Origin of the sequence: Streptomyces sp. NPDC006739 (assembly GCF_042869815.1) — a bacterium.
Taxonomy (GTDB): domain Bacteria; phylum Actinomycetota; class Actinomycetes; order Streptomycetales; family Streptomycetaceae; genus Streptomyces.
The window spans coordinates 1-57,264 of sequence record NZ_JBIAGM010000012.1; the positions used below are offsets into that span (position 1 = coordinate 1).

At 71.9% G+C, this 57,264-nt stretch carries 53 protein-coding genes (1 of these 53 only partly in view); 42 read left to right on the forward strand and 11 right to left on the reverse strand.

The genetic code is table 11. The features are described 5' to 3' along the window. The 3 genes from ACFYMM_RS23355 to ACFYMM_RS23365 all read left to right on the forward strand — a co-directional run. The coding region (locus tag ACFYMM_RS23355) for a vitamin B12 dependent-methionine synthase activation domain-containing protein (protein WP_388389573.1) at positions 1–963 on the forward strand (963 nt) is incomplete at its 5' end. 129 nt (positions 964–1,092) lie between these two features. Beyond that, positions 1,093–1,794: an HAD family hydrolase gene (locus ACFYMM_RS23360; protein ID WP_388389575.1), complete on the forward strand. Its 702-nt coding sequence runs from the start codon at positions 1,093–1,095 to the stop codon at positions 1,792–1,794. A gap of 430 nt (positions 1,795–2,224) precedes the next feature. Beyond that, positions 2,225–3,829: an ABC transporter substrate-binding protein gene (locus tag ACFYMM_RS23365; protein ID WP_388389577.1), complete on the forward strand. Its 1,605-nt coding sequence runs from the start codon at positions 2,225–2,227 to the stop codon at positions 3,827–3,829. Positions 3,830–3,908: 79 nt separating this feature from the next. Here the strand turns inward: ACFYMM_RS23365 and ACFYMM_RS23370 are convergent, their stop codons facing one another. Both ACFYMM_RS23370 and ACFYMM_RS23375 read right to left on the reverse strand, forming a co-directional pair. Then, positions 3,909–4,580: a response regulator gene (locus ACFYMM_RS23370; protein ID WP_388389579.1), complete on the reverse strand. Its 672-nt coding sequence runs from the start codon at positions 4,578–4,580 to the stop codon at positions 3,909–3,911. 14 nt (positions 4,581–4,594) lie between these two features. After that, complete coding sequence (locus ACFYMM_RS23375) at positions 4,595–5,683, reverse strand: RecB family exonuclease (protein WP_388389581.1); 1,089 nt, start codon at positions 5,681–5,683, stop codon at positions 4,595–4,597. 175 nt (positions 5,684–5,858) lie between these two features. Between ACFYMM_RS23375 and ACFYMM_RS23380 the strand changes: the two genes are divergently transcribed. The 3 genes from ACFYMM_RS23380 (at position 5,859) to ACFYMM_RS23390 (ending at position 9,115) form a co-directional block, all read left to right on the forward strand. Beyond that, positions 5,859–7,346, forward strand: a complete 1,488-nt coding sequence (locus ACFYMM_RS23380; RefSeq protein WP_388389583.1) for a site-2 protease family protein — start codon at positions 5,859–5,861, stop codon at positions 7,344–7,346. Positions 7,347–7,387: 41 nt separating this feature from the next. Beyond that, a complete protein-coding gene (locus tag ACFYMM_RS23385; protein ID WP_388389585.1) occupies positions 7,388–8,290 on the forward strand; it encodes a tRNA (adenine-N1)-methyltransferase in 903 nt (300 codons plus the stop codon). A gap of 249 nt (positions 8,291–8,539) precedes the next feature. After that, entirely contained in the window at positions 8,540–9,115 is a 576-nt protein-coding gene (locus ACFYMM_RS23390) for a hypothetical protein (protein WP_388389587.1), read from the forward strand. Between the two features lie 39 nt (positions 9,116–9,154). On the opposite strand, the gene ACFYMM_RS23395 is transcribed toward ACFYMM_RS23390, so the two are convergent. Then, the gene (locus ACFYMM_RS23395) at positions 9,155–9,460 is read right to left on the reverse strand and encodes a ferredoxin (protein ID WP_388389590.1); all 306 of its coding nucleotides are present in this window, start codon (positions 9,458–9,460) and stop codon (positions 9,155–9,157) included. A gap of 437 nt (positions 9,461–9,897) precedes the next feature. On the opposite strand from ACFYMM_RS23395, the gene arc reads away from it, so the two are divergent. The 6 genes from arc (at position 9,898) to prcA (ending at position 16,023) form a co-directional block, all read left to right on the forward strand. After that, positions 9,898–11,664, forward strand: coding sequence for a proteasome ATPase (gene arc / locus ACFYMM_RS23400; protein WP_388389592.1), 1,767 nt, complete (start codon positions 9,898–9,900; stop codon positions 11,662–11,664). 232 nt (positions 11,665–11,896) lie between these two features. Continuing rightward, positions 11,897–13,408, forward strand: coding sequence for a depupylase/deamidase Dop (gene dop / locus ACFYMM_RS23405; RefSeq protein ID WP_388389594.1), 1,512 nt, complete (start codon positions 11,897–11,899; stop codon positions 13,406–13,408). Between the two features lie 156 nt (positions 13,409–13,564). Continuing rightward, positions 13,565–13,783: a ubiquitin-like protein Pup gene (locus ACFYMM_RS23410; protein ID WP_388389596.1), complete on the forward strand. Its 219-nt coding sequence runs from the start codon at positions 13,565–13,567 to the stop codon at positions 13,781–13,783. A gap of 48 nt (positions 13,784–13,831) precedes the next feature. After that, positions 13,832–14,425, forward strand: a complete 594-nt coding sequence (locus ACFYMM_RS23415; protein ID WP_388389599.1) for an endonuclease VII domain-containing protein — start codon at positions 13,832–13,834, stop codon at positions 14,423–14,425. Further along, complete coding sequence (gene prcB / locus ACFYMM_RS23420; protein ID WP_388389602.1) at positions 14,377–15,222, forward strand: proteasome subunit beta; 846 nt, start codon at positions 14,377–14,379, stop codon at positions 15,220–15,222. The genes ACFYMM_RS23415 and prcB overlap by 49 nt, the downstream gene beginning before the upstream one ends. Before the next feature lie 63 nt (positions 15,223–15,285). Beyond that, a complete protein-coding gene (gene prcA, locus ACFYMM_RS23425; RefSeq protein ID WP_388389604.1) occupies positions 15,286–16,023 on the forward strand; it encodes a proteasome subunit alpha in 738 nt (245 codons plus the stop codon). Positions 16,024–16,086: 63 nt separating this feature from the next. Here prcA and ACFYMM_RS23430 read toward each other — a convergent pair whose 3' ends face one another. Further along, positions 16,087–17,103, reverse strand: a complete 1,017-nt coding sequence (locus ACFYMM_RS23430) for a LacI family DNA-binding transcriptional regulator (protein ID WP_388389606.1) — start codon at positions 17,101–17,103, stop codon at positions 16,087–16,089. A 100-nt stretch (positions 17,104–17,203) separates the two neighbouring features. Between ACFYMM_RS23430 and ACFYMM_RS23435 the strand changes: the two genes are divergently transcribed. From ACFYMM_RS23435 to ACFYMM_RS23510, 16 genes are all read left to right on the forward strand, one after another. Further along, positions 17,204–18,463, forward strand: coding sequence for an MFS transporter (locus ACFYMM_RS23435; RefSeq protein WP_388389608.1), 1,260 nt, complete (start codon positions 17,204–17,206; stop codon positions 18,461–18,463). Between the two features lie 9 nt (positions 18,464–18,472). After that, positions 18,473–19,834 (forward strand): Pup--protein ligase, encoded by a 1,362-nt coding sequence (pafA, locus tag ACFYMM_RS23440; RefSeq protein WP_388389610.1) that lies wholly within the window; start codon positions 18,473–18,475, stop codon positions 19,832–19,834. 128 nt (positions 19,835–19,962) lie between these two features. Continuing rightward, positions 19,963–20,967, forward strand: coding sequence for an FKBP-type peptidyl-prolyl cis-trans isomerase (locus ACFYMM_RS23445; RefSeq protein WP_388389612.1), 1,005 nt, complete (start codon positions 19,963–19,965; stop codon positions 20,965–20,967). Positions 20,968–21,072: 105 nt separating this feature from the next. Beyond that, positions 21,073–21,456, forward strand: a complete 384-nt coding sequence (locus ACFYMM_RS23450; protein ID WP_388389614.1) for an FKBP-type peptidyl-prolyl cis-trans isomerase — start codon at positions 21,073–21,075, stop codon at positions 21,454–21,456. A 129-nt stretch (positions 21,457–21,585) separates the two neighbouring features. Next, a complete protein-coding gene (locus ACFYMM_RS23455) occupies positions 21,586–22,563 on the forward strand; it encodes a helix-turn-helix transcriptional regulator (RefSeq protein ID WP_388389616.1) in 978 nt (325 codons plus the stop codon). A gap of 19 nt (positions 22,564–22,582) precedes the next feature. Beyond that, positions 22,583–23,626 (forward strand): helix-turn-helix transcriptional regulator, encoded by a 1,044-nt coding sequence (locus tag ACFYMM_RS23460; RefSeq protein ID WP_388389617.1) that lies wholly within the window; start codon positions 22,583–22,585, stop codon positions 23,624–23,626. Between the two features lie 119 nt (positions 23,627–23,745). Beyond that, the gene (locus tag ACFYMM_RS23465) at positions 23,746–24,006 is read left to right on the forward strand and encodes a hypothetical protein (RefSeq protein WP_388390068.1); all 261 of its coding nucleotides are present in this window, start codon (positions 23,746–23,748) and stop codon (positions 24,004–24,006) included. Between the two features lie 10 nt (positions 24,007–24,016). Continuing rightward, the gene (locus ACFYMM_RS23470; RefSeq protein ID WP_388389619.1) at positions 24,017–24,211 is read left to right on the forward strand and encodes a hypothetical protein; all 195 of its coding nucleotides are present in this window, start codon (positions 24,017–24,019) and stop codon (positions 24,209–24,211) included. A gap of 261 nt (positions 24,212–24,472) precedes the next feature. Next, complete coding sequence (gene tatA, locus ACFYMM_RS23475) at positions 24,473–24,757, forward strand: Sec-independent protein translocase subunit TatA (RefSeq protein ID WP_388389621.1); 285 nt, start codon at positions 24,473–24,475, stop codon at positions 24,755–24,757. Positions 24,758–24,847: 90 nt separating this feature from the next. Beyond that, entirely contained in the window at positions 24,848–25,750 is a 903-nt protein-coding gene (gene tatC / locus ACFYMM_RS23480) for a twin-arginine translocase subunit TatC (protein ID WP_388390070.1), read from the forward strand. Positions 25,751–25,841: 91 nt separating this feature from the next. Beyond that, positions 25,842–28,697, forward strand: a complete 2,856-nt coding sequence (locus tag ACFYMM_RS23485) for a DEAD/DEAH box helicase (RefSeq protein WP_388389624.1) — start codon at positions 25,842–25,844, stop codon at positions 28,695–28,697. Between the two features lie 358 nt (positions 28,698–29,055). Next, complete coding sequence (locus ACFYMM_RS23490; protein ID WP_388389626.1) at positions 29,056–30,699, forward strand: sensor histidine kinase; 1,644 nt, start codon at positions 29,056–29,058, stop codon at positions 30,697–30,699. Beyond that, a complete protein-coding gene (locus ACFYMM_RS23495; RefSeq protein WP_388389628.1) occupies positions 30,696–31,103 on the forward strand; it encodes a roadblock/LC7 domain-containing protein in 408 nt (135 codons plus the stop codon). Before ACFYMM_RS23490 ends, ACFYMM_RS23495 begins: the two co-directional genes overlap by 4 nt. Continuing rightward, entirely contained in the window at positions 31,100–31,519 is a 420-nt protein-coding gene (locus tag ACFYMM_RS23500; RefSeq protein ID WP_388389630.1) for a DUF742 domain-containing protein, read from the forward strand. The genes ACFYMM_RS23495 and ACFYMM_RS23500 overlap by 4 nt, the downstream gene beginning before the upstream one ends. Beyond that, entirely contained in the window at positions 31,500–32,120 is a 621-nt protein-coding gene (locus ACFYMM_RS23505; protein ID WP_388389632.1) for an ATP/GTP-binding protein, read from the forward strand. The genes ACFYMM_RS23500 and ACFYMM_RS23505 overlap by 20 nt, the downstream gene beginning before the upstream one ends. A 57-nt stretch (positions 32,121–32,177) precedes the next feature. After that, complete coding sequence (locus tag ACFYMM_RS23510; protein ID WP_388389634.1) at positions 32,178–33,689, forward strand: cytochrome P450; 1,512 nt, start codon at positions 32,178–32,180, stop codon at positions 33,687–33,689. On the opposite strand, the gene ACFYMM_RS23515 is transcribed toward ACFYMM_RS23510, so the two are convergent. Genes ACFYMM_RS23515 through ACFYMM_RS23525 form a run of 3 tightly spaced genes read right to left on the reverse strand, consistent with a single transcriptional unit; the run spans position 33,664 to position 36,515 of the window. After that, positions 33,664–34,659, reverse strand: coding sequence for a pseudouridine synthase (locus ACFYMM_RS23515; protein WP_388389636.1), 996 nt, complete (start codon positions 34,657–34,659; stop codon positions 33,664–33,666). The genes ACFYMM_RS23510 and ACFYMM_RS23515 overlap by 26 nt on opposite strands. Before the next feature lie 33 nt (positions 34,660–34,692). Continuing rightward, entirely contained in the window at positions 34,693–35,541 is an 849-nt protein-coding gene (locus ACFYMM_RS23520; RefSeq protein WP_388389638.1) for a siderophore-interacting protein, read from the reverse strand. A 32-nt stretch (positions 35,542–35,573) separates the two neighbouring features. Further along, positions 35,574–36,515: a 5'-3' exonuclease H3TH domain-containing protein gene (locus ACFYMM_RS23525; protein ID WP_388390072.1), complete on the reverse strand. Its 942-nt coding sequence runs from the start codon at positions 36,513–36,515 to the stop codon at positions 35,574–35,576. A 323-nt stretch (positions 36,516–36,838) separates the two neighbouring features. Here ACFYMM_RS23525 and ACFYMM_RS23530 point away from each other — a divergent pair, with 323 nt between their 5' ends. After that, positions 36,839–37,408 carry a helix-turn-helix domain-containing protein gene (locus ACFYMM_RS23530; protein ID WP_388389640.1) on the forward strand — a complete coding sequence of 190 codons (570 nt, stop codon included), beginning with the start codon at positions 36,839–36,841 and terminating at the stop codon, positions 37,406–37,408. A gap of 96 nt (positions 37,409–37,504) precedes the next feature. Further along, the gene (locus ACFYMM_RS23535; protein ID WP_388389643.1) at positions 37,505–38,452 is read left to right on the forward strand and encodes a LysR family transcriptional regulator; all 948 of its coding nucleotides are present in this window, start codon (positions 37,505–37,507) and stop codon (positions 38,450–38,452) included. A gap of 112 nt (positions 38,453–38,564) precedes the next feature. Here ACFYMM_RS23535 and ACFYMM_RS23540 read toward each other — a convergent pair whose 3' ends face one another. Then, positions 38,565–39,248, reverse strand: a complete 684-nt coding sequence (locus ACFYMM_RS23540) for a gamma-glutamyl-gamma-aminobutyrate hydrolase family protein (protein ID WP_388389645.1) — start codon at positions 39,246–39,248, stop codon at positions 38,565–38,567. 103 nt (positions 39,249–39,351) lie between these two features. Continuing rightward, positions 39,352–40,086 (reverse strand): FadR/GntR family transcriptional regulator, encoded by a 735-nt coding sequence (locus ACFYMM_RS23545; protein ID WP_388389647.1) that lies wholly within the window; start codon positions 40,084–40,086, stop codon positions 39,352–39,354. A 105-nt stretch (positions 40,087–40,191) separates the two neighbouring features. On the opposite strand from ACFYMM_RS23545, the gene ACFYMM_RS23550 reads away from it, so the two are divergent. From ACFYMM_RS23550 to ACFYMM_RS23565, 4 genes are read left to right on the forward strand one after another with little or no spacing between them, the layout of a single operon-like run. Continuing rightward, positions 40,192–41,556, forward strand: a complete 1,365-nt coding sequence (locus ACFYMM_RS23550; RefSeq protein ID WP_388389649.1) for a glutamine synthetase family protein — start codon at positions 40,192–40,194, stop codon at positions 41,554–41,556. A gap of 11 nt (positions 41,557–41,567) precedes the next feature. Beyond that, positions 41,568–42,932, forward strand: coding sequence for an aldehyde dehydrogenase family protein (locus ACFYMM_RS23555; RefSeq protein WP_388389651.1), 1,365 nt, complete (start codon positions 41,568–41,570; stop codon positions 42,930–42,932). 7 nt (positions 42,933–42,939) lie between these two features. Then, positions 42,940–43,731 (forward strand): 3-oxoacyl-ACP reductase, encoded by a 792-nt coding sequence (locus tag ACFYMM_RS23560; protein WP_388389653.1) that lies wholly within the window; start codon positions 42,940–42,942, stop codon positions 43,729–43,731. A 27-nt stretch (positions 43,732–43,758) separates the two neighbouring features. Then, positions 43,759–44,991 carry a haloacid dehalogenase-like hydrolase gene (locus tag ACFYMM_RS23565; protein ID WP_388389655.1) on the forward strand — a complete coding sequence of 411 codons (1,233 nt, stop codon included), beginning with the start codon at positions 43,759–43,761 and terminating at the stop codon, positions 44,989–44,991. A gap of 25 nt (positions 44,992–45,016) precedes the next feature. On the opposite strand, the gene ACFYMM_RS23570 is transcribed toward ACFYMM_RS23565, so the two are convergent. Beyond that, positions 45,017–46,219, reverse strand: coding sequence for an amino acid deaminase/aldolase (locus ACFYMM_RS23570; protein WP_388389657.1), 1,203 nt, complete (start codon positions 46,217–46,219; stop codon positions 45,017–45,019). A gap of 210 nt (positions 46,220–46,429) precedes the next feature. Here ACFYMM_RS23570 and ACFYMM_RS23575 point away from each other — a divergent pair, with 210 nt between their 5' ends. Both ACFYMM_RS23575 and mycP read left to right on the forward strand, forming a co-directional pair. Further along, positions 46,430–48,292, forward strand: a complete 1,863-nt coding sequence (locus tag ACFYMM_RS23575; RefSeq protein WP_388389659.1) for a hypothetical protein — start codon at positions 46,430–46,432, stop codon at positions 48,290–48,292. After that, positions 48,289–49,470, forward strand: coding sequence for a type VII secretion-associated serine protease mycosin (gene mycP / locus ACFYMM_RS23580; protein ID WP_388389661.1), 1,182 nt, complete (start codon positions 48,289–48,291; stop codon positions 49,468–49,470). Before ACFYMM_RS23575 ends, mycP begins: the two co-directional genes overlap by 4 nt. 81 nt (positions 49,471–49,551) lie before the next feature. Here mycP and ACFYMM_RS23585 read toward each other — a convergent pair whose 3' ends face one another. Beyond that, positions 49,552–50,460 (reverse strand): NAD(P)H-binding protein, encoded by a 909-nt coding sequence (locus ACFYMM_RS23585; RefSeq protein ID WP_388389663.1) that lies wholly within the window; start codon positions 50,458–50,460, stop codon positions 49,552–49,554. 462 nt (positions 50,461–50,922) lie between these two features. On the opposite strand from ACFYMM_RS23585, the gene ACFYMM_RS23590 reads away from it, so the two are divergent. The 6 genes in view from ACFYMM_RS23590 to ACFYMM_RS23615 are tightly spaced (at most 3 nt apart) and all read left to right on the forward strand, a layout consistent with a single transcriptional unit that may run on beyond the window. Further along, entirely contained in the window at positions 50,923–51,876 is a 954-nt protein-coding gene (locus ACFYMM_RS23590) for an AfsA-related hotdog domain-containing protein (protein WP_388389665.1), read from the forward strand. Next, the gene (locus tag ACFYMM_RS23595; protein WP_388389667.1) at positions 51,873–52,514 is read left to right on the forward strand and encodes a methyltransferase family protein; all 642 of its coding nucleotides are present in this window, start codon (positions 51,873–51,875) and stop codon (positions 52,512–52,514) included. The genes ACFYMM_RS23590 and ACFYMM_RS23595 overlap by 4 nt, the downstream gene beginning before the upstream one ends. A gap of 3 nt (positions 52,515–52,517) precedes the next feature. Next, on the forward strand, positions 52,518–55,259 hold the full coding sequence (locus ACFYMM_RS23600) for a PEP/pyruvate-binding domain-containing protein (RefSeq protein ID WP_388389669.1): 2,742 nt from the start codon (positions 52,518–52,520) through the stop codon (positions 55,257–55,259). Between the two features lie 2 nt (positions 55,260–55,261). Continuing rightward, complete coding sequence (locus ACFYMM_RS23605) at positions 55,262–56,347, forward strand: ketoacyl-ACP synthase III family protein (protein ID WP_388389671.1); 1,086 nt, start codon at positions 55,262–55,264, stop codon at positions 56,345–56,347. After that, positions 56,344–56,763: a nuclear transport factor 2 family protein gene (locus ACFYMM_RS23610; protein WP_388389673.1), complete on the forward strand. Its 420-nt coding sequence runs from the start codon at positions 56,344–56,346 to the stop codon at positions 56,761–56,763. The genes ACFYMM_RS23605 and ACFYMM_RS23610 overlap by 4 nt, the downstream gene beginning before the upstream one ends. Further along, positions 56,760–57,264: the start of a cytochrome P450 gene (locus ACFYMM_RS23615; protein ID WP_388389675.1), read on the forward strand. Its footprint extends 827 nt past the window's final position; only the first 505 of its 1,332 coding nucleotides appear in the window; the start codon lies at positions 56,760–56,762; the stop codon falls past the right edge of the window. Before ACFYMM_RS23610 ends, ACFYMM_RS23615 begins: the two co-directional genes overlap by 4 nt.

Consider the following 57,264-nt stretch of genomic DNA (forward strand, 5'->3'; position numbering starts at 1 on the left):
TTCGAGGGCCTGCGTCTGATGGACGCCCTGATCGGCGTCAAACGCGGTGTCCCCGGCGCCAAGCTCCCCGAACTCAAACAACGACGGGTACGCGCGACCGCGACCGTGGACACCGAGGAGATCCCGCAGGAGGGCAACGTCCGGTCCGACGTCGCCACCGACAACCCGGTGCCGGCCCCGCCGTTCTGGGACACCCGGATCGTCAAGGGCATCCAGCTCAAGGAGTACGCCAGCTGGCTGGACGAGGGCGCGCTGTTCAAGGGCCAGTGGGGGCTGAAGCAGGCCCGCACCGGGGACGGGCCGACGTACGAGGAACTGGTCGAGACCGAGGGCCGGCCGCGTCTGCGCGGTCTCCTCGACCGGCTGCAGACCGAGAACCTCCTCGAAGCCGCCGTCGTCTACGGCTACTTCCCCTGCGTCTCCAAGGACGACGACCTGATCATCCTGGACGAGCGCGGCAACGAGCGCACCCGGTTCACCTTCCCGCGCCAGCGCCGCGGCCGCCGGCTGTGCCTGGCCGACTTCTTCCGCCCGGAGGAGTCCGGGGAGACCGACGTCGTCGGCCTCCAGGTCGTCACCGTCGGCTCCCGCATCGGCGAGGAGACCGCCAGGCTCTTCGAGTCCAACTCCTACCGTGACTACCTCGAACTGCACGGCCTGTCCGTGCAGCTGGCCGAGGCCCTCGCCGAGTACTGGCACGCCCGCGTCCGCGCCGAGCTGGGCTACGCCGGCGAGGACCCGGCCGACATGGAGGACATGTTCGCCCTGAAGTACCGGGGCGCCCGTTTCTCCCTGGGCTACGGCGCCTGCCCCGACCTGGAGGACCGCGCCAAGATCGCGGAACTTCTCCAGCCGGAACGGATCGGCGTCCACCTGTCCGAGGAGTTCCAGCTGCACCCCGAGCAGTCCACGGACGCCATCGTGATCCACCACCCGGAGGCGAAGTACTTCAACGCCCGCTGAACCCACGACGAGCCGCCGCGAGTGGCGGACGAGGCGTTTTTGTCGCCGGAGTCGTACACTGGTCGATCCACCGCAGGCCGGTTCCCGCTCGGGAACCGGCCTGATCGTCCCTCAAGGAGGTGCGCCAGGATGACCAGCACGGTCCCCGCGCTCGGAACCCGTACGGCCGAGGGCTCCGCCCTGCAGGCGGTGCTCCTCGACATGGACGGCACCCTGGTGGACACCGAGGGCTTCTGGTGGGAGGTCGAGGCCGAGGTCTTCGCCGGCCTCGGGCACCGCCTGGACGAGTCGTGGCGGCACGTGGTCGTCGGCGGCCCCATGACCCGCAGCGCCGGCTTCCTGATCGAGGCCACCGGCGCCGACATCACCCTCGCCGAGCTGACGGTCCTGCTCAACGACGGTTTCGAGGACCGCATCGGGCGCACGCTGCCGCTGATGCCGGGCGCCGCCCGCCTGCTGGCCGAGCTGTACGAGCAGAGCGTCCCCACCGCCCTGGTCTCCGCCTCGCACCGGCGCATCATCGACCGGGTGATGGCCTCCCTGGGCCCCGAGCACTTCAGCCTCTCCATCGCCGGGGACGAGGTCTCGCGCACCAAGCCCTACCCGGACCCGTATCTGCTCGCCGCCGCCGGACTCGGCGCCGACCCCACCAGATGCGCCGTCGTCGAGGACACCGCCACCGGCGTCGCCGCCGCCGAGGCGGCGGGCTGTCACGTGGTCGCCGTACCGTCCGTGGCACCCATCGCCCCCGGCGAACGCCGCACCGTCGTGACCTCCCTGGAAGAGGTCGACCTCGCATTTCTGCGCGGTCTGATGACCCAGCCGCGCTGATCGTTCACCCAGCGTGCAAAGCCCGTGGGATCTTGGACAAAAATTCGTGGCAGTACACCCAGGCGAATAAAAAGCGGACCGCGTGCCCGAATTCCGGTAACGTTCAACGCAGTTGGAAGTGTGACGTTTCCCACTTCGCGATGGGTCGACATCGTTGCGCAACGTGTGCAGGTCACCCCCGTTCAGGGGGGTCCGGCGGGACCTTGTGTCCCGATTCATGGAACGCTGCACTAATCCTGCCGCTGTCGGGTTTTCGGTGCGTCCACACCCGGTTTCACTCCGTGATGGCTGCCCGACTCACGCAACCGTGAACCCCGGTCCGGGTGCGGACTAATCTCGTCGCGAGAACATCGCCGTAACCCCCGTAGTCCGCCGCACCACCCATGCATGGCGGATACACGGAATCGAACAGCTCTGGAGAAACTCCCGCATGAACCGCAAGACTTTGGTGCTGCCGGCAGTGGCCGGCCTGCTCACGCCGGTTCTCGCCGCCTGTGGCGGATCCGGCAGCGGGAGCAAGAGCGGCGGCGCCATCGTCGTCGGCACCACGGACCGGTTCACGGCCACCAGCGACGCCCCCGCGCCGCTCGACCCGGCCTACGCCTATGACGTCGGCACCTGGAACATCCTGCGCCAGAGCGTGCAGACCCTGATGACCCAGCCCAAGGGCGAGGGCAACCCCGTGCCCGAGGCCGCCGAGAGCTGCGCCTTCACCGACAGCGGCAACGAGCGCTACGCCTGCAAGCTGCGCGACGGCCTCAAGTTCGCCAACGGTGACCCCGTCACCGCCCAGGACGTCAAGTACTCCATCGAGCGAGCCCTGCGGATCAAGGCCGACAGCGGTGTGTTCGCCCTGCTGTCCACCATCGACACCGTCGAGACCCAGGGGGACCGCGAGGTCATCTTCCACCTCAACGCGGCCGACGCCACCTTCCCGTACAAGCTGTCCACGCCGGTGGCGGGCATCATCAACCCCAAGGACTACCCGAAGGACAAGCTGCGCGACGGCTTCTCCATGGACGGCTCCGGCCCCTACACCTTCCAGGCCGACGTCAAGAACAACGCCATCGTCCAGGCCACCTTCACCAAGAACCCCAACTACAAGGGCAGTGTGCAGGTCGCCAACGACAAGGTCGTGATGCGCTCCTACGACGACGCGGCCGCCATGGGCACCGCCATCGACAAGGGCGACATCGACGTCATGACCCGCACGATGACGCCCTCGCAGATCCAGAAGCTCGACGCCGGCTCCGACAGCAAGGTCGACCTGGTCGAGATGCCCGGCCTGGAGATCCGCTACCTGGCCTTCAACACCAACGCCCCCACGGTGAAGAACAAGGCCGTGCGCCAGGCGATGGCCCAGATCATCAACCGCGGCGAACTCGTCTCCAAGGTCTACGGCTCCCAGGCCGAAGCGCTGTACTCGCTGGTCCCGGCCACCGTCACCGGCCACTCCAACTCGTTCTTCAACAAGTACGGCGAGCCCAGCGCCACCAAGGCCAAGGCCCTGCTCGCCGCGGCCAACATCACCACCCCGGTGAAGGTGACCCTGCACTACACCACCGACCACTACGGCGCCGCCACCAAGCAGGAGTTCGAGGTCCTGCAGAAGCAGCTGAACGACAGCGGCCTGTTCGACGTCACCATCCAGGGCTCGCCCTGGGAGACCTTCCGGCCCGCCGAGAAGAAGGGCAAGTACGACGTCTACGGCATGGGCTGGTTCCCCGACTTCCCGGACGCCGACAACTTCCTGGCGCCCTTCCTCGACAAGGACAACTTCCTCGGCTCGCCGTACAACAACCCGCTCATCCAGCACACGCTGATCCCGAATTCCCGCCGCCAGGCCGACCGCCTCACCGCCTCCAGCAGCCTCACGGAGATCCAGGACAAGGTCGCCGACGACGTCCCCGTGCTGCCCCTGTGGCAGGGCAAGCAGTACGTCGCCGCACGTGACAACATCACGGGCGTCTCCTACGCGCTCAACTCGTCCTCCACCCTCCAGCTGTGGGAGCTGAGCCGTGGCGTGAGCGGCTGATCCGGAGCACCGGCCGAGCCGAAGGGCGCCCACTCCAGGGGAGAGGGCGCCCTTCGCGCTCATGAGGTGTCCGCCGCCGCTACTGCGCGCCGGGACGCACCAGCCCGCTCTCGTACGCGTACACCGCCGCCTGCACCCGGTCGCGCAGTCCCAGCTTGGTCAGCACATGCCCGACATGCGTCTTCACGGTGGTCTCGCTGACGAACAGATCGGCGGCGATCTCCGCGTTCGACAGCCCCCGGGCCACCAGCTTCAGCACCTCGACCTCACGGTCGGTGAGCGTGTTCAGCGTGTCCGGCACCGGCTCCTCGCCGGACGGCAGATGGGTGGCGTACTTGTCCAGCAGCCGGCGGGTGATGCTGGGCGCGAGCATGGCCTCGCCCCCGGCCACCACCCGGATCGCCTGGACGAGTTCGTCGGCGGGCGCGTCCTTCAGCAGGAAGCCGCTCGCCCCGGCCCGCAGGGCCTCCACCACGTACTCGTCGAGGTCGAACGTGGTCAGCACGAGCACCTTCGCCGGGCCGTCACGGCCGGGGCCGGTGATCTGCCGGGTCGCCTCCACCCCGTCCATGCGCGGCATGCGGATGTCCATCAGCACCACATCGGGCTGCAGGACGCGCACCTGGTCGAGGGCCTGGAGGCCGTCCCCGGCCTCGCCCACGACCGCGATGTCCTGCTCGGCCTCCAGGATCATCCGGAAGCCGGTACGCAGCAGGGGCTGGTCGTCGACCAGTAGGACGCGGATGGCCACGTAAGTCTCCTTCGCTAGTCCGCGCCCATTCTGCCCTGCGGCACGGCACCGGACTCGGCCGCCCTCACCGGCAGGGGGTAGGGCGGGGGAGTGCCGCCGAACTCCGGGCAGTGCTCCTGGTGATCGCACCAGCCGCACAGCTTCGTCGGCCGCGGCCGCCACTCGCCCGTCTCGGTGGCCTCCCGGATGGCCTCCCACAGGGCGAGCAGCTTGCGCTCGACGCGCCGCAGGTCCGCCAGGTCGGGGTCGTAGGTGAGGACGTCACCGCTGCCGAGGTAGACGAGCTGCAGCCGGCGCGGGACGACGTTCTTCAGCCGCCACACCACCAGCGCATAGAATTTCATCTGGAACAGCGCGCCCTCCGCGTACTCCGGCCGGGGGGCCTTACCGGTCTTGTAGTCGACGATCCGCACCTCGCCGGTCGGGGCGACGTCGACCCGGTCGATGATCCCGCGCAGCCGCAGGCCCGAGTCCAGCTCGGCCTCCACGAACAGCTCCCGCTCGGCCGGCTCCAGCCGGGTCGGGTCCTCCAGGGTGAACCAGCGCTCGACCAGCCGCTCGGCCTCCTCCAGCCACCGGGCCAGCCGCTCGCCCCCGGGATCGTCCGCGAACAGCTCCACCACCTCGGGCTTCGTCTCCCGCAACCGGTCCCACTGCCCGGGGATCAGCGACTTGGCACGCGGCGCGGTCCGCTCCGCCGCGGGCGCGTCGAACAGCCGCTCGAGCACCGCGTGCACGAGGGTGCCCCGCGTCGCCGCCGCGCTCGGCTTCTCCGGCAGCCGGTCGATCACCCGGAACCGGTACAGCAACGGACACTGCATGAAGTCACCGGCGCGGGACGGCGACAACGAGGCGGGCGCGGCGGCCGGCCGGCCGGCCGGAACCCCCGTGCCCCCCGTGCCCGCACCGGTGCCCGCGGCCGGGTCGGTGTCCGTCGCCGCGCCGAGCGGCTCCGTCCGCGCCGGCTCGCCCGCCGCGGACACCGCGACGGCGGCCGCCGACCCGGGCGGACCCCCGCCCGTCGGATCCGCCGACCCCGCCGGAGCCGCCTCGGCGCCCTCGCCGTCCCGGGCGCCCGGCGCCCCCTCGATGCTGCTGTCCATGACCACAGACCATACGGGCCGCCACTGACAGTGACCCAGTCGCATGCCGCGTCCGCCGGGCGGGGCGGGCGGACTCAGGGGTGCCGGAGCGGAACGCCGTACGACGGACGCATACCATCGACCGCAGACCCCTCCGCCCGGCAGGCGCGGAGGACGCTTCGAACGAGGGGACACCGTGGACGTGAGCGGCGGGAGCGGGCAGCCGCGGTCCGGCAACGACGAGCCGGCCGAGCACCCCGCAGGTCCTACGGCCCCGGCCACCGAACACCCCGGGCCGCGGCCCGACGACGCCCCCACTCCCGAGAACCCCGACGCCACCGACCCCACCGACGCCCCCCATGGCACCGGCGACCCCGACGCCACCGACCCCACCGACGCCCCCCACGGCACCGGCGAGCCCGAAACCGCCGCCGACGACACCGCGGACACCACCCCCGCCGACGGCCCCGAACCCCGCTCCCACGCCGAATCCGGCATCGCCAAGGGCAAACCGCCCCAGCGCCCCAAGGAACCCGGCGGCGGACTGCTCATGGGCCGCCCCTTCGGCGTACCCGTCTACGTGGCGCCCAGCTGGTTCCTCGTCGCCGCGCTGATCACCTGGGTCTTCGGCGGCCAGCTCGACCGCGTCCTGCCCGACCTGGGCGCCGCCCGCTACCTGGTCTCCCTCTTCTTCGCCGTCGCCTTCTACGCCTCCGTCCTGGTCCACGAGCTGGCCCACACGGTCGCCGCCATCCGGTTCGAACTCCCGGTCCGCCGCATCCAGCTCCAGTTCTTCGGCGGCGTCTCCGAGATCGAGAAGGAGGCCGAGACCCCCGGCCGCGAATTCGTCCTCGCCTTCGTCGGCCCCCTGTTCTCCCTCATCCTGGCCGGTGTCTTCTACCTGGCCATGAAGCCCGTCCAGCCCGGCACCGTCCCCGGCGTCCTGCTGGCCGGCCTGATGATCTCCAACCTCATCGTGGCCGCCTTCAACCTCCTGCCCGGCCTCCCCCTCGACGGCGGCCGCATGCTCCGCGCCGTCGTCTGGAAGATCACCGGCAAACCCATGAGCGGCACCATCGCCGCCGCCTGGGTCGGCCGCGCCCTCGCACTGTCCGTCCTCGTCGGCCTCCCCGTGCTCAACCAGTCCGGCGCCCTCGGAAACAGCGGCCAGGACATCAGCGGCATGGACACCGTCACCGACGCGCTGCTCGCCGCCATCCTCGCCGCCATCATCTGGACCGGCGCCGGCAACAGCCTGCGCATGGCCCGCCTGCGCGAACACCTCCCCGAACTGCGCGCCCGCGCCCTCACCCGCCGCGCCGTCCCCGTCGAGAACGACACCCCCCTCTCCGAGGCCCTGCGCCGCGCCAACGCCGCCGGCGCCCGCGCCCTCGTCGTCGTCGACGCCGACGGCACCCCCCTCTCCCTCGTCCGCGAGGCCGCCATCGTCGGCGTACCCGAACACCGCCGCCCCTGGGTGGCCGTCAGCGGACTCGCCCAGGAACTCACCGACGGCATGCGCGTCTCCGCCGAACTGGCCGGAGAGGAACTCCTCGACGTCCTGCGCGCCACCCCCGCCACCGAGTACCTCGTGGTCGAGGAGACCGGCGAGATCTACGGCGTCCTGTCCGCCGCCGACGTCGAACGCGCCTTCGTGAAAGCCATGGCCCGCCCCACCCCCTGACCGTGGTCGGCGGCCCACGCAAACGCCGGTAGTCTGGTCACATGTCCGAACCGACCGGTGCCGCCCGCAGGCGCGGGCCCTTCAAGGTCGGGGACCAGGTTCAGCTGACCGACCCCAAGGGCCGCCACTACACGTTCACGCTCGAAGCCGGGAAGAACTTCCACACCCACAAGGGTTCCTTCCCGCACGACGAACTGATCGGCGCTCCCGAGGGCAGCGTTGTCCGCACCACCGGAAACGTCGCCTACCTCGCGCTGCGCCCCCTGCTCCCCGACTACGTCCTGTCCATGCCCCGCGGGGCAGCCGTCGTCTACCCCAAGGACGCGGGGCACATCCTCGCCTTCGCCGACATCTTCCCCGGCGCACGCGTCGTCGAGGCCGGCGTCGGCTCCGGCTCGCTCAGCAGCTTCCTGCTGCGCGCCATCGGCGACCAGGGCATGCTGCACTCCTACGAGCGCCGCGAGGACTTCGCCGAGATCGCCAAGCAGAACGTCGAGCGCTACTTCGGCGGCCCCCACCCCGCCTGGCAGCTCACCGTCGGCGACCTCCAGGACAACCTGTCCGACACCGACGTCGACCGCGTCATCCTCGACATGCTCGCCCCCTGGGAGTGCCTGGAGGCCGTCTCCAAGGCACTCGTCCCCGGCGGCATCGTGTGCTGCTACGTGGCCACCACCACGCAGCTCGCCCGGACCGTGGAGTCCATCCGCGAGATCGGCTGCTTCAACGAGCCGACCTCCTGGGAGACGATGATCCGCAACTGGCACATCGAGGGCCTGGCCGTCCGCCCCGACCACCGGATGATCGGCCACACCGGCTTCCTGCTCACCGCCCGCCGCCTCGCCGACGGCGTCGAGCCCCCCATGCGCCGCCGCCGCCCCGCCAAGGGCGCCTACGGCGAGGACTACGCCGGCCCCAACGCCGACGGCGGCGCCGGCCGCTGACCCGCCGCCCGCACACTCCAACGCACGAGCGCCGAGACACAGTTCCCACCACCCACCCGGAACTGAGCCCCGGCGCTCGCGCATTGACCGGGCGTCAAGCCACCGGAGCAGAAACCGCGTTCTGCCCCGATCCGGCCTCTCCGACCCATCCCACCTGCGGAATTCCGGACCCCGCCGTTCCCCCGCACTGTGACGTGTGGCACCATGCTGGCCACCCCACCGGCACAGCCCTCACAGGAGACACTCCTAGTGCAGCAATCCGCCGTTCCGGAGCTAGCCCACACCCACACCACGCCCCTCCACTGGGTCGCCACCGCCACGGCCGTCGCCGGTGTGGTCGCCCTCTCCTCCGTCCTGCAGCCCGGCTCGGCCAAGGCCGCCCAGCCCGGCGCCCCGGAAACAAAATCCGCACCCGCGGCCGCCGCCCCCGGCACCACCGGCGTCGACTTCCCCCTCAGCTGCGGAAACGCCAAGGCCCTGGTGGTCAAGAAAGCGTCCGGAGACCTCGACGGCGACGGCAGACCCGAGACGGTCGCCGTGGTGCACTGCGACACCGCGATGGGCACCCCACCGGACGGCGTCTACGTCCTCACCCGCGCCGCCGACGGCGGCGCACCCCGGGTCGTGGCCACCCTCGTCGCCCCCAAGGACCGGCTCACCGTCGCGGACTTCACCGTCCGCGCGGGAACCGTCCGCGCCACCCTGCTCGGCTACTCCTCGTCCGACGTACCCAATTGCTGCCCCGACCTGAAGACCGGCGCCAAGTGGCAGTGGAACGGCACCGCTTTCGTCCGCTCCACGCCGGCGGCGGCCCACAGCGTGTGAACGCCCCGAAGCGCCCCGGACTCGAGGACGATCAGAGAATCACTCGGCGTCCGGGCCGTACACCTCGACCTTGTCCGAAACCCGGCGCACATGGATGCACTCACCCGGGCACTCCTTCGCCGAGTCCACCACGTCCGTGAGCAGGGGCAGCGGCACGGGCGTTGTGGCCCCCTCGGCCTGCAGCAGCTCGTCGTCCGCGCCCTTCACATAGGCCAGCCCGTCGATGTCCAGCTCGAACACCTCAGGGGCGTACTGGGCGCAGATCCCGTCGCCCGTACACAGGTCCTGGTCGATCCAGACCTCCAGCGCCTCGCTGCCGCCCGGGGCCTCCTGCTGCACGGTCATCCCTCCTGCCGATCGGTGCGCCGAGCCGGACGGGAGGAATCCGGCCAGCTCCGACGGACGTTGAACCACTCGACCCTACCTCCGCCCGGCCACCACCCCCGGCCCCCCGAACACCGCCATACCGTGACACATCCCACCGACATCGTCGCTCTGTGTCATGATCGGAAAACGCCCGCGGGCCCCGCCCGCACCCGCCCGACCAGCCACAGCGGACCCCGGACCGGACAACTCCGCCCACCCGCGAAGGGTTTTGACCTCTCCAGGCGTGGAACAGGCGGCTTCCGAATCACGTTGAGTGGGTATCCCTCGGCGTGAGGGAGAGCGCACCGGGTGACCGACGACACACCTTGACAGTCTTTGTGATCTAGGGGTTTCAATCGACACCCACCCAGGTAGGGTCTGGAAGCGTCCAGCTCCCCTTGGAGGAGGTGAGGACCGTGGCAGCCCACGACGACGACATGAACCGCGGCATCCGCCCGGGACGAGGGTCCGACGACCCGGCCGGGCAGATTGCCTACCTTGAGCAGGAGATCGCCGTCCTGCGACGCAAGCTCGCCGACTCTCCGCGGCACACGAGGATTCTCGAAGAGCGGATCGTCGAGCTGCAGACCAACCTGGCCGGCGTGTCCGCCCAGAACGAGCGACTCGCCAACACACTCCGCGAGGCCCGCGACCAGATCGTGGCCCTCAAGGAGGAAGTCGACCGGCTCGCTCAGCCACCGGCCGGCTTCGGCGTCTTCCTGCAGGCCAACGAGGACGGCACCGCCGACATCTTCACCGGCGGCCGCAAACTGCGGGTGAACGTCAGCCCCAGCGTCGAGGTCGACGACCTCAGGCGCGGCCAGGAAGTCATGCTCAACGAAGCGCTCAACGTGGTCGAAGCCATGGAGTTCGAGCGCGTCGGGGACATCGTCACCCTCAAGGAGATCCTCGAGGACGGCGAGCGGGCCCTAGTGCTCGGGCACACCGACGAGGAACGGGTGGTACGGCTCGCCGAGCCGCTGCTGGACGTCACCATCCGCCCCGGCGACGCCCTGCTGCTCGAACCCCGCTCCGGCTACGTCTACGAGATCGTCCCCAAGAGCGAGGTCGAGGAACTCGTCCTCGAAGAGGTCCCCGACATCGGCTACGAGCAGATCGGCGGCCTCGGCGGCCAGATCGAGGCCATCCGCGACGCGGTCGAGCTGCCGTACCTCTACCCCGACCTCTTCAAGGAGCACGAGCTGCGCCCGCCGAAGGGAGTCCTCCTCTACGGACCTCCCGGATGCGGCAAGACGCTCATCGCCAAGGCCGTCGCCAACTCGCTCGCCAAGAAGGTCGCCGAGGTCACCGGCCAGGCCGCCGGCAAGAGCTTCTTCCTCAACATCAAGGGCCCCGAGCTGCTCAACAAGTACGTCGGCGAGACCGAGCGGCAGATCCGCCTCGTCTTCCAGCGTGCTCGCGAGAAGGCCAGCGAGGGCACCCCCGTGATCGTCTTCTTCGACGAGATGGAATCCCTCTTCCGCACCCGCGGCTCCGGTGTCAGCTCGGACGTGGAGAACACCATCGTCCCGCAGCTGCTCGCCGAGATCGACGGCGTGGAAGGCCTGCAGAACGTGGTCGTGATCGGCGCCTCCAACCGCGAGGACATGATCGACCCCGCCATCCTGCGCCCCGGCCGCCTCGACGTGAAGATCAAGATCGAGCGCCCCGACGCCGAAGCCGCCAAGGACATCTTCGGCAAGTACCTCACCGAGCGCCTCCCGCTGCACGGCGACGACCTCGGCGAGCACGGCGGCAGCAAGGCCACCACCGTCCAGAGCATGATCCAGACGGCAGTGGAACACATGTACGCAGAATCCGAGGAAAACCGCTTCCTGGAGGTCACCTACGCCAACGGCGACAAGGAAGTCCTCTACTTCAAGGACTTCAATTCCGGCGCCATGATCGAGAACATCGTGGGCCGCGCCAAGAAAATGGCGATCAAGGACTTCCTGGAGCACGACCAGAAGGGCCTCCGCGTCTCCCACCTGCTCCAGGCCTGCGTGGACGAGTTCAAGGAGAACGAGGACCTGCCCAACACCACCAACCCGGACGACTGGGCCCGCATCTCCGGAAAGAAGGGCGAGCGGATCGTCTACATCCGCACCCTCATCACCGGAAAGCAGGGCGCGGACACCGGGCGCTCCATCGACACGGTGGCGAACACCGGCCAGTACCTGTAAAAGCAGGGCGGCTGCGGGTGCCCTCACCGGGTACCCGCAGCCGACTGTTTTTCCGGCCACGGCTGGAGCAGGCAATGACGCAAATGATCTCCCCACCAGCGCAAAGGCGTTCTAGGCTCTTTCCTACCGCCGAGTCGCGCAGTGCGGGGACGGGCACCGCACACGCACCGGAGCGCCAGCGGTACTTGAGCGGCGTCCACGACCGAGGGTGCCGCCGGGCAAGGAGGGCCGCATGACCGTACGGCGAGTAATGGGCATCGAGACGGAGTACGGGATCTCCGTCCCCGGTCACCCCAACGCCAATGCCATGCTCACCTCGTCCCAGATCGTCAACGCCTACGCGGCGGCGATGCACCGGGCCCGACGGGCCCGCTGGGACTTCGAGGAGGAGAACCCGCTGCGGGACGCGCGAGGCTTCGACCTCGCCCGAGAGGCCGCCGACTCCAGCCAGCTCACCGACGAGGACATCGGCCTCGCCAACGTGATCCTCACCAACGGCGCCCGGCTCTACGTGGACCACGCACACCCCGAGTACAGCGCACCGGAGGTCACCAACCCCCGCGACGCCGTCCTCTGGGACAAGGCCGGCGAACGGATCATGGCCGAGGCCGCCGAGCGCGCCGCACAGCTCCCGGGCGCCCAGCCGATCCACCTCTACAAGAACAACACCGACAACAAGGGGGCCTCCTACGGCACCCACGAGAACTACCTGATGAAGCGGGAAACCGCCTTCTCGGACATCGTGCGCCACCTCACGCCGTTCTTCGTCTCCCGCCAGGTCGTCACCGGGGCGGGCCGCGTCGGCATCGGCCAGGACGGCCACGAGCACGGCTTCCAGCTCAGCCAGCGCGCGGACTACTTCGAGGTCGAGGTCGGCCTGGAGACCACCCTGAAGCGCCCGATCATCAACACCCGGGACGAACCCCACGCGGACGCGGAGAAATACCGCCGCCTCCACGTGATCATCGGCGACGCGAACCTGTCGGAGATCTCCACCTACCTGAAGCTCGGCACCACCGCACTGGTCCTGTCCATGATCGAGGACGGCTTCATCGCCGTCGACCTGGCCGTCGACCAGCCCGTACGCACCCTCCACCAGGTCTCCCACGACCCCACCCTCAAGCGCCTGGTCACCCTGCGCAGCGGTCGCACACTCACCGCGGTCCAGTTGCAGATGGAGTACTTCGAGCTGTCGCGCAAGTACGTCGAGGAGCGCTTCGGGGCGGACGCCGACGAACAGACCAAGGACGTCCTCTCCCGCTGGGAGGACACCCTCAACCGGCTGGAGAACGACCCGATGAGCCTCGCCGGCGAACTCGACTGGGTCGCCAAGCGGGAACTGATGGAGGGCTACCGCCGCCGCGACGGCCTCGACTGGGACGCGGCCAAGCTGCACCTCCTCGACCTCCAGTACGCCGACGTACGGGCCGAGAAGGGCCTGTACAACCGTCTGGCGGCCCGTGGACGCATGAAGCGGCTGCTGGACGAGGCGGAGGTCGAGCGGGCCCGTACGAAGCCACCTGAGGACACCCGCGCGTACTTCCGCGGACGCTGTCTGGAGCAGTACGCGGACGACGTCGCGGCGGCCTCCTGGGACTCGGTCATCTTCGACCTGCCGGGCCGGGACTCCCTCCAGCGGGTCCCAACCCTCGAACCACTACGCGGAACGCGAAATCACGTCAAGGAGCTGCTGGACCGCTGCCGTACGGCAGAAGACCTGGTCAGGGTGCTGTCAGGCGGCTGAGCGGGTACTCGGGACCGGCTCGGCCCAGCAGGGTGGAAAAGCCGGCGTCCGGGAATCATCGAGGTGGCCCCCGGACGTTGAGTCAACTGCGGGGCCGATGTCGGACCCTGCTTGTAGGGTCTGATCACGAACGTCGAACCGAGCGGGGTGAGGGTTATGGCGACCAAGGACACCGGCGGCGGCCAGCAGAAGGCGACGCGCTCCACGGAAGAGGTCGAGGAGCAGGCACAGGAGGCGCAGGGCTCCGAGGACCTCAAGGAGCGCCACGAGAAGCTGAGCGACGACGTGGACTCCGTCCTGGACGAAATCGATGATGTGCTCGAGGAGAACGCAGAGGATTTCGTTCGCTCCTTCGTGCAAAAAGGTGGCCAGTAGGCCTCTTTTTCCTTGGAATCGAAGGCTGGTGGCTAGCGGGGGATTCGAGTGCAAGGCGATCAGGATCTGAAGCGCTGCCCGCGGTGCAGGGAGGACAAGCCGCGGGCAGCCTTCGCAAGTAACAAGTCGATGCGTGATGGGCTGCAGGTCTATTGCCGGGGATGCGCATCCGCGTACCACCAGGCGAGGCAGGTGGCCAAGGGACGCAACGTGCGGCCACGGGTGGAAGCGCCTGCGGGGCATAAGTACTGCCGAACGTGCGGGGAGATCCAACCGCACAGTGAATGGACGCGTAATCGCAGCGCATCGGACGGTCTCGCGACGCTCTGCAAGTCATGCAAGGCCGTCAAGGGCCGCGCTGGACATCTGAAGCGCCAGTACGGCATCACCGAAGCCGAGCGTGACGAGCTGGTCGCCTCTCAAGGGGGCGTCTGCTGCATATGTTTGGCGGCTGTGCCCGAGCATGTGGATCACTGCCACAAGACGGGTAGGGTCCGAGGCGTACTGTGCTTCAGCTGCAATGCCGCACTGGGGCAGTTCAAGGATCGGCCCGACGTCATAAGGCGGGCTGCTGCTTACGTGGAAGGAATCGCGTGGAAGCCAACACTCGTAGCACCGGGCGTCTACCAGCTGCCTTCCTGACGCCTGGGTCCTCGTCCTTCATGGACTTCCTGTCGGAGCACCAGCCGGAGATGCTGCCGGGCAACCGGCAGTTGCCCCCGACGCAGGGTGTGGTCGAGGCGCCGCACGGGACGACCATCGTGGCCGTGACGTTCCCCGGTGGTGTCGTGCTGGCCGGTGACCGGCGCGCGACCATGGGCAACGTCATCGCCCAGCGGGACATCGAGAAGGTGTTCCCGGCGGACGAGTACTCGGCCGTCGGCATCGCCGGCACGGCGGGTCTCGCCGTGGAGATGGTCAAGCTCTTCCAGCTGGAGCTGGAGCACTTCGAGAAGGTCGAGGGCGCCCAGCTGTCGCTGGAGGGCAAGGCGAACCGCCTGTCGACGATGATCCGCTCGAATCTGGGCATGGCCATGCAGGGGCTGGCCGTGGTCCCGCTCTTCGCCGGCTACGACGTGGACCGGGGGAAGGGCCGCATCTTCTCCTACGACGTCACCGGCGGCCGTTCCGAGGAGCAGAACTACGCGTCGACGGGTTCCGGCTCGATCTTCGCGCGTGGTGCCATGAAGAAGCTGTTCCGTGAGGACCTGACCGAGGAGCAGGCCACGACCCTGGTGGTCCAGGCCCTGTACGACGCGGCCGACGACGACTCGGCGACCGGTGGTCCCGATGTCGCCCGCCGGATCTACCCGATCATCACGGTGATCACCGAGGACGGCTTCCGCCGGCTCACCGAGGACGAGGCGTCCGAGCTGTCCCGCGCGGTGCTCGAGCGCCGCTTGGAGCAGCCCGACGGCCCCAGGGCCGCCCTGCTCTGAGCGCGGGCCCCGGTTCTTTTTCAAGGTGATCCAGTGACCATGACAGAAAGGGACGGATAACCGGTGTCGACGCCGTTCTATGTCTCCCCCCAGCAGGCCATGGCCGACCGCGCGGAGTACGCCCGCAAGGGCATCGCGCGTGGCCGGAGCCTCGTGGTGCTCCAGTACGCCGACGGCATCGTGTTCGTCGGCGAGAACCCGTCCCGTGCGCTGCACAAGTTCAGCGAGATCTACGACCGGATCGGCTTCGCCGCCGCCGGCAAGTACAACGAGTACGAGAACCTGCGGATCGGTGGTGTGCGGTACGCGGATCTGCGGGGTTACACCTATGACCGGGACGATGTGACCGCGCGGGGTCTGGCCAACGTCTACGCCCAGACGCTGGGCACGATCTTCTCGTCCGCTGCGGAGAAGCCGTACGAGGTGGAGCTGGTGGTCGCCGAGGTCGGTGAGACCCCGGAGGGCGACCAGATCTACCGTCTGCCGCACGACGGGTCGATCGTGGACGAGCACGGTTCGGTCGCGGTCGGCGGCAACGCCGAGCAGATCAGCGGTTTCCTCGACCAGCGGCATCAGGACGGCATGTCGCTGGCGGAGGGTCTGAAGCTGGCCGTGCAGGCGCTTTCGCGGGACACCAACGGCACGGAGCGGGAGATCCCGGCCGAGCGCCTGGAGGTCGCCGTACTGGACCGTACGCGGCCGCAGAAGCGCAAGTTCAAGCGGATCGTGGGCCGTCAGCTGGCGCGTCTGCTGGAGGCGGACGGTGCGGCCACGGAGGCGGAGAGCTCGGAGGAGGAGTAGCCGCCCGCGCGTGTCGTGTCGTCCTGTGCCCCGGCCGGTCTCCCGGTCGGGGCACAGGACGTCTCAGGCGGTGCGTGGCGGTGCCGTGGAGCCCCGTACGACGAGTTCCACCGGGATGTCCCCGCTGTCGGGGGTGCGGCCTTCCAGGACGGCGAGGAGGGCGCGCATGCCGTGTTCGCCGAACAGTTCGGCGTTCAGGCGCACGGTCGTGAGCTCGGGGTCGATGGCGGTGGCGAGGGCGAGGTCGTCGAGCCCGGTCACGGAGAGGTCGTCGGGGACGCGCAGGCCGAGGCGGCGCAGTGCCTTGTAGGCGCCGGCGGCGAGTTTGTCGTCGTCGCAGACGAGGGCGGTGGGCCGGGGGCCGGGGGCGGCGAGGGCGGTCCGGGTGGCGGCGAGGGCGCCGTCGATGGAGATGGGGGCGTGGACGGTGCGGATGTCCGTGCCCGGGACGGCGCCGATCCGTGTCGCCAGTTCGTGTGCGCGGACCTCGAAGGTCCAGGAGGCGACGTCGGCCGCCAGGTGCAGGAAGCGTCGGTGGCCGAGGTGCAGCAGGTGCTCGGCGACCTGGCGGACCCCGTCGGCGATGTCGAGGTTGACGGTGGCGGCGCCCAGGCTGCCGGTGGGGTCGCTGTCGAGCATGACGAGGGGCAGCTGGTCGCCGCGGATGGCGGTGAGGGCGTCGGCGGCCATGGAGGAGGCGATGACGCCGTCGAGGGCGGCCTGGGCGGAGGCGAAGGGGTCGCGGGCGGGGCCGATGCCTTCGGGGGAGGGGTAGAGGACGACGCCGAAGCCGTGTTCGGCGGCCACGCGTGCGGCGCCGGTGTAGACGCCGCCGAAGAATTCGGTGGTCAGGGCGGGTACGACGAGCAGGACGGTGCGGGTGTGGCCGAGGCGTAGGTTGCGGGCGGCGAGGTTGGGGCGGTAGCCGAGGTCGCGGGCGGCTTCCCGTACGCGTTCGGCGGTGGTCTCGGAGACCCGGCCGCGCCATTTGTCGCCGAGTACGAGGGAGACGGCGGCCTGCGAGACTCCGGCGGCCTGGGCCACGTCACGGCTGGTGGGGCGCGGGCTGCTGGGTGCCACCGTGGGTGTGCTCCTTGGTCTGGCCGTCGTCTGGACTCGTGAACAGCGGACATGGTACGTATGAGCGAGGAAGTTATACGTAACACTCTTGGGGGCGGGCATGGCCGCGGGATACCTGGAGATCCTCAGGGCGAGGCACGCGGCCCGGCTGCTGGCGGGCACGCTGGTGGGCCGGCTGCCGAACGCCACCGCCGCGATCGCGCTGGTCCTGTTCGTGCGCGCGGAGGGCGGCGGCTACGGCCTCGCCGGCGCCCTGGCCGCCGTCTACGGCGTCGCCAACGCGATGGGCCAGCCGCTGCTGGGACGGCTGGTGGACCTGTACGGACAGCCGCGCGTCCAGTTGCCGGCCGCGGTGGCCTCGGCGCTGGCCATGACCGTGTTCGCTCTGTGCGGCACCGGCTCGCTGCCCCTCGCCTATGCCGCCGTCGGGGCCGCCGGGCTGCTCACCCCGCCGCTGGAGGGCGGGCTGCGCGCGCTGTGGCCCTCCGTGCTGCGGGGGGAGGAGCGGGTGCACACGGCGTACGCGATGGACGCGGTGGCCCAGGAGGTCATGTTCACCGTCGGGCCGCTGCTGGTGACCCTGTGCGTGTCGCTGTGGGACGAGCGGGCGGCGCTGCTGGTGCTGAACGCGGTCGGGGTGCTGGGGGCGCTCTCGGTGGTGCTCGCGCCGCCTTCGCGCGCGTGGCGCTCGGCCCCGCGTGAGGCGCACTGGCTGGGGGCGCTGCGCTCGCCGGGGCTGGTGGCGCTGCTGGGCGCGTTCCTGTTCGTCGGTATCGCGCTCGGCTCGATCACGGTGGCCTCGGTGGCGTACGCCGACGGGCACGGCGGTGCCGCGGTCTACGGGTGGCTGATGGCGGCCCTGGGGCTGGGCGCGCTGGTCGGGGGTGTCGGGTACGGGGCCCGGCGGTGGGGCGGGGTGCCGGAGCGGCGACTGCGGGCGCTGGTGGCGCTTCTGGCGGTGTGTTATGTGCCGTTGACGCTGATGCCGGGCGTGGTGGCCATGGTGGCGTTGACGGCGCTCGCCGGGGTGTTCCTGGCGCCGGCCATCGCCTGTGCCTTTGTCATCGTCGACCGGCACGCGCCGAGGGGTACGGTCACCGAGGCTTTCTCCTGGCTTGTGACGACGTTCACCGTGGGCGCGTCGGTCGGAACGGGCCTGGCGGGTCCGGTGGTCGAGGCGGGCGGGGCGGTGTGGGGTTTCGCGCTGCCGGGGGTGGCGGGGGCGGTCTCTTTGCTGGTGTTGACGGCCACCGGGCGGGTCCTCGCAGCTCCCGCCGGGAGTGCGGTGGTTGCGGCTTCATCGGAAAATGATCCAGATCGTGCTGTCGAACCCCGTTTCAGCTCAGGGGATCGGGCGTAATGTTCACTCATGGACCGCCGCATTTTCGGGCTGGAGAACGAGTACGGCGTCACGTGCACGTTCAGGGGACAGCGCCGCCTGTCGCCTGACGAGGTGGCGCGGTACCTCTTCCGCCGTGTCGTGTCATGGGGCCGTAGCAGCAATGTCTTTCTGCGAAACGGCGCCCGGCTCTATCTCGACGTGGGGTCACATCCGGAATACGCGACACCCGAATGTGACAACGTGATCGAACTGGTCACCCACGACAAGGCCGGCGAGCGCATTCTCGAAGGACTCCTGGTGGACGCGGAACGACGCCTGCACGAGGAGGGAATCGCGGGCGACGTCTACCTCTTCAAGAACAACACCGACTCGGCGGGCAACTCCTACGGTTGCCACGAGAACTATCTGGTGGCGCGGCACGGGGAGTTCTCCCGGCTCGCGGACATCCTCATTCCCTTCCTGGTCACGCGCCAGTTGCTGTGCGGGGCGGGGAAGGTGCTGCAGACGCCGCGCGGTGCGGTGTACTGCGTCAGCCAGCGCGCCGAGCACATCTGGGAGGGCGTCTCCTCGGCGACGACGCGTTCCCGGCCGATCATCAACACGCGTGACGAACCGCACGCGGACGCGGAGCGTTACCGCCGGCTGCATGTCATCGTCGGCGACTCGAACATGTCCGAGACGACCATGCTGCTCAAGGTCGGTGCGACCGACCTGGTGCTGCGCATGATCGAGGCGGGCACCGTGATGCGGGACCTGACCCTGGAGAACCCGATCCGGGCGATCCGTGAGGTCAGCCATGACATCACCGGCCGGCGCAAGGTGCGTCTGGCCAGCGGCCGCGAGGCCTCCGCCCTGGAGGTGCAGCGCGAGTACTTCGACAAGGCCGTGGACTTCTGCGACCGCCGGGGCATCCGCACCGGGACGGTGGCGCAGGTCCTGGAGCTGTGGGGCCGCACGCTGGACGCGATCGAGACCGAGGAACTCGACCGGATCGGTACCGAGATCGACTGGGTCATGAAGTACAAGCTCATCGAGCGGTACCGGGCCAAGCACAACATGTCCATGTCGCATCCACGGGTGGCGCAGATAGACCTGGCCTACCACGACATCCACCGTCGTCGTGGCCTGTACTACCTGCTGGAGAAGAAGGGCCAAGCGACCCGGATCTGCAACGACTTGAAGATCTTCGAGGGCAAGTCGGTTCCACCGCAGACGACTCGGGCCCGGCTGCGCGGCGACTTCATCCGCCGTGCGCAGGAGCAGCGCCGGGACTTCACGGTCGACTGGGTGCATCTCAAGCTGAATGACCAGGCGCAGCGCACCGTGTTGTGCAAGGACCCGTTCCGTTCGGTGGACGACCGGGTGGAGAAGCTGATCGCCGGAATGTGAGACAGGTGTTTCCGCGGGGTTCCGCGGGAACGTGACACGGGCGCCGTACGTTTTCGGTACGGCGCCCGTGTCACGTCGTAGAGTTGCGCGCACGTCATTCACAAGATCGACCGATACGAGGCTCTTCCGTGCGCCGACGCTCCCTTCTCCTCGCCGCCGTACCCGCAGGACTGGTCACGCTCGCCGCGTGCGGCGACGGCAAGTCCCAGTCCGACAAGGCGGGGGCCTCGCCGTCGCCCACGGTCTCGGCCCCGCCTCCGCCGAAGATCGTGGACGGGCCGCTGCCGGCGATCACGGCGGGCGCCAAGTTCGGTGAGAAGCCGACGGTGGCCAAGGGCTCGGGCGATCCGTCGAAGGACCTGGCGGTGCGGACGGTGATCGCGGGCGGCGGACGTACCGTCGTGGAGAACGACTTCGTGCAGGCGCACTACCTGGGCCAGATCTGGGCCTCGGGCAAGGTCTTCGACAATTCCTACGACCGCAAGCGCCCGCTGGTGATGCAGCTGGCCCAGGGCAGCCTCATCGACGGCTGGCGTTACGGTCTGGCGGGCAGGAAGGTCGGCAGCCGGGTGGAGATGGCGGTGCCCCCGGCGCTGGGGTACGGCCCGCAGGGCAACGCGCAGGCGGGTATCAAGGGCACCGACACGCTGGTGTTCGTCGTGGACCTGCTGGACTCCTTCAACTCCAAGAGCGCCGCCAAGGGCAGGCCGGTCGCCCAGAGCGACGCGTCCCTGCCGAAGGTCGGCACGAACACCGACGGCTCGGCCCCCTCCGTCGACATCCCCAAGGCGTCCGCGCCGAAGACGCTGGTGTCGCAGTACGTCCTGGAGGGCGACGGCGACGTGGTCAAGGCGGACCAGACGATCCTGTGCCAGTTCAAGGGCGTGGTCTGGGAGAGCGGCAAGACGTTCGAGGCGACGTACGGCTCGGGCCGGCTGAGCCAGTTCGCGGTGGAGCAGATGCAGCAGATCGTCAAGGGGCTGGCCGAGGGCGTGACCGGCAAGAAGGTGGGCAGCCGGGTGCTGATCGTCGTCCCGCCGGACCTGGCGTACGGGGACAAGCCGCCGGCCGGGGGTGTCGTCAAGAAGGGGTCGACGCTGGTGTTCGCGGTGGACATCCTGGCGGCGATGTAGCCGCCGGTGCGGGGCGTGTCCCGGGAGGCGCTGGTGCGGGCGGGGGGCCGGTGGGGATGAAAGACTGTCCGCGTTACGTGTCGTACATCAGCAGGAGCTTTTGACGTGAGCATCGACAAGCCTGAGATCGACTTCCCCGAGGGCCCGGCCCCCACGGACCTGGAGATCATCGACCTCTGGGAGGGTGACGGCGAGGTCGCCGAGGCCGGGGACTTCGTCAAGGTCCACTACGTGGGCGTCGCGTTCTCCACCGGCGAGGAGTTCGACGCCTCCTGGAACCGTGGCACCCCGCTGGACTTCCACCTGGGGGCCGGTCAGGTCATCCAGGGCTGGGACAAGGGTGTGCAGGGCATGAAGGTCGGCGGCCGCCGCCGGCTGACCATCCCCTCGCACCTGGCGTACGGCGAGCGTGGCGCGGGCGGCGGCCGGATCGCTCCGGGCGAGACGCTGATCTTCGTGTGTGACCTGGTGGGCGTTGCCAAGCGCTGACCGGTCCTGGTCGATCGAGGGCCCGTGCTGATCGCATGGGCCCTCGGTCTTTGCTCCGGCTTTTGCCGTGACACTTCGGAGCGGTACGGTCATCGGTCGGAAGCACCATAGGGAAGGCGAAGGGCGTCGATGGCCATTGCCAAGGCCGAGCGGCTGATGAACCTGGCGTTGTGTCTGCTGGGAGCACGGCGTCCGCTCAGCAAGCGCGAGCTGCGCGACTCCATCGAGGCCTATGTCGAGGCCGCCCGGCCGGACCGGGGCGGGGCCGGTGGGGACGACTCCTTCAACCGGATGTTCGAGCGGGACAAGGACGACCTGCGTGAGCTGGGTCTGGTGATCGAGACCGTCGAGAACCTGGACGGCGAGGTCGGCTATCTCGCGCGCCGCGACAGCAACCGGCTGCCGCCCATCACCCTCGACGCCGAGGAGGCCGCCGCGCTCGGTCTGGCCGCCAAGGTGTGGCAGCAGGCCCGGCTCGCCGGTGCGGCCAGCGGCGCCCTGCAGAAGCTGCGCGCGGCCGGGCTGCCCGAGGACGTCGACCCGTACGAGGCGCATGGCGCCCTGGAGCCGCGCATCCCGGTGCACGAGGCGGCGTTCGAACCGCTGATGCTGGCCTGCCGTGACCGCCGTCCGGTGGTCTTCGACTACCGCAAGGCCTCCGCCGCCCGGCCCGAGCCCCGGCATGTGGAGCCGTGGGCGCTGGAGTGCTGGCGCGGTCACTGGTATCTGGCGGGCTGGGACCGTGACCGGGGGGCCGAGCGGGTGTTCCGGCTGTCCCGGATCACCGGCCGGGTGCGCTCCCGGGGCAGCGGCTTCACCGCGCCGGTCCCGGACGTCGTCACCGTGCGGGAGACCGTGGCCGGCTGGGCGGGCGAGATCGCCGACGGTTCGGCGCTGATCCGGCTGCGTTCGGGGGCGGGGTACCCCCTTCGGGCGAAGGCCACCGGGGTGCGGGAACTCGGGGACGGCTGGGACGAGTTGGAAATTCCGTACGGGCACGGACTCGACGCCTGGCTGGTGGAGTTCGGACCGGACGTGGTGGTCCTGGAGCCGGCGGAGCTGCGGGCCGACGTGATGGACCGGCTGCGTGCCGTGGCCAAGGGCTGAGGGGGAGCGGAGCAGGACAGTGGCAGGCAAACCGGTCAGGCCCGTGAACGCCATCGACCAGACCCGGCGGATGCTCTCCCTGGTGACGTATCTGCGGGAGCGGCCCGGTGCCCGGGTCGCGGACGTCGCGCGTGCCTTCGGCATCACCGAGGACGAGCTGGTCTCCGACCTCGACGTGCTGCCCATGTGCGGCACCAGCTTCCGGGGCGGGGATCTGCTGGACATCGACACCGACGGCGAGCGCATCTGGTGGCACAACCCCGCCGCGCTCGGCGAGGAGGCGGCCGAGCCGCTGCGCCTTGCCGCCGACGAGGCGACGGCGCTGCTGGTGGCCGCGCGCGCCGTGTCCACGCTGCCCGGCCTGCGCGAGAGCGACCGGCAGGCGCTGCTGCGGGCGACGGCCAAGGTGGAGACGGCGGCCGGCGAGGCGGCGGGCGCCAGCTCGCGGCTGTCGGTGACCTTCGAGTCCGAGGGCGGTGTCTTCGCCGACGTCGACCGGGCGATCTCCGAGCGGCGCCGGCTGTGGATCCGCTACTACTCGCCCGCCCGTGACGAGGTCACCGAGCGCGAGATCGACCCGATCCGCCTGGTCAGTGTCGGCCACACCTATGTCGAGGCCTGGTGCCGGCGCTCCGAGGCGCGCCGCACCTTCCGGCTCGACCGGGTCGCCGAGATCAGGATCCTGGACGAGCCCGCCGCGCCGCCCGAGGTGGAGCTGCGGGATCTGTCCGAGGCCCTGGTGCAGCCGGCCGCCGAGGATCCGGAGGTGGTGGTCGAGGTCGGTCCGGGCGGCCGCTGGGTCGCCGAGTACTACCCGCACGACAGTGCCGATGAGCTTCCGGACGGCGGGCTGCGTATCACTTTGCGCACCCCCGATCCGGCGTCCCTGAGACGTCTGGCGCTGCGGCTCGGCGGTGACGGCCGGATCGTCTCGCCGTCGGACCTGGCCGACAGTGCCCGGCAGGCGGCCCGCGAGGCGCTGGCGGCGTACGACGCGCCGTCCGCGATGCCGGGCGGGCTGGGCGACGGGCGGGATCACGGGCAGTACGACGGGCCGCGGTGAGCCGGGGGGAGCACGCCGGTGCCGTCGGGGTGCGGCCGGCCGGCGCGTCCGGGGGCGGATCGACCAGAACAAGAGGAGCGAGGGCTGTGAGCGAGTCTCCGGGGTCCGGTGCGAGGGACATGACGGTGGCGGCCGCCTTCGCGGGGATGAAGAGAGCGGTCCCCGTGGTGTTCAAGGCGGGCTGCCCGGACTGCCGGGGGCGTTTCGAGCTGGCCGCGAGCGCGCTGCGCCTGGCCATCGGTGCCACCAGCCGGACGACGTTCTACTCCTTCACCTGCCCCGACTGCGGTGCCTTGGTGCGCAAGCCCGCCGGTGAGCGCATCGTCGAGCTGCTCACCGGCGGCGGGGTCAGCACCCTGCGGCTGCACTCCACCGTCTAGGCTCGACGCCATGTTCTGGGCGATGTTCGCGGTAGCGCTGGGTTTCCTGGGTCTCGCCGTCCTGGGGGTGCTCGCCGTCCGGGTCTTCCTCGAGGCGCGGCGCCTCGGGCGGCAGGTCGAGGCCTCCGCCCGCCGTATCAACAGGGCGGCGGAGGATCTGGAGCGGTCCGCGGTGAGCGCGGCCCGCGCCGTGGACAGCCTGTGATGTCGCCCGTGTGCGGCCGCTGAGGCCCGCGGCGCACGTGTTGTGCGTCGCTTCACCCTGTCATGCCGCCCGCCGGGGCAGGTACGCTGCAGGTCGCGGTGCGGAGAACGAGGCCCGTAGCGCAGACCGGGAGTACGCACGGGGATTGCATCACGTTCACCTCTGGGCGTTACGATCGCTGACAGCACTACATACGGACATGTGTCCGACCAGTCGGACAGCACCCACACCCAAGCCGCCTCGGTGAGAAGGTAAACACTCATGATCGGAAGGCTCGGAGCCCCCGAGATCATCCTTATCCTCATCGTCGTCTTCCTGCTCTTCGGCGCGAAGAAGCTTCCGGACATGGCGCGTTCGCTCGGCAAGTCCGCCCGCATCCTCAAGAGCGAGGCCAAGGCGATGAAGGAGGAGGGCAACTCCTCCGCGCCGGCCGCCCAGCCGAACAGTGGCGAGCAGCCCTCCGCGCAGCGCACCATCCAGGCCGCCCCCGGTGACGTGACGAGCGCGCGCCCGGTCAACGAGCCGACGGATTCCACCCAGCGCTGACACGCGGCCGGACCTCCGGCCACCCGCACGAGATGAGGACGTGGGTTGCTGAAGTCTGCCCGCAAGAAAGAGAAGGACCCCGAGGGGCGGATGCCCCTCGTGGAGCACCTGCGCGAGCTGCGCAACCGCCTCGCGAAAGGCATGTTGGCGATCACGGTGGTCTCCGTGGTGGTCGCCTTCTACAGCCAGGCCCTGATGTCCTTCCTCATGCATCCGGTCCCGCGCTGTACCAAGGGTCTGGGTGAGTCCACGGGAGGGCACTGCGCCGTCATCGCCTACACGGACCTGTTGTCCCCCTTCACCACCACGGTGAAGGTGTGCTTCATGGCCGGCGTGGTCATCTCCAGCCCGATCTGGCTGTACCAGCTGTGGGCGTTCGTGGCGCCGGGCCTGCACAAGCACGAGCGCAAGTACACCTACTGGTTCGTGTCGGCGGCGGTGCCCCTGTTCCTGGCCGGTGCCTGGCTCGCCTACACGATCCTGCCGATCAGCATGCGTGTGCTGCTGGGCATCACGCCCGACGGCTCGGCGAACATCCTGCCGATGGACAAGGTCCTGGACTTCATCGTCCGGATGATCCTCATCTTCGGCGGCGCCTTCGAGCTTCCCCTGATGCTGGTCATGCTGAACTTCGCGGGCATCGTGACCGGGCGCCGGATGGGCGGCTGGTGGCGCGGTGTGGTGATGGGTGTCTTCGTCTTCGGAGCCGTGGCGACCCCCACCACCGACCCCTTCGGCATGATCGCGCTGGCCGGGCCCATCGTGATCCTGTACTTCATCGCGGTCGGCGTCGCCATGCTGAACGACAAGCGCCGTCAGCGCGCCAATCCCGACGCCGAGCTGGACGACGACGAGGCCTCGCACCTCGACCTGACGCCGGAACCCGTCGGCGAGGTGGAGCGCGTGTCGGCCGGGTCGGCCGGATCCGAGGCGGCCGGAGGCATCGACGGGCGGCCGTCGGCCAGGTACAACGGCTACGACGACGTCACCTGAGCACCGCCACGGGGCAACGGGCCGAACGAGGGCCGGACGGAACGACCGTCCGGCCCTCGTGCCGTGCGGGGCCGGGCGGCCGGAACGGATAATGATCGTCCTGTTGTCGGTGGGGCCCGGTACGCTCGAAAGCACGATGACTCAGGATCTCTCACCGGCCGAGCGCTACGCGGCAGCCCGCAGGCGGGCAGTCGAGCAGGCCACCGCCCTCGCGGGCTTCCGCGAGATGTACGACTTCGGCCTCGACCCGTTCCAGATCGAGGCCTGCACGGCACTTGAGGCGGGCAAGGGCGTCCTGGTGGCCGCGCCCACCGGCTCGGGCAAGACGATCGTCGGCGAGTTCGCCGTCCACCTCGCCCTCCGCCAGGGCAAGAAGTGCTTCTACACGACACCCATCAAGGCGCTGTCGAACCAGAAGTACGCCGACCTGTGCCGTCGCTACGGTGCGGGCCAGGTCGGCCTGCTGACCGGCGACAACAGTGTGAACTCGGACGCCCCGGTGGTCGTGATGACCACCGAGGTGCTGCGGAACATGCTGTACGCGGGCTCCCAGACGCTCAGCGGCCTCGGTTACGTGGTCATGGACGAGGTGCACTACCTCTCCGACCGCTTCCGGGGCGCCGTCTGGGAGGAGGTGATCATCCACCTGCCGGAGTCGGTGACCCTGGTGTCCCTGTCGGCGACCGTCTCGAACGCCGAGGAGTTCGGCGACTGGCTGGACACCGTCCGCGGTGACACCGAGGTGATCGTCGCCGAGCACCGGCCGGTGCCGCTGTTCCAGCACGTGCTCGCCGGGCGGCGGATGTACGACCTGTTCGAGGAGGGCGAGGGCCACAAGAAGGCCGTCAACCCCGATCTGGTGCGGCTGGCCCGCATGGAGGCCACCCGGCCGTCGTACCAGGACCGCCGGCGCGGCCGGGCGATGCGCGAGGCCGACCGGGAGCGCGAGCGCAGACAGCGCTCCCGGGTGTGGACGCCGGGCCGGCCCGAGGTCATCGAGCGGCTAGACGCCGAGGGCCTGCTGCCCGCCATCACCTTCATCTTCAGCCGCGCCGCCTGCGAGGCCGCCGTACAGCAGTGCCTGTACGCGGGGCTCCGGCTGAACGACGAGGAGGCCCGGGAGCGGGTGCGGGCGCTGGTGGAGGAGCGCACCGCCTCCATCCCGTCCGAGGACCTGCACGTGCTGGGCTACTACGAGTGGCTGGAGGGCCTGGAGCGGGGCATCGCCGCCCACCACGCGGGCATGCTGCCGACCTTCAAGGAGGTCGTCGAGGAGCTGTTCGTGCGCGGGCTGGTGAAGGCCGTGTTCGCGACCGAGACCCTCGCCCTCGGCATCAACATGCCCGCGCGTTCGGTGGTGCTGGAGAAGCTCGTCAAGTGGAACGGCGAGCAGCACGCCGACATCACCCCCGGCGAGTACACGCAGCTGACCGGCCGCGCGGGCCGCCGGGGCATCGACGTCGAGGGCCACGCGGTGGTGCTGTGGCAGCGCGGCATGAGCCCCGAGCACCTCGCGGGACTGGCGGGCACACGCACGTATCCGCTGCGCTCCAGCTTCAAGCCGTCCTACAACATGGCGGTCAACCTGGTCGAGCAGTTCGGCCGGCACCGCTCGCGCGAGCTGCTGGAGACCTCCTTCGCGCAGTTCCAGGCCGACAAGTCGGTCGTCGGGATCTCGCGGCAGGTGCAGCGCAACGAGGAGGGTCTGGAGGGCTACAAGGCCTCCATGACCTGCCACCTCGGTGACTTCGAGGAGTACGCGCGGCTGCGCCGTCAGCTGACGGACCGGGAGACCGAGCTGGCCCGGCAGGGCGCGTCCCAGCGGCGGGCCGAGGCCGCCGTCGCGCTGGAGAAGCTCAAACCGGGCGACATCATCCATGTGCCGACGGGCAAGTACGCGGGCCTCGCGCTGGTGCTGGACCCGGGGCTGCCGGCGGGCCGGTCCAACGGCCACCGGGGCCTGGAGTACCACGACGGGCCGCGCCCGCTGGTGCTGACCGCCGAGCGGCAGGTCAAGCGGCTGGCCGGGATGGACTTCCCGGTGCCGGTGGAGCCGCTGGACCGGATGCGGATCCCCAAGACCTTCAACCCGCGTTCCCCGCAGTCCCGCCGCGACCTGGCCTCCGCGCTGCGCACCAAGGCCGGGCACATCCCGCCGGAGCGGGCCCGCAAGAAGCGGTCCCAGGCGGCCGACGACCGCGAGATCGCCCGGCTGCGTACGGCGATCCGCGCGCACCCCTGTCACGGCTGCGACGACCGCGAGGACCACGCCCGTTGGGCGGAGCGGTACCACCGGCTGCTGCGCGACACCTCGCAGCTGGAGCGCCGCATCGAGGGCCGGACGAACACGATCGCGCGGACCTTCGACCGTATCGTCGCGCTGCTGACCGAGCTGGACTACCTGCGCGGCGACGAGGTCACCGAGCACGGCAAGCGGCTGGCCCGGCTCTACGGCGAGCTGGATCTGCTCGCCAGCGAGTGCCTGCGGGCGGGCGTCTGGGAGGGACTGGGCCCGGCCGAACTCGCCGCGTGCGTCTCGGCGTTGGTGTACGAGGCACGGGTGGGCGACGACGCCATGACGCCCAAGCTGCCGTCCGGCAAGGCAAAAGCGGCGCTCGGCGAGATGGTGCGGATCTGGGGCCGGCTGGACGCCCTGGAGGAGGACTTCCGGATCAGCCAGACCGAGGGTGTCGGACAGCGTGAACCCGACCTCGGCTTCGCCTGGGCCGCCTACATGTGGGCCTCGGGCACCGGGCTGGACGAGGTGCTGCGGGAGGCGGAGATGCCGGCCGGCGACTTCGTCCGGTGGTGCAAGCAGGTCATCGACGTGCTCGGGCAGATCTCCGCGGCGTCCGCCGCGGTCGAGGGCTCGACCGTGGCGAAGGCCGCCCGCAAGGCGGTCGAGCAGGTACTGCGCGGAGTCGTCGCCTACTCGTCGGTGGGCTGACGGCCGCTGCGAGGGCGCGACCGGGAAGGTGACCGGTCGCGCCTGAGCGCAAGAGGAGGGCCCCCGCTCACCGGTCACGGTGAGTCACTTTCGCATGCCCGCACGTCGTCACTACACGTGTTCGAAAGGAAGCTCAGCGTATAAAAGAGCTGAGGGTACTCCCGTTGCGCGGGTGATTTCAGGTGCTTGCCGAATATGACACGGCGATGATCCGGTCGGACTAAGCTCGCCCGCGGCGCACCGAGTTGAGATGAATTCGTGCGCCTGTTCCCCTACGTGCGGAAAATTCCGACAGCTCCACGAACCTTCCCCCCGCAAGCTCCCCCGACACCCCGCCGATTAGTCTCAGAGGGCATACATGGTGAGTGTTCAATCGCCTCCCGGTGGCCGCCAACTCCCCTACGCCGTCGTACTGTTGCTCCCGGCCATAGTGATGGCGACGGCGACCGGTTCCGCCGTCGCCCTGGTCGCGGTACCGGCCCGGACCGCCGTGGGCGTGTGCGGTGCCGTCGCCACGCTGCTGGTGATCGCCACGGCCGCGGCGGCCGTCCGCCGGTCCCGCCTCCTGCGCGAGACACGGGCCGAGCACGCCCGTCACACCGCGTATCTGGAACGGCGCCTCGCCGCCCACGACGAGGAGATCGTCCGCCTCGGCACCGAGATCGTGCCCATCGCCCTGCACCGGCTGTACGGCGGAGAAACCCCCAGAGAGGTGATGCAGTCCGTCTTCGACGCGGACCCCGAACTGCGTCACGTCCCCGACTCCCAGCGCAACGTGGTGCGCGCCGTGGTCAAGGCCGTCGACCGGGAGATCACGATCCGTGACTCCACCGAGCGTTCCTTCGTCAGCATCGCCCGCCGCGTCCAGGCCATCGTCCACCAGCAGGCCAACGAACTGCGGGAGATGGAGGAGGACCACGGCCGCAACCCCGAGGTCTTCGACGACCTGCTGCGCCTCGACCACGGCACCGCGCTGATCGGCCGCCTCGCCGACTCCATCTCCGTCATCGGCGGCGGCCGCCCCGGCCGCCAGTGGCCCGAGCCCGTGGTCCTGTACAGCGTGCTGCGCGGCGCCATGTCCCGGATCCTGGAGTACCGCCGCATCGAGCTGCACTCCATCGCCCAGGTCAACATCAAGGGCACCGCCGTCGAGCCGGTCATCCACGCCGCCGCCGAACTCCTCGACAACGCCACCCGCTACTCGCCGCCGCAGACCAAGGTGCACGTCACCGCCGTGGAGGTGCAGACCGGCGTGGCCATCGAGATCGAGGACGCCGGCGTCAGCCTCAACGAGGAGTCGCGCTCCCGCATCGAGAACATGCTGGAGGCCGCCAAGGCGGGCATCGACCTGCAGAACCTCGGCGAGAGCCCACGCCTGGGGCTGTCCGTCGTCGGCCGGCTCTGCACGGCCTACAACATGGAGGTCTCGCTGCGCGCCTCCGCCTACGGCGGTGTCCGCGCCGTCCTGATCGTGCCCCGGAACATGATGACCACCGAGGCCGCCGTCGGCCTCGCCCACGGCATCGGCGCCACCGCCGTACCGCAGATCGAACTCGGCGCCGTCGAGGGCCCCAAGCGCCCGCCCAAGAAGCGCCGCCCCACCAGCCCCCGCATCCCGGCCGGGATCTCCATGGAGGACGACGTCCCGGAGGTCACCGAGTGGACCGCGGGCGGGCTGCCGCAGCGCCGCAGCAAGGCGAAGATCCCGCTCAGCCAGCGGTACGCCGAACAGGCCGCCATCGAACGCGCCGAACGCGAGGGCAGGCCGACCGTCTGGTCGCAGAAGCGGGCCGAGCCCGCGCCCGAACCGGAGCCCGACCCCGAGCGCGAGAAGCTCAGGAACCGCGAACCCGGACTGTGGGTCGACGCGTTCTGGGAGGGCCTGAAGAAGGACAACCCGGGCGTCCACCCGACCGACTTCACGCGGAACCCGACCGCGTACCTGCACCTGATCAACGATTCGGCCGGCCCCGAGGCCGACGACGAGGGGGACCTCAAGTGATCCAGCAGCGAGCGAACTTCGACTGGATGCTCAAGCAGCTCGCCGACGGCGTACCCGGCATCGAGATGATCGTGGTGCTCTCCGCCGACGGACTGCGCATCGCCCGCCACGGCGGCGACCCCGACGCCGCCGACCGCGTGGCCGCCGCCTGCGCGGGCGTCCAGAGCCTGGCGGGCGCGGTGGCCCAGGAACTGACGGGCAGCAACGGCGACATGCAGCTCGTCGTCATCGAGATCGACGGCGGCTACTTCTACCTCATGGCCGCCGGCGCCAACGCCTACCTGGCGGTCCTCGCCGACGTGGTCTGCGAGCCCGGCCGGATGAGCGCCATGATGCGTGACCTCGTCGTGCGCATCGGCGCCCATCTGACCAGTCCGCCCCGGCGGAACGGGCAGACCGTATGACTCCTCCGCAGCGCAAACGGCGCCGACCCGGGCCGCAGCCGCCCCCCGAGCCGCCGGCCCCCTCACCGGCGGGCGGCGAGAAGGGCAAGAAGAAGAACCCGGAACGGCTCTACGTCATCACCACCGCCGACGGCGGACGGGCCGAACTCGACCTGGTGACCTTGATCGTGGCGGGCGCCGCGCCCCCGCCGCCGTCCATCCCGCCGGAGCAGGCGACCGTGCTCCGGCTCTGCGAGGCCCCCCTGTCCGTCGCCGAACTCTCGGCCTACCTCAGCCTGCCGTTCAGCACGATGACGGTACTGCTCACCGAGCTGATCACGGCCGAACTGGTGCAGGTGCGCATCCCGATCGTGCGCAAGGCGCTTCCCGACCGTTCACTCCTCGAAGCGGTGATGCATGGACTTCAAAAACTCTGACACCGTGCCCGGCCCACGCGCCGAGGACCATCTGCCGCACACGGCCGAGTCCGCGGTGAAGATCGTGATCGTGGGCGGTTTCGGAGTCGGCAAGACCACCATGGTCGGCTCGGTCAGCGAGATCAGACCGCTGACCACCGAGGAGACCATGACGCAGGCCGGCGTCGGTGTCGACGACAACTACGGCTCCGAGTCGAAGACGGCCACCACCGTGGCCATGGACTTCGGCCGCATCAGCATCACCGACCAGCTGGTGCTCTACCTCTTCGGCACCCCCGGCCAGGAACGCTTCTGGTTCCTGTGGAACGGCCTGTTCGAAGGCGCCCTCGGCGCGGTGGTGCTCGTCGACACCCGGCGCCTGGAAGTCAGCTTCGACGTGATGGGCCGGCTGGAGGAGCGCGGCGTGCCGTTCGTCGTCGCCATCAACTCCTTCCCGGACGCGCCCCGTTACCCCGTCGAGGAGCTGCGCACCGCGCTCGACCTGGCCCCGGAGATCCCCATGGTCGAGTGCGACGTCCGCCGTCGCGCCTCCAGCCGTGACGTGCTGATGATCCTGATGCGCTTCCTGCACTCGCTCGCCATGGCCGGCGCGCTCACCTGACCACCCCACACACCGGATCCGCCGCCCGGATCCGCCCCCGTTCCGAAAGCGACCACTGTGACGCCTGAACCCCAGTCCCTGTCCGGTACCGACGACCCCACGCTCGGCCCGCCGCCCGGCTGCCCGGCGCACGGCCGAGGGCCCGGCGGGCTGCACCGGCTCTACGGCCCCGAGGCCGACGACCTCGGCGACCTCTACGAGAAACTGCGCGAGGAACACGGCGCCGTGGCACCCGCCCTGCTCCATGACGACGTCCCCATGTGGGTGGTCCTCGGGCACACCGAGAACCTGCACATGGTGCGCAGCCCCTCGCACTTCACGCGCGACAGCCGCATCTGGACCCCGCTGCTGGAGGGCATGGTCAAGCCCGAGCACCCGCTCATGCCGCACATCGCCTGGCAGCCCATCTGCTCGCACGCCGAGGGCGACGAGCACCAGCGGCTGCGCGCGGCCGTCATGGGCGCCATGTCGACCATCGACCACCGCAGCATCCGCCGGCACATCGGCCGCCACACCCAGCGGCTGGTCAACGAGTTCTGCGAGAAGGGCCGCGCCGACCTGGTCCCCCAGTTCGCCGACCACCTGCCGATGGCCGTGATGTGCGAGATCCTCGGCATGCCCGAGGAGTACAACGACCGCATGGTCCAGGCCGCCCGGGACGCGCTCAAGGGCACCGAGACCGCGATCGCCAGCCACACCTACGTCATGGAGGCGCTCAGCCGGCTCACCACCCGCCGGCGCGCCCAGCCGGAGGAGGACTTCACCAGCCACCTCATCACCCACCCGGCGCGGCTGACCGACGACGAGGTCCGGGAGCACCTGCGCCTGGTGCTGTTCGCCGCCTACGAGGCCACCGCCAACCTGCTCGCCAACGCCCTGCGCATGGTCCTCACCGAGCCGGGCTTCCGTGCCCAGCTCAACGGTGGGCAGATGACGGTGCCGGAGGCGGTCGAGCAGTCGCTGTGGGACGAGCCGCCGTTCAGCACCGTCTTCGCCTACTTCGCCAAGCAGGACACCGAGCTGGGCGGCCAGCGCATCCGGCAGGGCGACGGACTGCTGTTCGCTCCCGCGCCGGGCAACGTCGACCCCCGGGTGCGGCCGGACCTGTCCGCCAACATGCAGGGCAACCGCTCCCACCTCGCCTTCGGCGGCGGCCCGCACGAGTGCCCCGGCCAGGACATCGGCCGCGCCATCGCCGACGTCGGTGTGGACGCGCTGCTGATGCGGCTCTCGGACATCCAACTCGACTGTGACGAGGAGGAGTTGACCTGGAGGGCGTCGATCGCCTCCCGCCACCTCGTGTCCCTGCCGGTGCGCTTCGAACCGAAGCCGCAGCAGGACGTGACCCAGAAGCCGAGCCCCATGCCGATCCCGCCGCAGCGGGCGACCTGGCAGGTGGGGACCGCGCGCACCGAACCCGGGCCGGCACCGCAGGCCAAGACGCCCGTACCGGCGCCCGCTCCCGCGCCTGCTCCCTTGCCGGCTTCGGCGCCTGTTCCGGCGCCCCCCGAGCCGCCGAGGCGGCTGGGCATCCGGCAGCGGATCAGGCGCTGGTGGTCGGGCCACTGACCGGTTCGCCGCCGCTCCTCCACCCGGCGGGGTCGGCCCACGCCGCCAGCACCCGCCCGCTGGTGAACCGATGCTCCACCCCGGTGACCGGATCGGTGAACTCCAGCCTCCGCGCGAGCAGTTGCAGCGGACGCCGGAAGTCACCGGCCGGCCCGGGGCCGGTCGCCTCCGGGTAGAGCGGATCGCCGAGGATCGGCACGCCCAGCGCGTTCAGATGCACCCGCAGCTGATGCGTCTGCCCGGTGTCCGGTACCAGCCGGTAGCGGCCCAGCCCGTCCCGTTCCCGGCGCTCGGCCAGCTCCACCCGGGTCACCGCGTTGGGCACGCCCTCGACCTCCCGCGCGGCGAGCACCCCGCGCTCCTTCACGATCCGGCTGCGCACGGTGCGGGGGAGGGCGAGCGCGGGGTCGTACGGCGCGACGGCCTCGTACTCCTTGCGTACCAGCCGGTCACGGAACAGCGTCTGGTACGCGCCGCGTTCCTCGGGCCGTACGGTGAACAGCGCGAGCCCGGCGGTCAGCCGGTCCAGCCGGTGCGCGGCGGACAGCGCGGGGATGCCGAGGTCCCGCCGCAGCCGGGCCAGCGCCGTCTCGGTGACATGGCTGCCGCGCGGGGTGGTGGCGAGGAAGTGCGGCTTGTCGGCGACGACGATGTGCGCGTCCCGGTACACGACCTCCACCGGGAACGGCACCGGCACCTCGGCGGGCAGCTCCCGGTGGAACCAGACGAACATCCCGGGCACGTACGGCGCGTCCGGCGCGACGGCCCGCCCGTCGGCCCCGACCACCCGCCCCGCGTCGACCATGCCCTCGACCACCCCGGGCGCCGCCCCGCTGAGCCGCGCGACGAGATACTCCCGGACCGTGGCCCAGCCGGCCTCGGCGGGGTTCTCGGGCAGCCGCACCCGCACCGCGTCGACGCCGTGGCGCTGGGGGAGGGGGGAGTGCGGGATCCGGGCTCTGCGTCTCATCACGGGCCAGGGTAGGGCGCCGCGTCCGCGTCCTCACGCGGCGACGGCGCCACCGTTCTCCTGCTCGGCCTCGATGCGGGCGTTCCACTCCCGCTTGGTGGCCTGCCAGCCGTCCTCGTTGTGACCCAGGCGCCAGTAGCCGGAGATGGAGAGGTCCTCGCGCGCGACGGCGTGCTCGACGCGCAGCAGGCGGCGCAGTTCCTTCACGAAACCGGCCTCGCCGTGCACGAAGGCGTGGACACGGCCGTCGGGGAAGTCCAGGGCGCGTACGGCCTCCACCAGCAGCTCGCCCACCGGGCGGTCGCCGCGGTGCAGCCAGACGACGTCCGCACCGGAGTCGATCTTCTGCTCCTCCTCGGGACCGGACACCTCCACGAAGGCGTGCACCCGGGCGCCGTCGGGCAGCGCCTCCAGGGCGCGGGCGATCGCGGGCAGCGCGCTCTCGTCGCCGGCCAGCAGATGCCAGTCGGCGTCCGCGTCCGGGGCGTACGCGCCGCCGGGGCCCATGAAGCGCACGGTCTCGCCGGGACGTACCCGCGCCGCCCAGGGGCCCGCCAGACCCTCGTCGCCGTGGATCACGAAGTCCAGGGTCAGCTCGAGGCGTTCGGGGTCCCAGGCGCGCACCGTGTACGTCCGGGTCACCGGCCACTGCTCGCGCGGGAACCGCTCCCGGATCAGCTCCAGGTCGAAGGGCTCGGGATAGGCCACGCCCTCGGGGCCGAACAGCAGCTTCACATAGTGGTCGGTGCAGGTGTCCGCCGAGAAGCCGGCGAGACCCTCACCGCCCAGCACCACGCGCTGCATGTGCGGGGTCAGCCGTTCGGTACGCACGACCTGGGCGGAATGGGGCTTGCGCGGCGTTCGTCCGGGACGCTCTGCCATGACGGCCTCCCTGCTCCAATGGTTAGGTAAGCCTAAGTTAGCATCTGGGAGTCGAGAGTCACCAGCAGTCGCTGCAGGGAACCACCCAGCCCCCACCGCACCGCCAGTTCCTCCAGGCCCACCGGATCACGCGGAGCCCGGGGCAGGGCGGTGTCGACCGGCGGCAGTGGTACGTCGTCGGCGACCCGCACCACCTTCGGCGCCACCGCCAGATACGGGCGTGCCTCCTCCAGCCGCCTGCGCTGCGCCGGCGTGAGCGCGGCCTTCGGGTCGTCGACCGCCGCCATGATCCCGGCCAGGTCGCCGAACTCGGCGAGCAGCTTGGCGGCCGTCTTCTCGCCGATCCCGGCGACCCCCGGCAGGCCGTCGCTCGGGTCGCCGCGCAGCAGCGCCAGATCCGCGTACCCGCGTCCCGCGACCCCATACCTCTCCCGCAGCCACGCCTCGTCCGTGACCTGGAGCGTGCCGACGCCCTTGAGCGGGTACAGCACCCGCACCCCGCGCCCGTCGTCGACCAGCTGGTAGAGATCGCGGTCACCGGTGACGATGTCGACCGGGCCGTCCGCCCGCGCGGTGAACGTGCCGATCACGTCGTCCGCCTCGTACCCCGCCACCCCGACGCGTGCGATGCCCAGCGCGTCCAGTACGTCCTCGATCACCGGCACCTGCGGCGCGAGGGTGTCCGGCACCTCCTCCTGGTCCGGCCCCACCGCGTGCTCCTCGGCGACCCGGTGCGCCTTGTAGGAGGGGATGAGCTCCACCCGCCAGGCGGGCCGCCAGTCGGCGTCCATGCACGCCACCAGCCGCGCCGGCCGGTGGTCCTTCACCAGGCGGTCGATGAAGTCCAGCAGCCCGCGCACGGCGTTCACCGGCGTACCGTCCGGTGCCTTCACCGAGTCCGGCACGCCGAAGTAGGCACGGAAGTAGAGCGAGGCGGTGTCGAGGAGCATGAGTCGTCCGGTCACGCCTCGCATCATGCCGTACGGCGGGCCCGCGAGCGGGGGTGCGAGGTGACCTGGCGGCCCCGCGGCCTCCCTCCTCGCGACGAGAAGGATCCGGCCAATCGCAGAGCGTCACAACCATGCCCCAGGCATCGCCCGAGCCGCGCATGCCCGGGGCGCGGGAGGGAACATCGGTGACTGCGTGCGCATTGAACCTGGCGCGGACCTGGCGCGAACCATGAGCGTCGGCCTCACCCCGGGTGACAGGGATGTGACGGTCGCGTGAATCGGTTTGCCGAACATGCGTAGGGTGCAGAGAACTCCACAGACGACGAGCGAAGGAGGGAGCCGGAGCGATGGGCGACCACAAAGAACAACAGCCCGTGCGGGTGGGCGCGGCAGTCCGGCGGCGCCGCCGTGCGCTGGAGCTCACCCTCGCCGTCGTGGCCGAGCGCACCGGGCTGTCGGTGCCCTTCCTGAGCCAGGTCGAGAACGACCGGGCCCGCCCCAGCCGCGGCTCCCTGGAGAAGCTCGCCGACGCCCTGCGCACCACGGCCGTGGAACTCCTCGCCGCCGCCGACCCGGCGTGCAGCGTCGACGTCGTGCGCGCCGACGACGGCGAACCGGACTTCACGCCCCGGGTGCGCTCGCTGGTACGCGGACACCATCAGCTGCACGCCTCCGAGTTCACCGGCGACCACGACGCCGGACGCGAATTCCAGCACCGCAACGACGAGTTGATGTACGTCGCCGACGGCGCGGTGGAGATCGAGGCGGAGGGCCGCGCCTACCGTCTGGGCCGGGGCGACACCCTGTACCTGACCGGTGGCGTCCGCCACCGCTGGCGGGCGACGGTGCCGGACACCCGGATCGTCGTCGTGGCGGTGGCCGAGCACATCGAGGCGGTCCAGGACCGCGCCCGGTAGCGCGGGGCGCCTCCGGCCGGCGCGAGCGCCGGCCGGCTGTCGGGACGGCGCCCGCGACCGGGGAGTCCGTTCCTGTGCCGGGCATAAGCTGGTCTTATGGGCAAGGCGGAGGATCACCGGGCGCAGGACCGGCCGAGGGGCTCGCTGGCGCAGCGGGTGCCGGATCTCGGCGCGCTGGAACTGCTGCTCGCGGTGGCGCGCCTGGGCAGTCTCGGGGCGGCGGCCCGGGAGGTCGGCATCACGCAGCCGGCCGCCAGCAGCCGGGTGCGTTCCATGGAACGGCAGTTGGGCGTCGCCCTGGTCGACCGTTCGCCGCGCGGCTCCCGGCTCACCGACGCGGGCGCCCTGGTCACCGACTGGGCGCGGCGGGTGGTGGAGGCGGCGGAGGCCTTCGACGCGGGCGCGCAGGCGCTGCGCGACCGGCGGGACTCGCGGCTGCGGGTGGCCGCGAGCATGACCATCGCCGAGTACCTGCTGCCCGGCTGGCTGATCGCGCTGCGGGCGCGGCGGCCCGACACGGCGGTGTCCCTGCTCGCCGGGAACTCGGCCGCGGTGGCCGAGCGGCTGCTCGCCGACGAGGCCGACGTCGGCTTCGTGGAGGGGCTGTCCGTCCCCTCCGGCCTGGACTCGGCGGTGATCGCCCACGACCGGCTGGTGGTGGTCACCGCGCCCGCCCACCCCTGGGCCCGCCGCCGGCGCCCGCTCGCGGCCGGGGAACTGGCGTCCACCCCGCTGATCCTGCGGGAGAAGGGTTCCGGCACGCGCCAGGTCCTGGACGCGGCCCTCGGCGGGCTGGCCCGCCCGCTGATCGAGCTGTCCTCCACCACGGCGGTCAAGGCGTCGGCGGTCAGCGGCGCGGGACCGGCGGTGCTGAGCGAACTGGCCGTCGGTGAGGAACTGTCCCTGCGCCGGCTGGTGAGCATCCCGCTCGACGGTGTCGCCCTCCGCCGTGACCTGCGCGCGGTCTGGCCGACCGGCCACCGCCCGGTGGGCCCGGCCCGGGACCTGCTGTCCCTGACCCGCTCACGACCCACGCACCCGTAGGTGCGACCAGGCCCACGCACCCGTGGGTGCGACCAGAGGCCCACGCACCCGTGGGTGTGACCAGGCCCACGCACCCGTGGGTGTGACCAGGCCCACGCACCCGTGGGTACGACTAGCCCGCCGCCTCCACCAGCCCCCGCATCACCCGTACGTCCTCCCCCATCTCCGGATGCCACTGGACGCCCAGCGCCCAGCGGTCGGACGGGAGTTCGACGGCCTCCACCGTGCCGTCGGCCGCGTGGGCCGAGGGGGCGAGGCCGGCGCCGAGGCGGTCCACCGACTGGTGGTGGTAGGTGGGGACCGTCGTCTCCTCGGGCACCAGCGAGGCGTACAGGGTGCCCGGGACCGGCTTGACCGCGTGGCCGCCGAAGACGCCGACCGTCTCCGCGTGTCCGTCGAGGTGCTGGACCAGGGTGCCGCCGAGAGCGACGTTCAGCAGCTGCATGCCCCGGCAGATGCCCAGGAGGGGCACCCGGGCGGCCAGGGCCGCCTCGATCAGGGCGAGCTCCCACGCGTCCCGGGCCCGTGCGGGCGGGCCGGTGCGGGGGTCGCGCTCGGCGCCGTAGCGGACCGGCTCCACGTCCGGGCCGCCCGCGATCACCAGCCCGTCCAGCCGGGCCACGGTCGCCGCCGCCCGCTCGGGCGCGTCCGGCGGCAGCAGGGCGGCCAGCCCCCCGGCCCGCTGCACCAGCCGCGGATACCCGGCCGGCAGCAGCGCCGCCTCCAGCTCCCACACTCCCCAGCGGGCTCCGGTCTCCAGGTACGTACTCACGCCGATCAGCGGCCGTGCGGTCATGCGTGCCTCCCAGGACTCAATGGTTCTGCAGAATACCTTTGCATCCCTCTGTCGACCGCCCTCACGACAGAAATCCCCGTCCTCAGGACAGAGGGCCCCGCCCTCACGTCAGGAATCCCCGCAGCAGCGCCGCCGTGCCCGCGCAGTGCTCGCGCATCATCTCCCGCGCCCCGTCCGCGTCCCCGTCCAGCACCGCCTCCACCAGTGCCGCGTGCTGGCGCTGCGAGTGCTCCAGGTTGCGGACCAGCAGCGGGATGCAGTCGAGCAGGTCGTTCACCGTCGCCCGGACCGCCGCGTACTGCGCGGTCAGCGTCGGCGAACCGCACAGCTCGGCCAGGGTCAGGTGCAGCAGTGTGTCCAGGCGCCGGTAGTCGGCGAGCGGCGCGTCCTCCGTGCGGGCCAGCGCCTCGCGCAGCCGCTCCGCCTGCTCGCCGGTCAGTCCGTGCGCCGCGCACAGCCCCGCCGCGCCCACCTCCAGGACCTCCCGGAAGCGCAGCACGTCCTCGATGTCCACCGAGGCGATCCGCCGCCGCAGCTCGTCCTCGCCCCCCGCGTCCGTGCGGGGCAGGACGAACGTTCCGCCGTACCGCCCGCGCCGCGACTCCACCAGCCCCTGGTCCTGCAGCACCTTCAGCACCTCGCGCAGCGTCACCCGGCTGATCCCGAGCCGCTCCGCCAGCTCACGCTCGGCCGGAAGCCGCCCGCCCCCCGGCACCAGGCCCAGCCGGACGACCTGGAGGATCTGCTCCAGCGCCTCCTCGAAGCCGTTGCCCGCCCGCACCGGCCGCAGCACCGGCGCCAGCCGGTCGTCCGGGCCGCCGTCGGCATCCACTGTCATCTCGCCGTGCCCCCTTCCCAAGCAATGGTTCTTGGCAATACCTTATGGCTCCCGGCCCGGCCGAGAAAGCGCGCAGAACGCGAAGAAGCCGAAGGAGCTGTTCCCGTGGCAGACCGCACACCCCCGCTCAGCGTCGAGGAACTCCACACCCTCGTCGCCGGCGGTGAGATCGACACTGTCGTCCTGGCCTTCCCCGACATGCAAGGGCGCCTCCAGGGCAAGCGGTTCGCCGCACGATTCTTCCTCGACGAGGTCCTGCGGCACGGTACCGAGGGCTGCAACTACCTCCTCGCCGTCGACACCGAGATGAACACCGTCGACGGGTACGCCATGTCCTCCTGGGACCGGGGGTACGGCGACTTCGCCATGCACCCCGACCTGAGCACGCTGCGCCGCGTGCCCTGGAACGCCGGCACGGCCATGCTCATCGCCGACCTCGCCTGGAACGACGGCTCCCCGGTCGTCGCCGCGCCCCGCCAGATCCTGCGCCGCCAGCTGGAGCGCCTGGCGGAACTCGGCTACACCGCCCAGGTCGGCACCGAGCTGGAGTTCATCGTCTTCAAGGACACCTACGAACAGGCCTGGGACGCGAACTACCGGGGGCTGACCCCGGCCAACCAGTACAACATCGACTACTCGGTGCTCGGCACCGGGCGGATCGAGCCGCTGCTGCGGCGCATCCGCAACGAGATGGCGGGCGCCGGTCTCACCGTCGAGTCCGCCAAGGGCGAGTGCAACCCCGGCCAGCACGAGATCGCCTTCCGCTACGACGACGCCCTGCGCACCTGCGACCAGCACGCGGTCTACAAGACCGGCGCGAAGGAGATCGCCGCGCAGGAGGGCATGTCGCTCACCTTCATGGCCAAGTACAACGAGCGGGAGGGCAACTCCTGCCACATCCACCTCTCGCTCGCGGGCGCCGACGGCACCAACGCGATGGCGGGGGACCTCGAAGGCGGCATGTCCGACGTCATGCGGCACTTCCTCGCCGGACAGCTCGCCGCACTGCGCGACTTCTCCCTCCTCTACGCCCCCAACATCAACTCCTACAAGCGCTTCCAGCCCGGCTCCTTCGCCCCGACCGCCGTCGCCTGGGGATACGACAACCGCACCTGCGCGCTGCGTGTCGTGGGCCACGGCCGCTCGCTGCGCTTCGAGAACCGGCTGCCCGGCGGGGACGTCAACCCGCACCTCGCCGTCGCCGGCCTGGTCGCCGCCGGGCTGTACGGCATCGAGCAGAAGCTCGAACTGCCCGAGCCCTGTCCGGGCAACGCCTACACCGCCGGCTTCGACCACGTCCCCACCACCCTGCGCGAGGCGGCCGACCTCTGGGAGAACAGCCCGATCGCCAAGGCGGCCTTCGGGGACGAGGTCGTCGCGCACTACCGCAACATGGCGCGCGTCGAGCTGGAGGCCTTCGACGCCGCGGTCACCGACTGGGAGCTGCGCCGCTCCTTCGAACGCCTGTGAAAGGTCATCACGTGTCCGACCCGCACGAGCTGAAGGTGCTCAACCCCGCCACCGAGGAGGTCCTCGCCACCGTCCCCGCCGCCACCGCGGCCGACGTCGACGCCGCCGTCACCCGAGCGGCGCGGGCGCAGGCGAGGTGGGCCGCCCTGCCGCCCGCCGACCGCGCACGGCTGCTGCGCCGGTTCGCGACGACCGTCGACGAGCACCTGGAGGAACTGGCCCGGCTGGAGGTCCGCGAGGCCGGGCACACCCTCGGCAACGCCCGCTGGGAGGCCGGCAACGTCCGCGACCTGCTGGACTACGCGGCCGGCGGGGTCGAGCGGCTGACCGGGCGCCAGATCCCGGTGGCCGGCGGCCTCGACGTCACGATCCTCGAACCGCTGGGGGTCGTCGGTGTCATCGCGCCCTGGAACTTCCCCATGCCCATCGCCGCCTGGGGCACGGCCCCCGCGCTCGCCGCCGGCAACGCCGTCATCCTCAAGCCCGCCGAGACGACCCCGCTGACCGCGCTGCGGCTGGCCGAACTCGCCCTGGCGGCCGGACTCCCCGAGCACCTCTTCCAGGTGCTCCCCGGCCACGGCACCGTCGCGGGCGACGCCCTCGTCGAGCACCCCGGGGTCGCGAAGATCGTCTTCACCGGGTCGACGGCCGTGGGCAGACAGGTGGCGGCGAAGGGCTCGGCGCTCCTCAAGCGCGTCACCCTGGAACTCGGCGGCAAGAGCCCCAACATCGTCTTCGCCGACGCCGACCTCAAGGCCGCCCTCGCCCCCTTCTCCTTCCTGGACAACGCCGGCCAGGACTGCTGCGCCCGCACCCGCATCCTCGTCCAGGAGTCCGTGTACGAAGAGGCCCGCGCCCTCCTCGCCGACGCCCTGGCCGCCGTCGTGGTCGGCGACCCGGCCGACGAGAGGACCCAGATGGGTCCGCTGATCTCCGGCCGGCAACTGGACCGGGTACGCGAGCTCGTCCCCGACGACGCCCCCGGACTGCGTGGCGGCGCACCTGACGGACCCGGCTTCTGGTTCCCGCCCACCGTGCTCACCGGGGAGCGGCCCGACTCCGCGGCGGCCCGCGAGGAGATCTTCGGCCCGGTCGCCGTCCTGCTCCCCTTCACCGACGAGCAGGACGCGATCCGCCTCGCCAACGACACCCCCTACGGCCTCTCCGGCTCCCTGTGGACCCGCGACATCGGCCGCGCCCTGCGCGTCTCGGGGGCCGTCCGGGCGGGCAACCTGTCCGTCAACTCCCACTCCAGCGTCCGCTACTGGACGCCGTTCGGCGGGTTCAAGCAGTCCGGCCTCGGCCGGGAACTCGGACCCGACGCACTGACCGCCTTCACCGAAACCAAGAACGTCTTCATCAGCACGGAGGCATGAGCCGCACATGACCGACATCGCCGAAGAGAACATCTGCCGTCGCCTGGTCGGCCGCAGCGCCGTCATCACCGGAGCCGGCAGCGGCATCGGCCTGGCCACCGCGCGCCGGCTCGCCTCCGAGGGCGCGCGCGTCGTCTGCGCCGACGTGGACGAGACCCGCGGCAAGGCCGTCGCCGAAGAGGTCGGCGGCCTCTTCGTGAAGGTCGACGTCACCGACCCCGAGCAGGTGGAGGCGCTGTTCAAGGCGGCCTACGACACCTACGGCAGCGTCGACATCGCCTTCAACAACGCCGGCATCTCGCCGCCCGACGACGACTCCATCCTGGAGACCGGCCTGGAGGCCTGGAAGCGCGTCCAGGAGGTCAACCTCACCTCCGTCTACCTGTGCTGCAAGGCCGCCATCCCCTACATGCGGCGCCAGGGCAAGGGCTCCATCATCAACACGGCGTCCTTCGTCGCCCGGATGGGCGCGGCCACCTCGCAGATCTCGTACACGGCCTCCAAGGGCGGGGTGCTCGCCATGTCCCGCGAGCTGGGCGTGCAGTTCGCCCGCGAGGGCATCCGGGTCAACGCCCTGTGCCCCGGCCCGGTCAACACCCCGCTGCTGCAGGAGCTGTTCGCCAAGGACCCCGAGCGGGCCGCCCGCCGCCTGGTGCACATCCCGGTCGGCCGGTTCGCCGAGGCCACCGAGATCGCCGCCGCCGTCGCCTTCCTGGCCAGCGACGACTCCTCCTTCGTCAACGCCACCGACTTCCTGGTGGACGGCGGAATCGCGGGCGCGTACGTCACACCCCAGTAGGGGACAAAGGTGTACGGTCCGCGTGATATGCGACAGCTCCTCGCGTGGACCCTGGCCGCGGCCGCCGCCCTGGCGGCCGCGCCCACCGCACCGACCGCTCCCCACCCCCACTGCCCCAGGCTCTCCGTGCGCTGGGGCGGCGAGAACCGCGCCCGCCTGCAGCGGGTCGTCGACGCCTACGGCACCTGCTCCGGACACCGCGGCGCGGTCGCCGCCTTCGACTGGGACAACACGGTCACCAAGAACGACGTCACCGACGCCACCCTGTCCTGGGCCCTGCGCCACGACCGGCTCGTGCGCCCGGCCCGCTGGAAGGACACCAGCGCCTGGCTCACCGACACCGCCGACCGGGCCCTCACCCGCGCCTGCGGCACCGGCGCCGGCCAGGTCCTGCGCACCTCGGCCCACCCCCGCTGCACGGACGAGATCCTCCAGATCCGCGAGAACGGCACCACCATGAGCGGCGCCCCCGCCTTCGCGGGCTCCTGGAACCACCGGCGGACCGTCCCGCAGTACGCCTGGGTCCCCCAGCTCTTCGCCGGCCGCACCCCCGCCGAACTCGCCTCCTACGCACGCGCCGCCCGCCGCGAGGCCCTCGCCGCCCCCGTCGGCGCGACCCGCCTCCTCGGCACCCACACCGTCCCCGCCTACGTCCGCTACTACGACCAGCAGCGCGACCTGATCCGCACCCTGCACCGCGCCGGCTTCCGGGTCTACGTCGTCTCGGCGGGCGCCCAGCCCATCACCGAGGTCTGGTCCGAAGCCGTCGGCGTCGACGCCGCCCACACCCTCGCCATCCGCTCCCTCCTGGACCGCCACGGCCGGATCACCGACCGGAACCAGGGCTGCGGAGGCGTACCCGCGACCCGGGGCGCGGTGATCCCGTACATCGACGGCAAACGCTGCTGGATCAACCAGGAGGTGTACGGCGTCCGGGGCGCCACCGCCTGGCGGCGACAGCCGTGGCGGCGCAGGCCGGCGCTCGCGGCCGGGGACGCGGACACCGACGTGACCTTCGTCGGCGACGCCACCGGCGCCCACCTCGTCGTCAACCGTGACAAGCCGGAGCTGATGTGCCGGGCGTACGACGACGCCGACGGGCGCTGGCTGGTCACCCCCATGTTCATCGAGCCGCTGCCGCGCAGACCGCGGCCGTACCCGTGCGCGACGACGGCCTACACGGCCCCCGACGGCACCCCCGGGCCGCTGCTGCGCGACGACGGGACGGTGGTGCCGGACCAGGCCGACACCGTCTACTGACCGCCGGCCCGCCCGCGCCCGCGGATCACAGGAACGTGTGCCCCTCACCCCGGTACGTGGGCGCCGTACCCGTCACCGCGTCCCCCTCGACCAGATGCAGCACGTCGAACCGCTCGCACAGCTCACCGGCCTTCGCGTGACGGAACCACACCTTGTCGCCGATCAGCAGGTCGTCGGCGGGCGCGCCGAGCAGCGGGGTCTGCACCTCGCCGGGCCCCTCCTGCGGGTCGTACGACAGCCCCTCGGGCAGGTACGGCACCGGCAGCCGGTCGCGGCCCGGGGCGCCGGAGGCCGGGTAGCCGCCGCCGAGCACGGTCACCACGCCCACCCCCGGCCGCCGTACCACCGGCATGGCGAACAGGGCGGCCGGGCGGCCGGTGAACGACGTGTAGTTGTCGAACAGGCGCGGCACGTACAGCCCCGAGCCGGCCGCGATCTCGGTGACGGCGTCCTCGGCGGCGGTGTGCTGCACGCTGCCCGTGCCGCCGCCGTTGACGAACTCCAGGTCCGGTGCCACGGCACGGACCGCCCGCACCACCGCGCCGCGCCGCTCGGCCAGCTCCCGACGGGCGGTGGCCTGCATCAGCCGGACGGCACGCGAGCGCAACGGCCGGCCGGCCACGTCGTCACCGACCCCGGCGATATGACCCTCGTACGCCATGATCCCCACCAGCCGGAAGCCCGGCCGCCGGACCACGGCCCGAGCCAGGTCGGCGACCTGGGCGGGGGAGTGCAGCGGGGAACGCAGCGCGCCGACCCGGATCCGGCCGCCGAGCAGCTTCAGCGAGGTGTCCAACTCCAGGCAGACCCGCACCACTTCACCACCGCCGTCGCGGGCGGCGTCGATCAGGTCGAGCTGGGCCGGGTCGTCGATCATCACGGTGACGGCGGCGGCCAGCTTCGGATCGGCGGCCAGTTCCGCGTACCCGGCCCGGTCGGCGGACGGATAGGCGAGCAGGACGTCGTCGAAACCGGAGCGCGCGAGCCACAGCGACTCGGCGAGGGTGAACGACATCAGCCCCTGGAAACCGTCCTTCGCCAGGACCCTCTCCAGCAGGGCTCGGCAGCGCACGGACTTGCTGGCGACCCGGACGGGCTTGCCGGCGGCGCGGCGGAGCAGGTCGTCCGCGTTGGCGTCGAAGGCGTCCAGGTCCACGATCGCGAGGGGGGCGTCGAGATGGGCGGTGGCCCGGTCGTAACGGGCCCGGTCTGAGGCGCGCGCAGTCATGAACGAAGCCTGCCAGACAGGATTACCGCAGGGTAGGGGGACGTTCCGGGCAGATGCCCCGGCCGCCCGGACTGGTTCCCGTTCGCCGCCGGACAACCCGTAGAGTGACGCGCACGTACGGCGGAACGCCCCCGGCCGTTGCACCTGCGCCGGGATGCCGGGCCGGCCGTGCGGGTAGAAACGGCCCGGGTGCGAGGAAACGGGGGGTCCATGAGCACGGAAGCGTGGCATGCCCCGGTCCCGCCACGCGAGGACCGCTCCGAGGAGTTCACCTCGCGCGGGTTCCGGTCGGCCGACGACGAGTCCGACGAAGAGCCCTCGGTGTTCACGCCCCGCTTCCCCCGTCTTCGCCCGTCCGACCCGACGGCCCCGCCCCCGCCCCCCGCCTCGGCCCGCTTCCCGGACACCCCGCCCCCCGCCGGCGCCACCCGCCGCGACACGGCGACCTCCGAGCCTGGGACCGACGCCGGTGACGCCACCCCGGCGACGCGTCGTGGCGCGGGTGGTGCCGCCGTGGTGCCGCAGCGTCCGAGCGCTCCGCCGCCGGGTGGCGGGGCGAGTCCTGGCGGGGCCGGTGGCACGGCGTCCGGTCGTCCGGGTGCCTCGTCCACGGGATCCGAGCCGCGCCGTGACGGCGCGCCGCCCGCACCGCTCGAGCCGCCCCGCCCCCTCACCTCGCCCGAAGGGCGGGAGTCCGACGGCGGCGGTGTGACGGGTGTGCCGCCGCGTGCGGGTGTCTCGCCCACGGGGCGGGGGGCCGACCGTGGTGGTGTGACGGGTGTGCCGCCGCGTGCGGGTGTCTCGCCCACGGGGCGGGGGGCCGACCGTGGTGGTGCGACGGGTGTGCCGCCTCGCCCGACCGTCCCTCCCGCGAGCCAGGAGGGCGACCGGACCGGTGCCGCGGTCGTGCCGCCCCGGCCGGGTGCCGCGCCCGCCGGCCGTGCGGGCGACCGTACCGGGACCTCGTCGGCCACGCCCGCCGGCCGTGAGGCCGGGCGGGCGGACGGCGTGTCGTCCGAGGGGCGTGAGCGGACCGTGCCGCCGCGGCCCGCGTACCGGCCCGGTGTCGCCGAGGCGAACGCTCGGCCGCGGCCCGTTCCGTCGGCGGCCGAGCCGGAGGCGACGCTTTCCGGCCGGGGTGCCGAGCACGATCCCCAGGTGGCCTGGAGTCCGGTCGGCTCCGTTCGTACCGCCGGCGCCTCGATGTCCGCCGCGACCAGGATCTCGCCGGACCCGACGCTGTCCTGGGGCGCGCCCGTCGTGTCGTTCGGGGAGCCCGAGGGGTACGACGAGCGGGGGAGGGCGCGGCCGTTGGGAGGCCGGGTACGCCCCCGGACCGCCGCTGCCGCCGCCTGTGTCGTCCTCGGTCTCGGACTCATCGGCGGTGCCGTGGCCGGGAGTTGGCTGACCGGAGGCGGGGACGGCGCCGCGACCGCCACCAGCTTCGGCACGGCGGCCGCGCTGTGGCACGACATGCCCGTCGACCAGCTGTTCCCGCCCACCGTCCAGGGCACCGGCGCCGGCCCCGGCGGCGCCGACCGCACCTGGACCAGGATCGCCGTCGCCCCCGACAGCGGCTGCGCCGACGCCTTCGACCCCCTGCTGCACAGGGCCCTCGCCCCCGTCGGCTGCCAGCGCCTGCTGCGCGCCACCTACACCGACGCCACCCAGAGCTACGTCACCACCGTGGGCCTGCTGTTCACCAAGGCCGACGCCGCCGCGATGTCCGCCCTCGCCGCCCGCTTCGGCGACGAGCACCTGGACCGCCGTACCGACCTGATGCCCCGCCCCTACGCCGCCAAGGACACCGTCGCCGCCGGCTTCGGCGACAAGCAGCGCGCCTCCTGGACCATCTCGGTCCTCACCGACGTCCCCGTGGTCGCCTACGCCGTCTCCGGCTGGGCCGACGGACGTACCGTCGACGCGCCGCAACCCGCCGCGGACGCCACCCAGTCCGGTGCCACCACGGCCCCCGCCCAGGCCGGCCTCGGCAACGAGGCGCAGGGCCTGGCCGACCGCATCGAGCGGGGCCTGCGCAAGACCGCGAGCACGGCCACGGAGAAGCCCTCATGAAGACCGTCACCGGGGCCGCGGCGAGCCTTCTGCTCGCCGGCTCCCTCGTCCTGCTGCCGACCGCCACCGCGTACGCCGACGGCATCCGCGCCCAGCAGTGGGGGCTGTCCGCCCTGCGGGTCCAGGAGGCCTGGCACACCACCAAGGGCAAGGGCGTCACCGTCGCCGTCCTGGACACCGGCGTCGAGGGCAACCACCCGGACCTGGACGGCAACGTCCTGCCCGCCAAGGACATGATCGGCTTCGGCGCCCATCCCGGTCAGCGCACCTGGGCCCGGCACGGCACCGCCATGGCCGGCATCATCGCCGGGCACGGCCACGGCCCCGGCGACGCCGACGGCGTCATGGGCGTCGCCCCCGAGGCCAGGATCCTGCCCGTCCGGGTCATCCTGGAGGACGACGACTCGGCCCGCGGCAAGGCCCGCAGCAGTCGAGGCGACGCCCTGGCGGAGGGCATCCGCTGGGCCGCCGACCACGGCGCCGACGTCATCAACCTCTCCCTGGGCGACGACTCCGACTCCGCGCACCCGGAACCCAGCGAGGACGAGGCCGTGCAGTACGCCCTGAGTAAGGGTGTCGTCGTCGTGGCCTCGGCCGGCAACGGCGGTGACAAGGGCGACCACGTCTCCTACCCGGCCGCCTACCCCGGGGTCATCGCCGCCACCGCCGTCGACCGCTACGGCACCCGCGCCGACTTCTCCACCCGCCGCTGGTACGCCACGGTCAGCGCGCCCGGGGTGAACGTCGTGATCGCCGACCCGGACCACCGGTACTACGAGGGCTGGGGGACCTCCGCCGCCTCCGCCTTCGTCTCGGGCGCCGTCGCACTGCTCAAGGCGGCCCATCCGGACCTGACCCCGGCGCAGGTCAAGAAGCTGCTGGAGGACACCGCCCGGGACGCCCCGGCCGGTGGCCGCGACGACTCGCGCGGCTTCGGCTTCATCGATCCGGTCGCCGCCCTCAAGGCCGCCGCCCGCCTCAAGCCGGAGGGCCTGCGCGCGGCGTCGTACGGCGCGAGGTACTTCGGCCCCGGGCCCGACGCCGCCAAGGCCACCGGCGGCGCCTCCGACTGGGCGGGCCCCCTCGCGGGCAGCGCCGGCGGGGTGCTGCTGGTGGCGGCGGTCGTCCTGTGGCGAAGCCGCTCCCGCACCCCGGACGGCAGCGTCGGCATGTACTGACCGGCATCCCCCGACCGGCATCCCCCCGACCGATCCGCGCCGAACCGGTGTCACCCCGGGGCGCGGACCTGTCCGGCCCGGCTAGTCGACCCCCACACCCGCCCCGGCCACCAGCGGCGCACCGGCGGCCGCCGGCCGCTCCACGTCCCCGCCGAACGCCGTCCGATGGTCCAGCGCCCACTCCCGGTAGGAGCGGGGGCGGTGCCCGGTGAGGCGGGTGTAGGCGGGGTCCACCGTCGTCTTGCCGCCCCGGGCCTGACGGCGGGCGCTCTGCACGAGCGCGCGCACCACCTCCGGCGGATAGCGGCGCGCCCAGCGGGCGGCCGCCTGGTCCGGGGTCAGTTCCCGGCATGCCAGCGGGCGCCCGAGCGCCGAGGCCAGCTCCCGGATCTGCTCTTCGGCGGAGATCGCCTCGGGGCCGGTCAGCGGATGGACGCGGCCCTCGTGGCCGGGTGAGGTCAGCGCGGCCACCGCGGCCCGGGCGACGTCACGCGGATCGACGCAGGCGTTGCGCGAGCGCGGGAACAGAACGGGTACGACACCCTCGGAGCGGATGGACGCCGCCCACGACAGCGTGTTGGACATGAAGGAGCGCGGACGCAGCAGCGTCCAGGCGAGCCCCGACGAGCGGAGCGACGCCTCGCAGCCCCGCTGCCAGCGCGTGATCAGGTCGTCGGCGTCGTCCTCGCCGACCGCGTACGCGGACAGCTTCACCACGTGCCGCACCCCGGCCGCCACCGCCGCCTCCAGGAAGCGCTCGTCGCTGTGGCCGCCCGGATCGGTGGTCACCAGGAACACCGCCTCCACCCCGTCCAGCGCGCGGGACAGCGACGCCCGGTCCTCGTACGAGCCGACGGCCACCTCGAGACCCGGGCCCCGGACGGCGAGCCGGCCCGGATCGCGGCACAGCACACGCACCGCCCGGGACGACGCGAGGACGCGCGCCACCTCGCCGCCCACCACGCCGGTCGCGCCCGTCACGAGAATCATCGGGAGGTCTCCCCAGGTCCAGCCACGGGCGCCGGACCACACGAGGCCGCGGCACGGCCGGTGACCGGATCCGGCCCATGGGATACGAACGGATGCCCGATCGTCGCCCGCCCCGCTGACGCCTCGCTGACATGTCGCTGACGCGCTCGACGCAGCGCGGAACCGAACGCCGCACGCTGTCCGGGAAGGCCGCGCAAGAGATCAGTGGCGCGTAGATCAGTGGCGCGTCAGTTGCCTCGTCAAGACTGCCACGCAGCGCCGGGCAGCCCCCGGCCCCTCCCGCAGAACCCGCTGCTGACCCTGCCGCCACCGGCCTTTTCACCGCGTGCCGGACCGGACCGCCCCAGGGTGCCCCCCGCCGGTCCGGGGCATCGCGCGCCGCCCGAACCGCGCCGCCGCCCCGCGCCGAGCGGCACCGGCGAAGGCATGAGCAGGAAAAGCCAGGAAAGCGAGGAAACACGCATGACGACAAGGACAGAGGATCTCCGTTCGCGCCAGATCACCGAGGCGCACCCCGGGACCGCCCACCCCGGGACCGCCCACCCCGGGACCGCCCACCCCGGCAGCGCCGACGCCGGCGCCGACTCGTGGTCGGTCGGACTCACCGTCGACGAGAACAACTCCTTCTTCTACGACCACCCCCTGGACCACATCCCCGGCATGCTCCTCGTGTGCGCCATGGCGGACGCGGTGAGCGACCGGGTGGTCGTACCGACGGACTCGCGCGTCAAGTGGGTGGTCAACTTCCGGGTGATGCCCGAACTCTCCCCGGAACCGGAGCTGTTCGCGGCACCCCCGGACGGCGGCCGCCGCACGCTGCGGGTGAGCCAGGGTTCGACCGTCGTCGCAGACAGCTGGTTCACGTTCTCCCCGCTCGGCGACGCGCTCGACGGCGTGCTCGGCGACGCGCACGCCGGGTTGCCCGCCGCCGTCGGCCACGCCGCACCCGCCCGCGCCTCCCTGGTGCACCGCACCCGCCCGGAGAACGTGATGCTCGGCCGGCCCGAGGTGACCGACGACATGATCACTGCCCCGGTGCTGGCGCCGACCCCCTGGCACACCCTGGCCAGCCGCAGGCCCGGCCGGCGTTCGGTGAAGTCGGTCGTCGAGGCCGGCCGGCAGTTCGCCACCTGGCTCTCGCACCGCGTCGGCGGCTGGCCCGACGAGGTCCACATGCTGTGGCTGCGGCTCGCCGCCGACCTGCCCGTCGACCTGCCCACCTCGATGCCGCTCGCGCTGCGCTGGCGGCAGACCCGGATGTCGGAGGACAAGGCCCGGCTCACCTTCGAGCTGATCGCCGGCGACGGCGCCGGCACCAAGGTCGGCTCCCTCGTCTACGTCAGCAAGGGCCTGACCCCCGAGGGCTACCGCGCCTTCCGCGCCGAGTCCCGCGCCGGCTCGGGAGCGGCGTCGTGAACCAGCGCCCGATCGTCCTGACGCTGCGCGCCCTGCTACCCCTGACCTGCGCGGTCTTCGCCGTCGCCATCGGTCTGCTGCTCACCGCCGACGGCCCCGCGCCGCACCTGGCGGCCGCCCTCTTCGCGGGCCTCTACCTGATGTGGCTGCTCGCCGAGGCCGGCATCACCGTACGGCACCCCTCGCAGTCCGCCGCCGAGAACGGCACCCTGCTGCCGTACGCCCTCACCCGGGCCGGCACCGCCGTCTCCGCGGTGCTGTGGCCGCTGCCCTGGCACGCCTGGTCGGTGTGGCTGACCGTGCCGGTCGTGGTCTTCAGCGCCGCCGTCACCCTGCGCCTGGCCGCCATCCGCACCCTGGGCCGCTTCTACTCCCACCACGTGGTCCGCTACTCCGACCACTCCATCGTCACCAACGGCCCCTACCGCCACGTACGCCACCCGGCGTACACCGGGATGCTGCTGGCCAACGCCGCGTTCGTGGCGTTCTTCCCCAACCCGCTCAGCGTCCTGTTCCTGCTCGCCCTGTGCGCGGTGGTCGTCTGGCGGATCCGGGTGGAGGAACGCGTGCTGTGGGCGGTGCCCGGATACTCCGGGTACGCGGGCGGCCGGGCGCGGCTGCTCCCGGGGGTGTGGTAGACGGTGCCGCAGACGACGGAACTCACCGCCACCCGACCGCAGTTGATCGCGCCCGGCGCGGACGCCCTGGGCGACCCCGGCCAGGTGGGCCACAAGTTCTCCCGGCAGCACGTGATGCGCCGCGCCGGGCTCCCGGTGCCCGCCTTCTTCGTCCTGACCGCCGAGGCGTTCACCGCGACCGTCCCGGCCCCCGAAGGCTTCCCCGGCCCCGACGCGAGCACCGCCGAGCTGGCCGACTGGGCCCGCGCGGCCCGGGACCGGGTCCGGGCGGCACCGCTGCCCGCCGGGCCGGCCCGGCGCGTCCTGGCCGCCTTCGACGAACTCGCCGGCCCCGACGGGCTGGTGGCGGTGCGCGGCTGCACGGCGGCCGAGGCCGACGGCACCGGGGAGGACGGCGCCGACGACCCCTTCGCCGGACTGTCCGACAGCTACCTCTACGTGCGCAGGGACGCGGTACTGGACCGGATCGCCGACTGCTGGGCCTCCGCCTACAACCCGGAGGCGGTGCTCTACCGGGTGCGGCGGGGCGTCGACGTCACCGCCGTGCGCGTCGCGGTCGGCGTGCAGCGCATGGTGCCCGGCGTGCGGTCCTTCGTGATGTTCACCAGCGACCCCCGGGGCGGGGGAACACAGGCGGTCGTCGCCGCCGCGCACGGCATCGGCGAGGGCATCGTCCAGGAGAAGGCCGACATCGACCACTTCTTCATGGACCGTGCCGACGGCTCCGTACGCGCTGACATCGCTGTCAAGACGACGATGGTCGGCCTGGACCCCGACCGGCCGGACGCCGGGCCCGTGCGGTTGCCGGTCCCCGCGCCGCTCGCCCGCCCGCCGGTGCTGTCCGACGAGGAGGTCCGGCGGATCGGCGCCCTGGCCGCCCGCGCCGAGGAACTCTTCGGCGGCCCCCAGGACGTCGAGGGGACCCTCACCGCCGACGGCGCGATCCACCTGGTGCAGGCCAGACCCGTGGTGCGCGGGCCCATGGCGCCCGCCGGGCCCGCCGCGGCCCCCGTACCGTGGACCAACCACAACCTCACCGAGTCCTTCCCGGGCGTCACCTCGGCGCTGACCTACTCCCAGGCCCGGGTGTTCTACCGCACCGGATTCGCCGACTTCTACCGCCGGCTCGGCGTGCCCGAGCACTCCCTGCGCCGCGACCAGCACCACCTCAGCCGGATGATCGGCCACCTGGACGGGCGGGTCTACTACCGGCTCGACGCCTGGTTCGCGCTGCACGGCCAGATCCCCGGCTTCGACCTGATCCGCCCCATGTGGCAGCGCTCCCTCGGCCTCACCGAGACGCCCGAGGACGCCGTACCCGACCCGGCGGCCCGCCGTCGCGCCTGGCGGCAGGTGCTGCGGTCCGCGCCCCGCCTCGGCCGCGCCTACGTCACCCAGCCGCGCCGGCTGCGCCAGTTCCTGCGCTGGTGGGACGGGCTGATGGCCCAGTGGACCTCCTTCGAGGACTGCACCCCCGACGAACTCGTCGCCCGCTACCGCACCATGTGGACCGAGGCCGAACACCGCTGGGGCGTCACCATGGTCGCCAGCTACTTCGCGCTGGTCTCCCTGACCTGCGCCGACGCCCTGCTGAACCGCTGGGTGCCGGACGGCGCCGCGCTGCTGCCCAGGCTGCTGGGCGGCGGCCGCCCCAACCGCACCCTGGCCTCGGTGCGTTCCTCCCTCGCGCTCGCCGAACACGTCGGCGCCGACCTGGCCCTGCGCACCGCCGTACTGGAACGGCCCGAGCGGGAGGTGTGGCAGGAGATCACCTCCGGGGTGTACGGCCAGGAGGTGGCCGAGGCCTTCGCCCGGCATCTGCGCAGCTACGGCGACCGGGCCCTGCACGACCTCAAACTGGAGGTACTGACACCCCGCCAGGAACCCTGGCGGATCGTCTCCGCGCTGCGCCCCTTCGTCACCCAGGGCCTGACCGTCGCGGCCAACGAGGCCGACGAGGCCGCCGCCCGCGACGCCGCCCGGCGGGCGCTGCGCGAGGCCTGCCCGGGCCCGCTGCGCCGGGCCGTGCTAGGCGCCGTCCTGGCCTCGCTGCGGTTCAGCGTCAAGGCCCGAGAGGACACCCGGTTCTGCCGCAGCCAGCTCTACGGCGTCTCCCGCGAGGTGCTGTGGCGGCTCGCCCGGGACCTGGTCGAGGCGGGCCTGCTGGACCACGCCTCCGACGTCGTCCACCTCCAGGTGGAGGAAGTGCTCGGCGCGTTCGACGGCACCCTCACCGAGACCGACCTGCGCGCGCTGGTCCGGCGCCGCGCGGCCCGGCACGCCGAGTGCGCGGCCACGGCGGAACCGCCCGCCTACTTCACCGTCCCCGGCGGCCTGCCCGTGCCGGTGGCGCTGGCCTCCCGGCACGACACCGCGGCCGGCACCGGCCCCGCCGAGGACGGAGTGCTGCGCGGCATCGCCTCCAGCAGCGGCACCGCCCGAGGCCGGGCCCTCGTGGTCCGCGACACCACCGTGCCGCCCGAGCGGTGCGTCGGCCGCATCCTCGTCGCCAAGGAGACCGACCCCGGCTGGCTGGCGCTGATGATGGCCGCCAAGGGCATCGTGGTGGAGCGCGGCAGCCTCGTCTCCCACACCGCGATCAGCGGCCGGCTGCTCGGCGTGCCCACGGTGGTCGCGGTCCGCGAGGCCATGACCGCCATCCCGGACGGCGCCTGGATCGAGATCGACGGCACCACGGGCACCGTACGCCTGCTGCCCGGCGAAACCGCCCCGGAAGAGGCCTAGCCATGCGCGTGGAGAACCTGTTCATCGCCGGCCTCGGCTGCTACCTGCCCCGGCCCTACCCCGCCGAACGCGCCGTCGCCGAGGGCCACTACGACGAGGAGGAGTGGCGCGGCGGCGGCTGGACCGGCGCCGCCGTCGCCGGGAACGTCTCGCCGCCCGAGATGGCGGTCGACGCGGCCCGCACCGCCCTGGAGAACTCGGGACACCGGGCCGCCGACATCGCCCTCGTGCTGCACGCCTCGCTGCACGAGCAGGGCCCCGAACTGTGGACCCCCCACCAGTACGTGCTCCGGCACGCCGTCGGCACCCGTGTGCCCGCCATGGAGGTCCGGCAGGGCTGCAACGCGGCCCTGGGCGCCATGGAACTGGCCCACGGCTACCTCACCGCCGACCCCGCGCGGACGGCGGCCCTGGTGACCGCCGCCGAGAACTTCGGCACCGAACGCGTGGACCGCTGGCGCTACCAGAGCGGCGCCCGGATGAAACGGCCCTCCATCCTCGGCGACGCGGCCACCGCCGTCGTGCTCTCCACCCGCGCCGGCTTCGCCGCGGTGCGCTCGATGGCCTCGTCCTCACTGCCCGAACTGGAGGAGACGAACCGGCCCGAGGGCCCCCTGTTCCCGCCGAACCGCACCCGCACCGGCCGTATCGACCTGGTCGGCCGGATGCTCGACCACGCCCGCCGCGACCCCGGCGCCGCCACCCTGGCGCGCAAGGCCACGGAAGAGGCCCGCACCGAGACCGGCCTGCGCGCCATCGAGGAGGCCGGGCTGCGCCCCCGTGACATCACCCGCGTCACCCACGTGCTCTCCGGCGGCCCCGCCTACCTCCGCACGGTCCTCGAACCCCTCGGCATCGACCCCGCCCTGGGCGTCCTCGACTTCGGCCGGCCGCACGGCCACATGACCACGAGCGACCACTTCGCCGCCCTGCACCACCTGGTGGAAACCCGCCAGGTCGGCCCCGGCGACCGGGTGCTGATGCTCAACAACAGCTTCGGCGTGTCGCTGTTCGCCGCCGTCGTCGAGATCACCGACAGCCCGTCCTGGGCCACCGGGACGCCCTCGCCGTACAAGGAGTGGAAGTGACCCTGACCCAGGAAGCCCCGGTGACCGTGGCCCGCTGGATCGCCGCCCTGGAAGCCGGCTGGCGGGCCCGCGACCCGGAGGCCATCGCCGCCCTCTTCACCGCCGACGCCACCTACCACCAGGGCCCCTACGGCGCTCCGCACACCGGCCGCGCCGCCGTCGCGGCCCACTGGCGCCACACCCTGTCCCGGCAGAAGGACGCCCGGATGTGGTTCGGCGATCCGATCGTCTCCGGAGACCGGGCCGCCGTCGAATGGTGGTGCGTCCTGTACGACCCTGCCACCGGCGCCCCCCGCAACGCGGCCGGCTGCCTCACCCTGCGCTTCGCCCCGGACGGCCGCTGCGCCTCCTTCCACGAGTACTGGCACGGCGCCCCCGGCCAGGAACTGGAGCCGGCCGAGGGATGGCTGCGATGACCACGACGACCACACCCCGCTGCCCCTTCACCGGCGCCGAGGGCGCACCCGCCACCGGCGCCGCGCCCGCCGGCCGGCCGGCCCGGACCGACGCGGCCGGCCCCGGCCGCCGCACGGAACCCCCGTCCTTCCCCTTCGCCGACGTGCCCGGCATCGCCCTGGACCCCGGTCACCTCGGCCGCTACCGCGACGAACCGCTGGTGCCGGTGCGGCTGGGCAACGGGCGCGGAGCACTCCTGGTGACCCGCTACGACGACGTCAGGACCGTACTGTCCGACGACCGCTTCAGCCGTGAGGCATGGGCCGGCGGCACCCTGTTCGCCCGCAGGTCCAGCGCCCTCGCGCTGGTCACCAGCGACGCCCCCACCCACACCCGGCGGCGCAGCCGCGTCCAGGCCCGCTTCACCCACCGCCGCGCCGAGGAGGACCGGCCCCGCATCGCCCGGATCGCCGCGGAACTGCTCGACCGGCTGCGCACCGCCGACGGCCCGTTCGACCTGA

What these genes read in the sequence shown, in the direction of transcription:
- tatA (WP_388389621.1), top strand. Translation starts at nt 24,473, where the DNA reads ATGATCGGAAGGCTCGGAGCCCCCGAGATCATCCTTATCCTCATCGTC.
- ACFYMM_RS23505 (WP_388389632.1), top strand. Translation starts at nt 31,500, where the DNA reads ATGGACTTCAAAAACTCTGACACCGTGCCCGGCCCACGCGCCGAGGAC.
- ACFYMM_RS23590 (WP_388389665.1), top strand. Translation starts at nt 50,923, where the DNA reads ATGACGACAAGGACAGAGGATCTCCGTTCGCGCCAGATCACCGAGGCG.
- ACFYMM_RS23470 (WP_388389619.1), top strand. Translation starts at nt 24,017, where the DNA reads ATGTTCTGGGCGATGTTCGCGGTAGCGCTGGGTTTCCTGGGTCTCGCC.
- mycP (WP_388389661.1), top strand. Translation starts at nt 48,289, where the DNA reads ATGAAGACCGTCACCGGGGCCGCGGCGAGCCTTCTGCTCGCCGGCTCC.
- pafA (WP_388389610.1), top strand. Translation starts at nt 18,473, where the DNA reads ATGGACCGCCGCATTTTCGGGCTGGAGAACGAGTACGGCGTCACGTGC.
- ACFYMM_RS23605 (WP_388389671.1), top strand. Translation starts at nt 55,262, where the DNA reads ATGCGCGTGGAGAACCTGTTCATCGCCGGCCTCGGCTGCTACCTGCCC.
- ACFYMM_RS23395 (WP_388389590.1), bottom strand. Translation starts at nt 9,460, where the DNA reads ATGACCGTGCAGCAGGAGGCCCCGGGCGGCAGCGAGGCGCTGGAGGTC.
- ACFYMM_RS23560 (WP_388389653.1), top strand. Translation starts at nt 42,940, where the DNA reads ATGACCGACATCGCCGAAGAGAACATCTGCCGTCGCCTGGTCGGCCGC.
- ACFYMM_RS23575 (WP_388389659.1), top strand. Translation starts at nt 46,430, where the DNA reads ATGAGCACGGAAGCGTGGCATGCCCCGGTCCCGCCACGCGAGGACCGC.
- ACFYMM_RS23540 (WP_388389645.1), bottom strand. Translation starts at nt 39,248, where the DNA reads ATGACCGCACGGCCGCTGATCGGCGTGAGTACGTACCTGGAGACCGGA.
- ACFYMM_RS23375 (WP_388389581.1), bottom strand. Translation starts at nt 5,683, where the DNA reads ATGGACAGCAGCATCGAGGGGGCGCCGGGCGCCCGGGACGGCGAGGGC.
- ACFYMM_RS23360 (WP_388389575.1), top strand. Translation starts at nt 1,093, where the DNA reads ATGACCAGCACGGTCCCCGCGCTCGGAACCCGTACGGCCGAGGGCTCC.
- ACFYMM_RS23525 (WP_388390072.1), bottom strand. Translation starts at nt 36,515, where the DNA reads ATGCGAGGCGTGACCGGACGACTCATGCTCCTCGACACCGCCTCGCTC.
- ACFYMM_RS23585 (WP_388389663.1), bottom strand. Translation starts at nt 50,460, where the DNA reads ATGATTCTCGTGACGGGCGCGACCGGCGTGGTGGGCGGCGAGGTGGCG.
- ACFYMM_RS23565 (WP_388389655.1), top strand. Translation starts at nt 43,759, where the DNA reads ATGCGACAGCTCCTCGCGTGGACCCTGGCCGCGGCCGCCGCCCTGGCG.
- ACFYMM_RS23500 (WP_388389630.1), top strand. Translation starts at nt 31,100, where the DNA reads ATGACTCCTCCGCAGCGCAAACGGCGCCGACCCGGGCCGCAGCCGCCC.
- ACFYMM_RS23545 (WP_388389647.1), bottom strand. Translation starts at nt 40,086, where the DNA reads ATGACAGTGGATGCCGACGGCGGCCCGGACGACCGGCTGGCGCCGGTG.
- ACFYMM_RS23365 (WP_388389577.1), top strand. Translation starts at nt 2,225, where the DNA reads ATGAACCGCAAGACTTTGGTGCTGCCGGCAGTGGCCGGCCTGCTCACG.
- tatC (WP_388390070.1), top strand. Translation starts at nt 24,848, where the DNA reads ATGCCCCTCGTGGAGCACCTGCGCGAGCTGCGCAACCGCCTCGCGAAA.
- dop (WP_388389594.1), top strand. Translation starts at nt 11,897, where the DNA reads ATGACCGTACGGCGAGTAATGGGCATCGAGACGGAGTACGGGATCTCC.
- ACFYMM_RS23485 (WP_388389624.1), top strand. Translation starts at nt 25,842, where the DNA reads ATGATCGTCCTGTTGTCGGTGGGGCCCGGTACGCTCGAAAGCACGATG.
- ACFYMM_RS23515 (WP_388389636.1), bottom strand. Translation starts at nt 34,659, where the DNA reads ATGAGACGCAGAGCCCGGATCCCGCACTCCCCCCTCCCCCAGCGCCAC.
- ACFYMM_RS23490 (WP_388389626.1), top strand. Translation starts at nt 29,056, where the DNA reads ATGGTGAGTGTTCAATCGCCTCCCGGTGGCCGCCAACTCCCCTACGCC.
- ACFYMM_RS23535 (WP_388389643.1), top strand. Translation starts at nt 37,505, where the DNA reads ATGGGCAAGGCGGAGGATCACCGGGCGCAGGACCGGCCGAGGGGCTCG.
- ACFYMM_RS23435 (WP_388389608.1), top strand. Translation starts at nt 17,204, where the DNA reads ATGGCCGCGGGATACCTGGAGATCCTCAGGGCGAGGCACGCGGCCCGG.
- ACFYMM_RS23530 (WP_388389640.1), top strand. Translation starts at nt 36,839, where the DNA reads ATGGGCGACCACAAAGAACAACAGCCCGTGCGGGTGGGCGCGGCAGTC.
- ACFYMM_RS23410 (WP_388389596.1), top strand. Translation starts at nt 13,565, where the DNA reads ATGGCGACCAAGGACACCGGCGGCGGCCAGCAGAAGGCGACGCGCTCC.
- ACFYMM_RS23520 (WP_388389638.1), bottom strand. Translation starts at nt 35,541, where the DNA reads ATGGCAGAGCGTCCCGGACGAACGCCGCGCAAGCCCCATTCCGCCCAG.
- ACFYMM_RS23465 (WP_388390068.1), top strand. Translation starts at nt 23,746, where the DNA reads ATGACGGTGGCGGCCGCCTTCGCGGGGATGAAGAGAGCGGTCCCCGTG.
- ACFYMM_RS23385 (WP_388389585.1), top strand. Translation starts at nt 7,388, where the DNA reads ATGTCCGAACCGACCGGTGCCGCCCGCAGGCGCGGGCCCTTCAAGGTC.
- ACFYMM_RS23455 (WP_388389616.1), top strand. Translation starts at nt 21,586, where the DNA reads ATGGCCATTGCCAAGGCCGAGCGGCTGATGAACCTGGCGTTGTGTCTG.
- ACFYMM_RS23570 (WP_388389657.1), bottom strand. Translation starts at nt 46,219, where the DNA reads ATGACTGCGCGCGCCTCAGACCGGGCCCGTTACGACCGGGCCACCGCC.